Source organism: Vreelandella rituensis, from assembly GCF_003336665.1.
GTDB lineage: Bacteria > Pseudomonadota > Gammaproteobacteria > Pseudomonadales > Halomonadaceae > Vreelandella > Vreelandella rituensis.
In genome coordinates, this window is record NZ_QPIJ01000035.1 from 1 (window position 1) to 49,117 (window position 49,117).

The 49,117-nt window shown below is 56.3% G+C and carries 43 protein-coding genes; 24 read left to right on the forward strand and 19 right to left on the reverse strand.

The window, feature by feature from the left end:
- The coding region (locus DU506_RS21980; protein ID WP_220254396.1) for a hypothetical protein at window positions 1-223 on the forward strand (223 nt) is incomplete at its 5' end.
- Here DU506_RS21980 and DU506_RS13725 read toward each other — a convergent pair.
- Both DU506_RS13725 and msrP read right to left on the reverse strand, forming a co-directional pair.
- Window positions 207-809, reverse strand: coding sequence for a protein-methionine-sulfoxide reductase heme-binding subunit MsrQ (locus DU506_RS13725; protein WP_114487471.1), 603 nt, complete (start codon window positions 807-809; stop codon window positions 207-209). The two genes, DU506_RS21980 and DU506_RS13725, sit on opposite strands and share 17 nt — an antisense overlap.
- A 37-nt stretch (window positions 810-846) precedes the next feature.
- Complete coding sequence (msrP, locus tag DU506_RS13730) at window positions 847-1,815, reverse strand: protein-methionine-sulfoxide reductase catalytic subunit MsrP (protein ID WP_114487472.1); 969 nt, start codon at window positions 1,813-1,815, stop codon at window positions 847-849.
- A 166-nt stretch (window positions 1,816-1,981) separates the two neighbouring features.
- Between msrP and DU506_RS13735 the strand changes: the two genes are divergently transcribed.
- Complete coding sequence (locus DU506_RS13735) at window positions 1,982-2,956, forward strand: cytochrome-c peroxidase (protein ID WP_114487510.1); 975 nt, start codon at window positions 1,982-1,984, stop codon at window positions 2,954-2,956.
- A 72-nt stretch (window positions 2,957-3,028) separates the two neighbouring features.
- Here DU506_RS13735 and DU506_RS13740 read toward each other — a convergent pair whose 3' ends face one another.
- The 4 genes from DU506_RS13740 to DU506_RS13755 form a co-directional block, all read right to left on the reverse strand.
- The gene (locus DU506_RS13740) at window positions 3,029-4,030 is read right to left on the reverse strand and encodes an adenosine deaminase (RefSeq protein WP_114487473.1); all 1,002 of its coding nucleotides are present in this window, start codon (window positions 4,028-4,030) and stop codon (window positions 3,029-3,031) included.
- Between the two features lie 231 nt (window positions 4,031-4,261).
- A complete protein-coding gene (cydB, locus tag DU506_RS13745) occupies window positions 4,262-5,272 on the reverse strand; it encodes a cytochrome d ubiquinol oxidase subunit II (RefSeq protein WP_114487474.1) in 1,011 nt (336 codons plus the stop codon).
- A 3-nt stretch (window positions 5,273-5,275) separates the two neighbouring features.
- The gene (locus tag DU506_RS13750) at window positions 5,276-6,688 is read right to left on the reverse strand and encodes a cytochrome ubiquinol oxidase subunit I (protein WP_114487475.1); all 1,413 of its coding nucleotides are present in this window, start codon (window positions 6,686-6,688) and stop codon (window positions 5,276-5,278) included.
- A 260-nt stretch (window positions 6,689-6,948) separates the two neighbouring features.
- Window positions 6,949-7,926, reverse strand: coding sequence for a calcium/sodium antiporter (locus DU506_RS13755; RefSeq protein ID WP_114487476.1), 978 nt, complete (start codon window positions 7,924-7,926; stop codon window positions 6,949-6,951).
- Between the two features lie 228 nt (window positions 7,927-8,154).
- Here DU506_RS13755 and DU506_RS13760 point away from each other — a divergent pair, with 228 nt between their 5' ends.
- The 8 genes from DU506_RS13760 (at window position 8,155) to DU506_RS13795 (ending at window position 16,395) form a co-directional block, all read left to right on the forward strand.
- Complete coding sequence (locus tag DU506_RS13760; protein ID WP_114487477.1) at window positions 8,155-9,486, forward strand: paraquat-inducible protein A; 1,332 nt, start codon at window positions 8,155-8,157, stop codon at window positions 9,484-9,486.
- The gene (gene pqiB / locus DU506_RS13765) at window positions 9,479-11,152 is read left to right on the forward strand and encodes an intermembrane transport protein PqiB (RefSeq protein WP_114487478.1); all 1,674 of its coding nucleotides are present in this window, start codon (window positions 9,479-9,481) and stop codon (window positions 11,150-11,152) included. Before DU506_RS13760 ends, pqiB begins: the two co-directional genes overlap by 8 nt.
- A gap of 29 nt (window positions 11,153-11,181) precedes the next feature.
- A complete protein-coding gene (locus tag DU506_RS13770; RefSeq protein ID WP_114487479.1) occupies window positions 11,182-11,772 on the forward strand; it encodes a PqiC family protein in 591 nt (196 codons plus the stop codon).
- A 163-nt stretch (window positions 11,773-11,935) separates the two neighbouring features.
- On the forward strand, window positions 11,936-13,207 hold the full coding sequence (locus DU506_RS13775; protein WP_114487480.1) for a DEAD/DEAH box helicase: 1,272 nt from the start codon (window positions 11,936-11,938) through the stop codon (window positions 13,205-13,207).
- Window positions 13,208-13,233: 26 nt separating this feature from the next.
- Entirely contained in the window at window positions 13,234-13,737 is a 504-nt protein-coding gene (locus tag DU506_RS13780) for a hypothetical protein (RefSeq protein ID WP_114487481.1), read from the forward strand.
- 14 nt (window positions 13,738-13,751) lie between these two features.
- Complete coding sequence (locus tag DU506_RS13785) at window positions 13,752-14,954, forward strand: MFS transporter (RefSeq protein WP_235825634.1); 1,203 nt, start codon at window positions 13,752-13,754, stop codon at window positions 14,952-14,954.
- 45 nt (window positions 14,955-14,999) lie between these two features.
- The gene (locus tag DU506_RS13790) at window positions 15,000-16,070 is read left to right on the forward strand and encodes an asparaginase (RefSeq protein WP_114487483.1); all 1,071 of its coding nucleotides are present in this window, start codon (window positions 15,000-15,002) and stop codon (window positions 16,068-16,070) included.
- Window positions 16,071-16,155: 85 nt separating this feature from the next.
- Window positions 16,156-16,395 (forward strand): DUF2789 domain-containing protein, encoded by a 240-nt coding sequence (locus tag DU506_RS13795; RefSeq protein WP_114487484.1) that lies wholly within the window; start codon window positions 16,156-16,158, stop codon window positions 16,393-16,395.
- Between the two features lie 95 nt (window positions 16,396-16,490).
- Here the strand turns inward: DU506_RS13795 and DU506_RS13800 are convergent, their stop codons facing one another.
- Together DU506_RS13800 and trhP are read right to left on the reverse strand one after the other, a co-directional pair.
- On the reverse strand, window positions 16,491-16,910 hold the full coding sequence (locus tag DU506_RS13800; RefSeq protein ID WP_114487485.1) for an SRPBCC family protein: 420 nt from the start codon (window positions 16,908-16,910) through the stop codon (window positions 16,491-16,493).
- Between the two features lie 121 nt (window positions 16,911-17,031).
- Window positions 17,032-18,453, reverse strand: a complete 1,422-nt coding sequence (gene trhP, locus DU506_RS13805) for a prephenate-dependent tRNA uridine(34) hydroxylase TrhP (RefSeq protein ID WP_114487486.1) — start codon at window positions 18,451-18,453, stop codon at window positions 17,032-17,034.
- Between the two features lie 206 nt (window positions 18,454-18,659).
- On the opposite strand from trhP, the gene queC reads away from it, so the two are divergent.
- From queC to DU506_RS13825, 4 genes are read left to right on the forward strand one after another with little or no spacing between them, the layout of a single operon-like run.
- Window positions 18,660-19,367, forward strand: coding sequence for a 7-cyano-7-deazaguanine synthase QueC (gene queC / locus DU506_RS13810; protein ID WP_114487487.1), 708 nt, complete (start codon window positions 18,660-18,662; stop codon window positions 19,365-19,367).
- Window positions 19,367-20,011 carry a 7-carboxy-7-deazaguanine synthase gene (gene queE, locus DU506_RS13815; RefSeq protein ID WP_114487488.1) on the forward strand — a complete coding sequence of 215 codons (645 nt, stop codon included), beginning with the start codon at window positions 19,367-19,369 and terminating at the stop codon, window positions 20,009-20,011. The genes queC and queE overlap by 1 nt, the downstream gene beginning before the upstream one ends.
- Window positions 20,011-20,847 carry a 6-carboxytetrahydropterin synthase gene (locus DU506_RS13820; RefSeq protein ID WP_114487489.1) on the forward strand — a complete coding sequence of 279 codons (837 nt, stop codon included), beginning with the start codon at window positions 20,011-20,013 and terminating at the stop codon, window positions 20,845-20,847. The genes queE and DU506_RS13820 overlap by 1 nt, the downstream gene beginning before the upstream one ends.
- Complete coding sequence (locus tag DU506_RS13825; RefSeq protein WP_114487490.1) at window positions 20,844-21,128, forward strand: YkgJ family cysteine cluster protein; 285 nt, start codon at window positions 20,844-20,846, stop codon at window positions 21,126-21,128. Before DU506_RS13820 ends, DU506_RS13825 begins: the two co-directional genes overlap by 4 nt.
- A 31-nt stretch (window positions 21,129-21,159) precedes the next feature.
- Here the strand turns inward: DU506_RS13825 and DU506_RS13830 are convergent, their stop codons facing one another.
- From DU506_RS13830 to DU506_RS13840, 3 genes are all read right to left on the reverse strand, one after another.
- Window positions 21,160-25,059 carry an ATP-binding protein gene (locus tag DU506_RS13830; protein ID WP_114487491.1) on the reverse strand — a complete coding sequence of 1,300 codons (3,900 nt, stop codon included), beginning with the start codon at window positions 25,057-25,059 and terminating at the stop codon, window positions 21,160-21,162.
- 32 nt (window positions 25,060-25,091) lie between these two features.
- Window positions 25,092-25,811, reverse strand: a complete 720-nt coding sequence (locus tag DU506_RS13835) for a MiaE family protein (protein ID WP_114487492.1) — start codon at window positions 25,809-25,811, stop codon at window positions 25,092-25,094.
- Window positions 25,812-25,912: 101 nt separating this feature from the next.
- Window positions 25,913-26,347, reverse strand: a complete 435-nt coding sequence (locus DU506_RS13840; RefSeq protein ID WP_114487493.1) for a DUF1289 domain-containing protein — start codon at window positions 26,345-26,347, stop codon at window positions 25,913-25,915.
- A gap of 362 nt (window positions 26,348-26,709) precedes the next feature.
- Here DU506_RS13840 and acnB point away from each other — a divergent pair, with 362 nt between their 5' ends.
- From acnB to DU506_RS13855, 3 genes are all read left to right on the forward strand, one after another.
- Window positions 26,710-29,313 (forward strand): bifunctional aconitate hydratase 2/2-methylisocitrate dehydratase, encoded by a 2,604-nt coding sequence (acnB, locus tag DU506_RS13845; protein ID WP_114487511.1) that lies wholly within the window; start codon window positions 26,710-26,712, stop codon window positions 29,311-29,313.
- 111 nt (window positions 29,314-29,424) lie between these two features.
- A complete protein-coding gene (gene rraA / locus DU506_RS13850; RefSeq protein ID WP_114487494.1) occupies window positions 29,425-29,913 on the forward strand; it encodes a ribonuclease E activity regulator RraA in 489 nt (162 codons plus the stop codon).
- Window positions 29,914-30,009: 96 nt separating this feature from the next.
- Window positions 30,010-31,890 carry a glycerophosphodiester phosphodiesterase family protein gene (locus DU506_RS13855; protein WP_114487495.1) on the forward strand — a complete coding sequence of 627 codons (1,881 nt, stop codon included), beginning with the start codon at window positions 30,010-30,012 and terminating at the stop codon, window positions 31,888-31,890.
- A 2-nt stretch (window positions 31,891-31,892) separates the two neighbouring features.
- On the opposite strand, the gene DU506_RS13860 is transcribed toward DU506_RS13855, so the two are convergent.
- A complete protein-coding gene (locus DU506_RS13860; protein WP_114487496.1) occupies window positions 31,893-33,683 on the reverse strand; it encodes a gamma-glutamyltransferase family protein in 1,791 nt (596 codons plus the stop codon).
- Window positions 33,684-33,852: 169 nt separating this feature from the next.
- A complete protein-coding gene (gene ppsA, locus DU506_RS13865; protein WP_114487497.1) occupies window positions 33,853-36,225 on the reverse strand; it encodes a phosphoenolpyruvate synthase in 2,373 nt (790 codons plus the stop codon).
- 233 nt (window positions 36,226-36,458) lie between these two features.
- Between ppsA and ppsR the strand changes: the two genes are divergently transcribed.
- Window positions 36,459-37,292: a posphoenolpyruvate synthetase regulatory kinase/phosphorylase PpsR gene (gene ppsR, locus DU506_RS13870; protein WP_114487512.1), complete on the forward strand. Its 834-nt coding sequence runs from the start codon at window positions 36,459-36,461 to the stop codon at window positions 37,290-37,292.
- Between the two features lie 28 nt (window positions 37,293-37,320).
- On the opposite strand, the gene DU506_RS13875 is transcribed toward ppsR, so the two are convergent.
- From DU506_RS13875 to DU506_RS13890, 4 genes are all read right to left on the reverse strand, one after another.
- Complete coding sequence (locus DU506_RS13875; RefSeq protein WP_114487498.1) at window positions 37,321-37,899, reverse strand: hypoxanthine-guanine phosphoribosyltransferase; 579 nt, start codon at window positions 37,897-37,899, stop codon at window positions 37,321-37,323.
- A 56-nt stretch (window positions 37,900-37,955) separates the two neighbouring features.
- Window positions 37,956-38,984, reverse strand: a complete 1,029-nt coding sequence (nagZ, locus tag DU506_RS13880) for a beta-N-acetylhexosaminidase (protein ID WP_114487499.1) — start codon at window positions 38,982-38,984, stop codon at window positions 37,956-37,958.
- A gap of 109 nt (window positions 38,985-39,093) precedes the next feature.
- Complete coding sequence (locus DU506_RS13885; RefSeq protein WP_114487500.1) at window positions 39,094-39,612, reverse strand: L,D-transpeptidase; 519 nt, start codon at window positions 39,610-39,612, stop codon at window positions 39,094-39,096.
- On the reverse strand, window positions 39,590-40,282 hold the full coding sequence (locus tag DU506_RS13890) for a TetR/AcrR family transcriptional regulator (RefSeq protein WP_114487501.1): 693 nt from the start codon (window positions 40,280-40,282) through the stop codon (window positions 39,590-39,592). The genes DU506_RS13885 and DU506_RS13890 overlap by 23 nt, the downstream gene beginning before the upstream one ends.
- Window positions 40,283-40,479: 197 nt before the next feature.
- Here DU506_RS13890 and lexA point away from each other — a divergent pair, with 197 nt between their 5' ends.
- Window positions 40,480-41,157, forward strand: coding sequence for a transcriptional repressor LexA (gene lexA, locus DU506_RS13895; protein WP_114487502.1), 678 nt, complete (start codon window positions 40,480-40,482; stop codon window positions 41,155-41,157).
- 43 nt (window positions 41,158-41,200) lie between these two features.
- Here the strand turns inward: lexA and DU506_RS13900 are convergent, their stop codons facing one another.
- Window positions 41,201-41,872 carry an energy-coupling factor ABC transporter permease gene (locus DU506_RS13900; RefSeq protein WP_114487503.1) on the reverse strand — a complete coding sequence of 224 codons (672 nt, stop codon included), beginning with the start codon at window positions 41,870-41,872 and terminating at the stop codon, window positions 41,201-41,203.
- 20 nt (window positions 41,873-41,892) lie between these two features.
- Window positions 41,893-42,747 carry a formyltetrahydrofolate deformylase gene (purU, locus tag DU506_RS13905; RefSeq protein WP_114487504.1) on the reverse strand — a complete coding sequence of 285 codons (855 nt, stop codon included), beginning with the start codon at window positions 42,745-42,747 and terminating at the stop codon, window positions 41,893-41,895.
- 303 nt (window positions 42,748-43,050) lie between these two features.
- Between purU and DU506_RS13910 the strand changes: the two genes are divergently transcribed.
- The 5 genes from DU506_RS13910 to iscB all read left to right on the forward strand — a co-directional run.
- Window positions 43,051-44,490: an APC family permease gene (locus DU506_RS13910; RefSeq protein ID WP_114487505.1), complete on the forward strand. Its 1,440-nt coding sequence runs from the start codon at window positions 43,051-43,053 to the stop codon at window positions 44,488-44,490.
- A gap of 209 nt (window positions 44,491-44,699) precedes the next feature.
- Window positions 44,700-45,680, forward strand: a complete 981-nt coding sequence (gene glaH / locus DU506_RS13915) for a glutarate dioxygenase GlaH (RefSeq protein WP_114487506.1) — start codon at window positions 44,700-44,702, stop codon at window positions 45,678-45,680.
- A gap of 99 nt (window positions 45,681-45,779) precedes the next feature.
- A complete protein-coding gene (gene lhgO, locus DU506_RS13920; RefSeq protein ID WP_114487507.1) occupies window positions 45,780-46,976 on the forward strand; it encodes an L-2-hydroxyglutarate oxidase in 1,197 nt (398 codons plus the stop codon).
- A gap of 92 nt (window positions 46,977-47,068) precedes the next feature.
- The gene (locus DU506_RS13925) at window positions 47,069-47,929 is read left to right on the forward strand and encodes a DUF6544 family protein (RefSeq protein WP_114487508.1); all 861 of its coding nucleotides are present in this window, start codon (window positions 47,069-47,071) and stop codon (window positions 47,927-47,929) included.
- A gap of 253 nt (window positions 47,930-48,182) precedes the next feature.
- Window positions 48,183-49,117: RNA-guided endonuclease IscB (gene iscB, locus DU506_RS13930; protein ID WP_114487509.1), on the forward strand; the 935-nt coding region annotated here is incomplete at its 3' end.

Sequence of the window (49,117 nt, forward strand, 5' to 3'; positions counted from 1 at the left end):
GTTCATTCAAAACAGGTTTCGAAAAACCTTATTGCTTGAGTCGCTTGCCTTGATTTTCGGTGACATTGTCACCCTCATCGGCAAGCGCCCACATGAATTACCTGATCAATTGTTAAAGAGCGTCTCGTGCTGCTGCGCCGCAGCTGCTTCGAGGTGTGCGTATAATACTCGATATAAAGCCGAGGTCAACCATTACGCGAGATTTTCTATTGTCGATGCATAAGGGCGTCGATGAGACGGAACAAGACCAATCCACAAAGCGCCGTGGCATATAAGGTAGGCAGCAAGTAATCAGCCCGTGTCAGTATCCAGAAATGCGTAACGCCCAAGGCCGCCGAAACATAGATAAGCCGGTGCAACCAATGCCAGGCCCTCGGCCCCATTCGCTGCTGTACCCGTTTGAAAGACGTCAGAGCTAGCGGCAACAACAAGATCAACGCCGCTAGCCCATAGCGGACATAAGCTAAATCCATCATGTCGCGCATTATCCAAGGCCAATCCCAATACTGATCCAGCCCCATCCACGCGACCATATGCGCAAGCAACCAGAAAAAGGCCCAAAGACCCATTTGTCGGCGCGCTATCATTATGCCCGGCCATTTGGTTAGCCGGAATGCGGGACTGAAGCCAATGGTCACCAATAACAAGGTAAGACCTGTTAAGCCGGTAAAATGAACCACGGCTTCCGGAGGGTTGGCACCTAAGCTACCTTCGAACCACCGCCAAAGAAGCCATATTGCCGGTGCCATGCCTGTGACCAACACAACAAGACGAAATGTAGTGACTGGCCACGTTCTCCTTGAAGCCATTCAGTATCCTCGAAATTATGATTCACCTCACCTCACCTCAGTAGTCGCGCTGCAGGTCCAAGTCCGCATAAAGATGAGCCACTTCTGTAGCGTATCCATTAAACATCAGGGTTTTTCGCCGCCCTGGCTCACCTATGCGTCGCTCACGTGCTTGCGACCAACGAGGATGATCCACTTCCGGGTTTACATTGGCATAAAAACCGTACTCCTCGGGGTTTGTCTCCTGCCAGGAAGTAGTGGGCTTTTCTTCGACCACTTTTATTTTCACGACTGACTTGATGCTCTTGAAGCCATATTTCCATGGCACCACCAGACGGATAGGAGCGCCATTTTGATTTGGCATTGCTTCGCCGTACAGACCCACTGCCATCATGGTTAGAGGATGCATCGCTTCATCGATACGTAGCGCCTCTTGATAAGGCCAGTCGAGAATAGAGCGTCGTTGCCCGCGTAGATTATTAGGATCGCAGATGGCTTCGAATACTACATACTTGGAGCGTGACGTAAGCCCGTGATGTTTCAATAGTTCTGCCAACGGAAACCCGATCCAGGGAATGACCATCGACCAGGCTTCGACACAACGCAAACGGTAGATACGCTCTTCAAGAGGGTAACGCTTGATAACATCTTCCAACGCCACCGTCCCACTCTTCTCCACTTCCCCCTCGATGCTAAGCGCCCAAGGCTCAGTAACAAGCTTATGAGCGTAGATTTCCGGGTCACGTTTACCCGTGCCGAGTTCGTAAAAATTATTGTAGGTAGTAATATCTTCGAAAGAGGTAAGCGATTCTCCCCCTGCCATTCCCTCACTAGGCAAGTCACTGTCAAGACGACGCGACAGAACCTCTGACCAGGCGTGTGCAGTTGGCGAAAACAACATGCCTGGAGCAAAGGCTGCGGCCGCTCCGAGACCGATACCTTGACGCAGGAATTTTCGACGCTGGTCGAAGAGGGCTTTCGGTGTGATTTCAGATTCAGAAATAGCTGGATAGCGGTAGCACGTCATGGAACCCCCAAAGATAACAACACCCTTACCTGAGTATTTTACTGGGTTGAACATAGCTATTAGATACCACTAAGCTTACTTCAGGCTAGATTAGAAAAATAGGATCCGACTAACAGGATCCATGCAAGGGAGAATCACCATGAAAGTACAACCCCGCCCTCTCACCATGCGACTACTGTCAACACTGGCAGTGTCAGCTCTGATGGCTAGCGGTGCTGCTCTCGCTGACGATGGCCTGGAAAATTATCGAGACCGTTTCGAGGCATTGCCTTATCTGCCACCCATCCCGGCAGATAACTCCCTGACAGAGGAAAAAGTCGAGCTCGGCAAGATGATGTTCTTCGAGCCGCGAATATCTTCAAGCGGTGTCATCAGTTGCGCCACTTGCCACAACCCAGCGCTGGGTTGGTCGGATCGCATTCCCCGCGCCACCGGCCATGACGGCCAGGTAGGTGAGCGCAATACCCCCACCGTACTCAATTCGGGCTTCCTTGACGCTCAGTTCTGGGATGGCCGCGAACCTGACCTTGAAGGCCAGGCGCTAGGCCCGATTGAAGCCAGTGTTGAAATGGCCATGGATCTGGACATGGCTCTTGAGCGTTTGACTAGCTTCGACCTTTACCAGCGTAAGTTTGCCGAGGCCTTCCCCGAAGATGAAGAACCTTTGAATGCTGATAATCTGGCGTACTCCCTAGCCTCCTTTCAGCGCACGCTAAATACGCCGAATTCACCTTTTGACCGTTATCTACGTGGCGACATGAACGCCCTTACCCAGCAGGAAAAAAACGGCATGGTCGCTTTTGTGGACAATGGCTGCATTGCCTGCCATCGTGGTCCCGCCCTTACCGACAGTCAGTTTCATGCCATTCAAGTACCCGGTTCCACTGATCTTGGCCGCTATCTAGTCACAGATGAAGAAAGCGATAAATACCGCTTCCGCACTCCGACGCTACGCAATGTGGCGGTTACTTACCCCTACATGAATAACGGTGCAACAGAAACACTGGAAGAAGCCGTCGCTATCATGGGGCAAGAAATGTTGGGCCGTGATTTTGAAGAACAGAGCATTGCTGATATCACTGCCTTCCTGCATACCCTCACCGGTGAAATGCCGCACTTTGAAGTTCCTGCCTTGCCGTAAACATACGTAAGAGCATCTTGCCCGCCATATGATCAAGTGTTTTACCCCCGGAAAAATCCGGGGGTAATTGCTTTAGTACCCAGCAACTTTCTTCAACTGCTTGTATAGCTGCGCTTTGCGCACCTCGCCCATGAAGGCGTTATCAATAGCATTGGCTGCCAGCTTGCAAAACACCGCTTCCTGCCATCCGAACGCCTGATGACAGGCCATAAAGTTTGCCAACATACCTCCGCCGAAATACGCTGGGTCATCCGAGTTGATTGTCACTACAAGCCCAGCGTCTAACAACTGAGGCAGTGGGTGCGCCTGCATACTTTCAACCACTTTCAACCGCACATTGGAAAGTGGGCATACGGTCAGCACTGTGCCCTGGTGACGCAATCGCTCCACCAACGCAGGGTCTTGCAAGCACTGCACGCCATGATCAATGCGACACACGTCGAGCAAATCCAGAGCTTGATAGATATAGTCAACCGGCCCCTCCTCTCCTGCATGGGCTACCCGTGGAATACCGATTTGCTTGGCTCGACCAAATACTTCACTAAATTTTTCTGGAGGGTTGCCTTTTTCAGCACTGTCCAGCCCGACCGCATCCAATATATCCCAATAGGGCTTAGCACTTTCCAGCACCTGCATTGCCTCTGCTGCGGGACGGTCCCGCAAAAAGGCCATGATCAATGCACTGGAAAGCCCAAGCTCACTCTCCGCTTCTTGCCGAGCCAGGCTCAACCCTTCCAGGATAGTGGATAATCCAACGCCTCGGGAAATATGTGCTTGGGGGTCAAAGTGCATCTCGACATGAACCACGCCTTCATCACTGGCCCGGCGAAAATAATCCATAGCCAGCGCATAGAAGTCTTCAGGCTTCTGCAACACACTCATCCCCTGATAATAAATATCCAGAAATGACTGTAAGTCAGAAAAATCATAAGCGGCGTATACGTCTTCTATCGATGCATAAGGAAGCATAACGCCATTACGTTCGGCCAAGGTAAACAGCAACTCGGGTTCTAACGTTCCTTCAATATGTAAATGCAGCTCTACCTTGGGCAAACGCTTGAGAAATTCATGCATGAAATAGGCTCCTTATTTTTCTTGTTTTATTCTGGGATATTCAAGATCGCTTGCATAGTCAGGCATCCCACTTTTAACTCCGAACTCAAGTTCTTCGCTCAGGCACGGTTAGTCGACACCACATCCTGGCTTGGCCGGCGGAAAGTTTCCGGACTCTCTCACCTCAGTCGGTATTCCGCCGTTGCTGAAAAGACACAGGCGCTATCACCACGCCCAGCGACTGAAGTGAGATTAATGGTATCCCTCACCCACTTTCACCTTGCCGCGAAATACCCAATACGACCAGAAGGTATAACCAAGCACGAACGGAAGAACGAACAGTACGCCGACCAACAGGAAAAGCTGAGATTCCGGTGCCGAGGCGGCATCCCATAGGGTGTAATTCGGTGGCACGATCATCGGCCACTTACTCACCACCAGCCCGAGATAAGTAAACAGGAACATCCCCAGGGTCGCCATGAAAGGCATCAACTCACGGCGACGCCGAACCGACCAGTACAGGGCAAACATGCACACTAACGTCAATGCCGGCAATATCCAGATCAAGCGGATATTGCCGAACCAGCGTTCCCAGACGCCGGGGTTCACCATAGGCGTCCAGATACTGATGATCATGAAAATTGCCGATACCGCCAGCAGTAGCGGCAAGGTCAATTTGTAAGCCCACTGCTGAATGTAGCCTTCGGATTTCAGAATCAGCCAGGTACTTCCCAGCAATGCATAGCCAATCATGATGCCGATACCCGTCAATACCGTAAACGGAGTCAGCCAATCGAAAGCGCCCCCGACAAAGACACCCTCTTGCGTCTCGAAGCCCTGTATATAGGTGCCTACCACCGCTCCCTGAGCAAAGGCCGCAATTGCCGACCCCCAGCTGAACGCCCTGTTCCACAGGCGACGATTACGGCGGTTACGACGAGACTTGAAGCGCAGCTCAAAGGCCACACCGCGAAAAACCAACCCCGCCAGCATCAGGAACACACCGATATACAGCGCCGGCAGGAAAACCGAATAGACCAGAGGAAAGGCTCCTAACAGTCCGGCTCCGCCCAATACCAGCCACGTCTCGTTACCATCCCAGATGGGTGCGACTGAATTCATCATCACATCCCGGGCATCCTCATCCGGGGCAAAGGGAAAAAGGATTCCCAAGCCCAGATCAAAACCATCCATGAGTACGTACATGAGGATGCCGAAACCGATGATAAGCGCCCATATCACTGATAGATCGAACATTTCCATGGCTTATCCCTCTCCTTTGGCCGGATTGTCATCGAAAGGTGTGTGGGTCGCTGAAAAAGGCCGCTTGGGCGTTTCAAAATCATCGACAAGCTCGTCCTCACCCTTCGCTTGCATGCCGTACCGGATCACCCGTGTGAGATAATAAGTACCGGCGTAGAAAATAACGCCATAAACCGCTATGTAACCCACCAGGGTAAACAGCGCCATTCCACCGGTCAGCGAAGGCGTCACCCCTTCGGCGTGGGTCATCGTTTCGTAGATCAACCAGGGTGCGCGCCCCGTCTCGGTCACGACCCACCCTGCCAGCACAGCGATGAAGGGTGTGATCGACATGACTCTGAGGGTCTGCAAGAAGCGCCGCGAACGGTATATGTTTCCTCCACGGCGTAGATACAGGCCTGCCAAGGCGACCCCGATCATCACGAAACCGATAGCGACCATGATTCGAAACGCCCAGAATACAATCCATACCGGCGGCTGCTCTTCGGGCGGGGATTCACTGATCCCCGGCACCTCGCCATCCAGCTCATGCGTCAGAATCAGGCTTGCCCCATAGGGAATGCCGATTTCAAAAAGGTTCTCCTGACGATCACGATCCGGCAAGGCAAACAATAGCAGGGGCGCGCCTTGCATCGTCTCCCAGTTACCCTCCATGGCAGCCAGCTTGGTGGGTTGGTACTCGAGTGTATTGAGACCATGAAAGTCACCAATCACGGCCTGAGCCGGCGTCAGCACCAGCAGAAGCCACAGGCACATCGATAAAGCCTTGCAGTTGGCTTTCACATCGCGCTCGATCAAGAGATACCAGGCACTGACCCCCGCTACTACGAAGCCGCCGGTGAGAAACGACGCCATTACCATATGTGTCAGGCGAAAAGGAAAAGAAGGATTGAAAATCGCATCCATCCAGGAGGTAACGTGTACGACGCCATCGATCATCTCGATGCCGGCCGGTGTGTGCATCCAGCTATTGGCCGAGAGTATCCAGAACGTCGAGATGAACGTGCCCAATGCAACCATGAGAGCGGCGAACAGATGGACTCCCTGAGACACCTTGCCACGGCCAAACAATAAAACACCCAGAAAAGCCGCCTCGAGGAAGAAGGCTGTAATTACTTCGTAGCTCAGCAACGGCCCTATGAAATTGGCACTGGACTGGGAAAAATTGCTCCAGTTGGTGCCGAACTGAAAGGACATGACGATACCAGACACCACCCCCATACCGAAGACAACCGCAAAAACCTTGGTCCAGAGGATTGCCAGCCGTTCCCAAGCCGGGTTCTGCGTCTTGTAGAAAAGGGCATGAAGCAAGGCAAGGAAGGAAGCAAGCCCAATGGTGAACACAGGAAAAATGGCGTGAAAGGACACAACAAAAGCGAATTGTATTCGCGATAACAATAGGGGATCGAGCTCCATGACGCTCTCCTAAGTCCTGTGAAGGCAGCTACGACAACACAAGCTTAGATGAGCTAATCCATGTGGCAATTTTATTGTTCTTGAATACAAGTTTACAATCTAAGCTTAGCTGAAAACCTTCGAGTGTAGGCAGAACATACTGCATTTGTAAGGGCCATGTTTGCAAAAATCATGCTTGCAAAAAACCCCATACGGCCGATCCATGGCGGATCGCCGCACTACGGCTTTATTAGCGACAATAGCTTTGGATGAGAGAAATTTCAGGCTAACACCACCAAGCTGATCATATATCCCGTGTAAGCGATAAACATGGCCAACAGTATGCCGCCCTCAACCCGGTTGATACGACGCTCACGCCCACGCCAAGCAAAGGCAAACACTATCATCAATACCGTCATACCGGTCATAACGCTCCAGTCGCGCATCAGCACTTCTCGGCCGGTTTCGATAGGCGCTATTAGTCCAGCAAGACCCACCACTCCCAAGGTATTGAAGAGGTTCGACCCCACCACATTGCCCAATACCAAGTCATGTTCACGGCGACGCAAGGCACTTATCGAAGACGCCAACTCGGGTAATGAGGTACCAACCGCCACGACGGTCAAGCCGATAATCAAATCGCTCACCCCGAAACTCAAGGCAATTTCCACCGCCCCCCACACCAACAGGCGTGAACTGGCAATCAAAAGCACCAGCCCGACCAGCGTCCAAAGCAGGGAAACCTTGAGTGACATCGGCTTGCTATCGAGACTTGTCGCCACCTCCTGCACAAGTGGATCCTCTTCCTGCTGATATTTGGAGCGCACAATACTGTAAGTAATGAAAGCAACCAGTATCACAATCAACAACAGCGCTTCCCAGCGTTCAATTTCACCATCGAGCAGCGTTAACGCAGAAAGCAGAGTCACCACTAACAACAACGGCATTTCCTTACGGATAACGCTTGAATGCACCGCCAATGGTGTGATCAATGCCACGGTTCCCAATACCAAACCGATATTCGCGATATTCGAACCATAAGCATTGCCTAGCGCCAAGCCGGGATTACCTTGAGCGGCAGCCAACACCGAGACCGTCATTTCCGGCGCGGAGGTCCCGAAGCCGATCACTAGCATACCGATCAGCAGGGGAGATAATCCCAGCCAGCGCGACGTCGAGGCAGCACCATCAATGAAGCGCTCCGCACTCCAGATCAGCAGTACCAAACCAACAATCACCGACAACAAAGGGAGCAGCATCGTTTTTCCTCAACAATTTATTCAATCAGGGCACTATTGCGTGAGCATCGTTGTCCATGAGCGCGGTCAGGTCAAGCGATGACGCGGCTAACTATTAAATTGCCGATAGATCGTTTATCGTCACTCACCGTAGAGAGGCGCACCTATGTTTTGCAGAAAGGCACACGTAGTGGAAAGACTCGCAATTTGTTGACACGTCAGCCTAGAAAGCTCAGATCCTTGCCTGCCATGCCGGGTACAACACCACTCGTGGATCGCTCCCCTCCAGAAGCACGCACTCGCCGCCGCCGATTACGTGCCTGCCACGAATGTGATTGGGTTGTGGCGTTACCTGCACTCAAGGGCGGAGAAAAGGCGGAATGCCCACGCTGCGGCCACACACTGGTTCGCCGCCACCATTTTCCTGCTCAACGTAGCATGGCATTATCGATTACCGCCTTGACCGCCCTGATCCTATCCGTAGCGTTTCCATTCGTCAGCTTTAGTGTCGGCGGCATCGGTAACCAGATTGAGCTATCGCAAACCGCTACTACCTTGATCGGCTTTCACCAGCCCATCGTTGCCGTTGTCGTCATCCTCACAATCGTTGTGCTTCCAGCGCTTTATCTGCTGGGAGTGATCTGGCTTCAGTATGGTCTGTTGCGAGAACAGGCACTGCCTGCCAGCAGAGACATCGCCCGCTCACTCTCCCATTTAACCCCCTGGATGATGGCGGATGTATTTATCATTGGCGCCTTGGTGAGCTTGATCAAGGTAGCCGGAATAGCTCAAATCGAATTGGGCATGTCGTTCTGGGCGTTTTGTGCCTTCGCCATTTTTCTATTGTTGACGACTCAGTCATTAGATGCAGACTGGATGTGGTTTTCTCTGAAAGGTGAGCCTTTGGCGCCTGAAGGCACCATTACCGGTGAAACCGCTTTTTTTCAGGGTCTGACCGGTTGCGCAACATGCGGCTTGATCAACCGGCTTTCTTCGCATGAAAAGAGTTATTGTGCTCGCTGTCATGAACGTTTACATGCTCGCCTCCCTCACAGCCTGCAACGTACATGGGCACTGCTCGGCGCTGCTGCGGTGATGTACATTCCAGCGAACCTTTACCCTATCATGACCACCACTAGCCTGGGCGATTCCACCCCTTCCACCATCATCGGCGGCGTGGTCGAATTATTGCAGATGGGTTCTTGGCCGGTAGCGGCGGTCATCTTCATCGCCAGTGTTATTGTGCCTGTAAGCAAATTCGTGGCCTTGGTCTGGTTGTGTCTGGTGGTAAAGCGTAGTGATGAGCTCAATGCAGTGGGGCGCACGCGACTTTATCGCGTTACCGAATTCATCGGCCGCTGGTCCATGGTGGATGTGTTCGTCGTGGCAATATTAGTGGCACTGATTCGCGCCGGCTCGTTGATGTCGATCACGCCAGGGCCGGCTGCGCTGGCATTTGGTGCTGTTGTGGCCCTTACCATGCTCGCCGCCATGTCCTTCGACCCGCGCTTGATCTGGGATTCTCCATTACCGCGCCAAGAACGTCTTTTCTCAGGCTCCAAGGAAAACATTGATGGCTGAAGCCTCTACCTCCGCTACCGATGAAAGCAGCTTGCATCGTGCCAAGCTGTCACCTCAAACGCGCCTGTCACCAATCTGGATCGTACCTCTGGTGGCTCTGCTCATCGGCCTGTGGCTGGTTTATGACAATTATACCAGCCGGGGCACGCTGATTACCTTGACCATGGACAGCGCCGAAGGCATCGAAGCCGGCAGTACCTTGATACGCAGCCGCAATGTGGAGGTAGGACGCGTCCAGGAAGTCAGGTTATCCGATGATCTATCACATGCCGTGATTACCGCCCGTATCAGTCCCTCAGCGGAAGCCATGCTGCGTGAGGATAGCCGTTTCTGGGTCGTCAAACCACGCATCGGCAGAGAAGGAATCAGCGGGTTGGGCACGGTGCTCTCGGGTGCCTATATCCAGCTGGAACCTGGCTCCTCGGAGGAACCTCAACGAGAGTTTGAAGTCAGCGAATCGGCACCTGTCGCACCCGCTGGCGCCAGCGGGATGCGTTTCAACCTCATCAGCCAAGTCGGGAACTCCTTACGCGTAGGCGACCCGGTTTCCTATCAGGGCTTTACGGTAGGGCGTGTCGAAGAAGTCAACTTCAACGCCGGAAGCCGGATGATGAATCATCAGATTTTCATCGAAGAACCCTATACCACTCTGGTCACCGACAGCACCCGTTTCTGGTCGGCAAGCGGTGTGGATATACGCCTGGATGCCGATGGGTTCAGGGTCAATGTAGAATCCCTCGAAGCGTTATTGGGCGGAGGCGTCACCTTTGGTGTTCCGGAAGACTTGCCCATGGGCAAAATGGTCGAGCCCGATACCACCTTCAGCCTTTATGCCGACGAAGACAGTGCCCGCCAAGGGACCTTCAACCGCTACCTGGAATACGTCCTGCTGGTCGACGAGACCGTACGCGGTCTATCTCGTGGGGCGCCGGTGGAATTCCGAGGCGTCAGGGTGGGTACCGTGGCGGCGGTGCCCTGGAAATTTACCGCGCCTCAGCCGGACTCTCGGGCACGCTTCGCGATTCCCGTGCTTATCCGCATAGAGCCACAGCGTCTTGGAATTGAAAACGCCGCCATCGATCTCGACGAATGGGATGCACGCTTCAAGCGCCTGTTCAATCTGGGCTTGCGGGCGTCACTGAAAAGCGGCAATTTACTGACAGGCGCGCTGTTCGTCGACCTGAATTTCCAGCGTGAACTGGCCGACGAATACGTCGAAGAAGAATTTGCCGACCGCTACGTATTCCCCACCGAGGCGGGTGACTTTGCACAAATACAATCGCAGATCACCACCTTGCTGGAAAAGCTCAACGACCTTGAAGTCGAGCCCTTGTTGGCGGGGCTGGATCGTAATCTTCAAGCTTCCGAAACCATGCTCGGCGAAATGCAAAACGTTGCCGGCTCGCTGAACAGCTTGCTCGATAACCCGGAAACCCAAGCGGTCGGCGGCAATCTCAATGCCACCCTGGAGGAATTGCGCAGCACGATGCAGGGCCTCTCACCGACTTCACCGGCCTACCAGGAACTTACCAACGCTATTGGCCGCCTTGACCGGCTGATGCGCGACCTTCAACCCTTGACCCGAACGCTGAATGAGAACCCGCGCGCCCTGCTGTTCGATAACCTGGACACCCAGGACCCCGTGCCGCGAGCACCGCGCCCTTGAATCGAGATACCAGTTACCCGGAGCCAATTATGCGTTATCAATTGATTTACCTGAGTGCCTTGCTTGTCTCGATGCTTGGATTGGCGGCATGCGCTTCCAGCGTTTCCCCGCCTTCACGCTATATGCTACCGGGAGACGATGTTGCCCAACCCAACCAAACGCCGGAATATACGTTGTTGCTTCGTGCCCCGCGCCTGGCTCACTATCTGGATGTCGAGGGTATCGTCATGCAGCTTGACGACATCACGCTGCATGAAGCCCGAGAACATCAATGGGCGGAAAGCCTGGGCCGACAACTCGAACGCGGCATGCGGGCGCGCCTGACTCAACAGCTGCCTTCCACCCAGGTACTCAGGGAAGAAGCTTCCCATTCGCAAGCATTGACACTGCGCCTGGAAGTCGACCGTTTTCAAGGCCGCCACGATGGCTATGCCGTGGTCAGCGGCCAATGGCAGCTGCGTGACCCCCAAGGTCAGCTGCTTCGTCTGGACAGTTTCGACACTCAAACCGAGTTGCAAAGCGATGGTTACCCAGCCCTGGTACGCGCCTTGGCGGTGAGCTGGGACAAGGCTGCCGAGCAGATTGCCCAGACCATCCGTCAGCTACAAAACAAGTCGTGAGCCATCGCCCCAGCAGTGTCGAGAATGCGTTTACCCTCGCGGCGTGCCCGGTTATCTGGCATTATCCCCCACCGCGATGTGGATTCATCTTACTATCGCTCTTTGAACTGAACACCTCTGACCGGTGCGCTATCCGCTGCCGGCAGGTGATTGCGGAGAACGCATGAGCTTTTCTGAACTCGGCCTCCATGCCGATTTGCTGCGTGCCGTAACGGCACAAGGCTATACCACCCCGACCCCGATCCAGCAACAAGCCATTCCGGCCGTGCTTTCAGGTCGTGACCTCCTGGCCACGGCTCAGACCGGCACCGGTAAAACGGCAGGTTTCACCTTGCCCATGCTGCAACGCCTGAGCGAAGGCAAGCGGCCGGGGAAGCGGCAAGTAAGAGCACTGGTCTTGACCCCTACCCGCGAGCTTGCCGCTCAGGTAGGCCAAAGCGTGGCCACTTATGGCCAGCATTTTTCGATGCGCTCTCACGTCATTTTTGGCGGCGTGGGCCAGCAGCCTCAAGTGGATGCTTTGAAACCCGGGCTCGACGTTTTGATCGCCACGCCCGGTCGCCTGCTGGACCTTCTCCAGCAACGCCATGTCGATCTTTCCGCCGTTGAAATTCTGGTGCTCGACGAAGCCGACCGCATGCTCGACATGGGCTTCATCCATGACATCAAGCGACTTCTTCGCGTAATGCCCAAGCAGCGCCAGAACCTGCTTTTTTCCGCTACGTTTTCTACCGAAATCCAAGGACTGGCCACCCAGTTGATGGATAACCCGGCAATCATTGAGGTTGCGCGGCGCAATACTACCGCTGAAACAGTGGAACAAGCGGTTTACCACGTGGACCGTGTCCGCAAGCGTGAACTCCTGGCCCATTTGATTCAGCAATATGGCTGGCATCAAGTGCTGGTATTCACCCGCACCAAGCATGGTGCCAATCGTTTGGCCGAACAGCTTTCAAAGGAATCGATTCCCGCGATGGCTATTCATGGCAATAAGAGCCAAAGCGCCCGAACCCGTGCCCTTACCGCTTTCAAAGGTGGTGAGCTTCAGGTATTGGTGGCAACGGATATAGCTGCACGGGGCCTGGATATCAGCGAACTTCCCCATGTGGTCAACTTCGACCTGCCCAATGTACCCGAGGATTATGTGCATCGTATCGGCCGTACCGGTCGTGCCGGCAGTGAAGGCGAAGCCGTTTCATTGGTGTGTATCGATGAAAAGGATCTCTTGAAAGGCATCGAGCGTTTGATCAAGCGCGATCTGGTAAAACGCGAGGAAGCAGGTTTTGCTCCTGACCCCAGCATCAAGGCCGAGCCGATCGAAAATGGGCGTCAGAATCGTGGCCAAAAGCCCGCGAGACGTGGCACTGACAGCAAACGTTCGGAACGTAGCACCAAACCGGCTCCGCGCTCACGCAGCAGAAGCGCCCGCAGCTAGGCGACACACCCAGCATTGGAGGGTTTATGGCATCATCTCGATTGATGGCTGAATATCAGCAGTGGTTGACGTTTCAGCATCAAGAGCAACTAAGCCGCGAACACCAAGGCATTGCTCAACGCCTGACTGATGCCCGTGCCACAGCCAATCAAGTGGTACAAGCGTATCGCAGCATGGCGGAAAAAGCGGCCACGGAAGGCGCGTGCTATCGCACCCTGTTTCTACGCCAAGGCGAAACCGGCAAAGCACTGCCCTGTGAAGGCTGGTTGTTTGTCAGGCGGGTCCTCAGCGAGGGCAATACCACACGGGTTCGTGCCACCCTGCTGGAAACCTTTACCTTGGAGCAGGGCAACATTGAAGTAGGCACGCAGCCGGCACGTAAAGTGACGCTGGAGATTTTCGACCAAATACAAATCGATAAAGGCATGGCCACGACAGTGCGGGTAGATGAGGTGGGCAGTGCCGGCAATTACCACTTCATTACCTTACTTGATGCGGTACGTGGTGATTTGCGCCGCCACCTCAACTAGTGGTTGCTTGGTCAATGGCGTCTTCTCGGCGTTCGTTCGTCTTTGTCCTGTTGATGGTGGTGGTGGGTCTTAATCTACGCCCGGCACTTTCCTCCATAGCCCCTCTTTTGGCACGCTTGCAGGAAACTGCAGGCTTGTCGGCCTTTGCTGCCGGTGTCCTGACCACCTTACCCGTCTTGTGCCTAGGGCTCGCGGCTCCTTTAGCGCCCTTGCTCGCCCATCGCCTGGGTAGCGAGCGGGCCTTGGCTCTCTCGCTTGCCGCTCTAGCAATCGGGCTTATCGTGCGGGGCCTGCCTTTACCAGGTGTTCTGTTTCTAGGTACTGCTATGGCCGGAGCCGCCATCGGCGTGGGTGGCACACTATTGCCGGCGCTGGTCAAACGCGAGCTTCCCGGCAATGCTGACCTGGTGACCGGCATATACACGATGGCATTGTGTCTGGGCGGCGCCTTGGGAGCTGGGTTAAGTATTCCCTTGGCGGAACTATGGGGTAGCTGGCGATTGGGGCTGATGAGTTGGTCGCTGCTCGCCATTTTTGCGCTGATCCTATGGCTGGGTTACATGCCTGCCCCAGCGGCGACTCCCTTGGCCTCGATACAGCAACACAACCTGCTTCAGCTACTGAAAAAGGCGCTAACCTGGCAGGTCATGCTGTACATGGGGATGCAGTCCTCGATGGCTTACATCGTCTTTGGCTGGCTGCCTACGCTTTTGATCTATCGCGGCTACGCCGAAGCAAATGCCGGTTGGCTCATGTCTATTTCGATCATGTGCCAGGTTTTTTCTGCCTTGGGTGCGCCTTGGCTGGCTCGCCTGGGGCCTGACCAGCGCCCTGCTCTGCTGTTGATGTTGCTGTGCACCGCTGCGGGATTATGGCTGCTACTCATCGGACCCCTGGCTTGGCGCTGGCCGGGAGCCATCCTGCTAGGCCTGGGCCAGGGGGGCAGTTTCAGCCTTGCCTTGACGCTGCTGGTGTTGCGCACGGCCAATTCACGGCTTTCCGGCCAGCTTTCCGGCCTGGTGCAAGGCGGTGGTTATACACTAGCCTCACTGGGTCCCTTGAGTGTAGGTTTACTCTTGCAGGCAGGTGCCGACATTATGCATATTGCCTGGTTACTGATCGGCTTGATCGGGGTATGTTGCGGTTTAGCCATGCTTGCCGGGCGTAATCGTCAGCTGGATAACGAAGACGGGAAGCTTGTCACGCGCAAGCATTGACCTCCCTGCTGATGCCATCATTTGTCGAGGAGGACCCAGACCATCATGAGCCACACCTCAAGCGTTGCCTCTTACGCCCCCCAAGAAGCTCGTGTCCTGGTTATCTACACCGGCGGCACCATAGGTATGCAGATGTCGGAACATGGACTGATGCCCAGCGGCAACTTTGCGCAGCGCCTGGACCATGCCTTGGCACAACTTTCACCTCGTCACCGTCAGCAACTTCCGTCGTTTGATATCTTGAGCGACTTGCCGCTGATCGACTCCAGTGCGGCCAACGCCAGCACCTGGCAACAGTTGGCTAGCGATATCGTGGCGCAACATCAGGCCTATAGCGGTTTTGTCATCTTGCATGGCACCGACACGCTTAGCTGGAGCGCGGCCAGTTTGGCCTATCAGCTTCAGGGGCTGGATCGCCCCGTGATACTCACCGGCGCCATGGAACCGCTCGAAGTGGCCAACGGCGATGCTTTGGAGAATATCCAGGGCGCTCTGCATTTCGCCGCCAACCCAGCCCTTCAGGAAGTGGCTATTTATTTCGCCGGCCAGCTGTTGCGCGGGGTACGAGCCTGCAAACGGCACAGTGAAGCGGCTAATGCCTTTGCCAGCCCCAATTACCCGCTGCTGGGTGAGCGCATAGGCGATGATTTCATCTATTACCCGGGGCGCGGGTTGGCGGCATCTCAGCGTGGTGCCCCGCGCTTCGAGCTGCCCGACTACACTCCGCTGACGCATGGCGCCGTGATACGGGTGGCACTATGGCCGGGCATTACCGCCTGGCAGCTTTCCGCCTGGCTCGATGATAGCCGCGTGAAGGGAGCGTTACTGCAACTCTGGGGGGCCGGCAACTTACCGCCGGAACCTGAACTGCTGAATGTCCTGGCCTCAGCCAGTGGCGAAGGCAAACTGGTGGCGGCGATCAGTCAATGCCCTCAGGGCAGCGTGCATTTGGGAAACTATGCTGCCGGGCACGGGCTCGTCGAGGCTGGCGTTCTATCCGGCGACGGCATGACGCCCGAAGCCGCCTACACCAAGCTGGTTCACCTCCTTGCCCAACCGCTTGCCACCGTTGATCAACGTCACAGGTTTCTAACCCCGCTGGTAGGAGAACGTTAATTTTTCGCCTCGTATTACATGCTAACTAGGTCTATGTTTAAAAGGTATTAATCAACGTTTGAAATAACCTAAAGGAGCGTCATTCATGGAAAAACCCGTTCATCATTTCAGCGAGCTTTTCGAGCAACTGGGACTTGCCTCGGATAGTGCCTCCATTGAACGCTTCATAGAACGAAACTCCCCCCTGCCAGCTAATATGCCCCTCGCCGACGCGCCCTGCTGGAATGAAGGTCAGGCTGAATTTCTGCGTGAAGCCATAGAAGAAGATGCCGACTGGGCAGAAACGGTTGATCACCTTGATGCCTCCATGCGCAAGAAAAGTTAGAGGCTATTGACATTCACATTGGCAGCCAGAGGAAGCCGGTGCTCCCCTTGAGGGGGAGAGCATCCTTGATGATGGTGGAGACTTTTTGCCAACGGTCAGCCTGCATTCAGCCGAATCTCGACACGCTCGAGAATCTGCCGGCTGATCTTACTCACCAACGGCTTGGCGGCTTTGTTGACCGCCTTTTCCATCAGGCGATTGCGTATTTCGTAGGTCAAGGTCAAGGAGACTTCGGTACCTTCGGTAACTGATCGCAACTGATAACGCCCCTGGTTTTTCACCCCGTCGAGCGATTTCCACGCCAGTACCTCAGGTGGTCGTGTTTCGGTGACCTCCACGTCGAATGTCCAATCCATGCCCACTGCCCGTATATGCCAGCGATAGCGTTCTTCTCCCAAGGGTTCGATCGCCTCGACCCAGTCCGAGTACTCCGCGAAATCCTCGACCCGGCGCAACAGGGAAAACACTCGCTCGGGAGACGCCTTGATAATTTCGCTATGTTCAATCGTGGCCATTCGGATCGCCTATCTGATTCCATTGATATGCATCACCCAGCCTCTCGGCTAATGACGTTCATGTCCAACCCAGGCCATGTCCATACCCAGGCATAGCACTACATGACATTAGCTACGAAAATTACAGGTCTCGCATCAACAGCGCAAATTCAATACGTTCAGCGGCAATCGGCTCGCCCGGTACGGGAATGCCTACCACATGGCCGGAACCCGGCGCCGCGCTTACCGATTCACCGCGCTTGTTCTCGATATGCTCGAGAGCAAAGCGGCGATTGCCTCCAGGCAGCATCAGTTCCATGCCATCGCCCACTTCAAAGCGGTTCTTGACATTGATTTCCAGCATCCCCCGGTCAGGATCATAGCTCAACACTTCGCCCACGAACTGCTGATGAACGCCCACGGAATTGCCTTGCTCGTAGTTCTGATATTGGTCATGAACATGGCGGCGATAGAAGCCTTCCGTATAACCTCGGTTGGCCAGGTTATCCAGCTCGTCCATCAGGCGCATATCAAACGGCCGACCGGCTACGGCGTCATCAATGGCTCGGCGATAAACCTGAGCGGTGCGCGCCACATAATAAGCCGACTTGGTGCGCCCTTCGATCTTGAGTGAGGTCACACCCATCTCCGTCAATTGCGGCACATGCTGTACGGCACGCAAATCCTTGGAGTTCATGATGTAAGTGCCGTGCTCATCCTCATGCACCGGCATCAATTCGCCCGGGCGGGTGCGATCCTCGATGAGTGCCGAAAGTTCATCCTGCCCTTCCACACCGCCTGCTGTGGCGGTGCTTTCCGACGTCGGCATTTCCGCACTGCCGCCGCCCGAGGCAATCAGACCGCCTTGTTCCGGCGTCCAGATGCCACTGGCGGCATGCGCCCGAGCAGAATTTGCCGGCACCAGATCACCGGTTTCATCAGTGGCTGCGGCTACAGTGTTGTATTTCCAGCGACACGCATTGGTACAGGTGCCCTGATTGGGATCACGATGATTGAAGTAACCAGAGAGCAGGCAGCGACCCGAATAGGCAATGCAGAGCGCACCGTGGACGAAGGTTTCAATCTCAAGGTCGGGACATTCGGCACGAATCTCGCCAATCTCTTCAAGCGAGAGCTCCCTGGAAAGGATGATTCGGCTGATGCCCTGCTTCTGCCAAAACTTGGCCGCCGCGTAGTTGACCACATTGGATTGCACCGAAAGGTGAATCTCCTGGTCAGGCCAACGCTCGCGAACCATCATGATCAAGCCGGGGTCTGACATGATCAGTGCATCGGGGCCGGCTTCGATCACCGCTTCCATGTCGCGCAGGTAGGTCTTCAACTTGCTATTGTGCGGGGCGATGTTGGATGCCACATAAAACTTCTTGCCCCGCTCATGGGCATAGGCAATGCCCTTGTGCAGGTTGCCGATCTTGAAATCATTGTTGCGTACGCGTAGCGAATAGCGTGGCTGACCGGCATAAACCGCGTCGGCACCATAAGCGAAAGCGTAGCGCATGTTCTTGAAAGTGCCGGCGGGTGACAGCAATTCAGGCGCATTCATCAAGGTTCACCACTAAAGGGAAGCGGCGCGCTCGGCAAAGTAATACCCGAGCCACGCGGTAGGAAATATCAGAGGAGGTGAAGTCTACCAACTGCCACTGATTCTGGCCAGATATCCGCCCATTGCGTACACTAGCCGCCGTTCCGGACCGGACCCCGGATAACCGCTCAGGCGGTGCGAAAAATTCTCCGACATAGAGCCCTGACATGACCCAATCCAATGCGCCTTCCAGCGTCGTGATTTATTCCGGCGGCATGGACTCCTTTACCGTCTTGCACCGCGCTCTTCATGAGAGTCGCCAGGTGCATGCCCTTTCCTTTGATTACGGCCAGCGCCACGCCTGTGAACTTGAAGTCGCCGCCCGAGTTTGCCGTAAACTCAAGGTGCCTCACCAGGTAGTGGATATCCGTGCGATACATGGTTTGATCGACAATTCCGCCTTGACCGATTCAGACCGCAAGCTGCCCACCGGCGACTACCAAGAGGAAAACCTCAGTGCGACGGTGGTGCCCAACCGCAACATGATCTTGCTATCGCTGGCGATTGCCAAGGCAGTGAATATCGGCGCCACCCGCGTCGATTATGGCGCCCATGGCGGCGACCATGTGCTCTATCCGGATTGTCGCCCCGACTTCGTGGAAAAAATGAATGCCGTGGCGGCAATCGCCAATTTCCAGGAAGTGGAAATACATACGCCTTATCTGCATGCGAGCAAAGCCGATATTCTCGCTGACGGCCTGCGCATGGGCCTTGATTATAGCGACACCTGGACGTGCTACCTAGGCGAGCGACTTGCCTGTGGCCATTGCGGCAGCTGCCGTGAGCGGCTAGCTGCCTTTGCCGCCAACGGCGTGACCGACCCCTTGGCATATGCTGACTTACGGCACTCGAGCCTCGCCCCGGGAGGTGCCTGATGTATCACATCAAGGAAGCCTTCTATACCTTACAGGGCGAAGGTGGCCAAGCCGGGCGCGCCAGCGTGTTCTGTCGCTTTAGCGGTTGCAATCTCTGGTCGGGACGCGAACAGGATCGCGCCACGGCGGCCTGCCGCTTTTGTGACACCGACTTTATCGGCACAGATGGTCAGAATGGCGGACGCTTTACCCAGGCAGCAGCACTGGCGGAACATCTGCATGCTTTGTGGCCAAAACAGGATGGCTACGCCATCCCTTATGTGGTCTTCACCGGCGGTGAGCCGCTGCTGCAACTTGACCCTGCCTTGATCAATGCCATGCGGGCGCAAGGGTCCGAGGTGGCCGTGGAAACCAACGGCACTCTGCCCGTGCCAGCGGGCATCGACTGGCTGTGTGTCAGCCCCAAGGGCAACAATGCCTTGACGGTAACCTCTGGCGATGAGCTCAAGCTGGTTTACCCGCAGCCCGACGCCCCACCCGAGCGTTTTGCCGCTTTCAATTTCAGGCATTTCTTTCTTCAGCCGATGGATACCGGCCCGTTGGGCGAGCCCGGCAATTGCATGGCCGACACCGTGGCTTATTGTTTGGCGCACCCCCAGTGGCGGCTTTCGCTGCAGACCCACAAGATTGCGGGAATTGACTGATGACATTATTCGTTAACCGCCTGACCCATATCGATGCTTCCCTATGGTGTCCGCAGCGCGGTCTGACCGGCGTCAGCTGGCAAGTGGATGTCGAACTGGACGGTGACTTGGGCGAAGACGGCATGCTATTCGACTTTGGCGAAGTGAAGCCTTGGCTCAAGCGTTACCTTGATGCAGGCGTCGACCACACGCTACTGGTACCCACCCAAGCATCCGGCGTGACGTTTGAGTCATCCGAACAAGACGTTTATTTGCGCGCCACCGCACCCTACGATTTCGAGATGCGCGCGCCGCCTGAAGCAGTGACCGCTTTTCCTTGGTCGACAATCACTCCAAAACGCCTTGCCGAGCATCTTTCACTAGAACTGATGCGCTCCCCTCCGGCCCGCGTCAACGCTATTCGTCTGGCGTTGCACGAAGAAGTGATAGAGGGGCCGGCCTATGGCTACAGTCATGGGCTCAAGCGCCATGCCGGCAACTGTCAACGCATTGCGCATGGACACCGTTCGCGCCTGCATATCTGGCAGAACGGCGTACGTGCCCCCCTGCTCGAGAGCGAGTGGGCCGCCTGGCTGGCGGATCGTTATCTAGTGGATAGTGCCGATATTATCGATGAAGAAAATCCCGATCAGTTAGCTAGCCGCTACCATGCGCAACAGGGAGAGTTTTTCATTCGCCTTCCCCGTCAACGCAGTGCAGTGCTTGCGGCTCCCACCACCGTAGAGAATATCGCGGCTTGGCTCGCGCGCCTTATTGCCGAACGAACCGGCCAATTAACGCGAGTTCAGGCCTTCGAAGGAATCGACAAGGGGGCCATTGCCGAGGTAAAGCCATGAGCCAAGCTGACGCTGAAAGCCAGCAAGTCTCGACTGGTTGTCGCCCGGGATGCGGCGCCTGCTGCATCGCGCCTTCCATTTCATCGTCTATTCCAGGCATGCCGGAAGGCAAGCCCGCGGGTATGCGTTGCGTACAACTCGATGAGCACAATCTTTGCCGGTTGTTCGGCGACCCACGGCGCCCGGCCGTCTGCGAGCAGTTCAGCTACGACCCTGCGCTGTGCGGCAACCATCGTGAAGAGGCGCTCAGCGCCATCATTGAACTCGAGCAACTCACTTGAGCGAGGGCCGGCCCAACGGCGGCCGGCTTCATCAGGTTTCCAGGCTTTCTTTAGGCGACAAACGCCGATCCAGCAAACTGACCCAGCGCACCAGCACCGGGGCATCGCTATGATTGACCTTGCTTAGCACCTGTCGGAACGTTTCTCTCGCCTGGGCGTCTTCCGGGTCGACGTGAGTCAACCATAGCTCGAGCGCGGCAAGCTCTTGATGACGATTGCCATGCTCTCGAGCCTGGTTCAAGGCCATTTCCACCAACGCCCTTACATCGTGAACAGAGTGTCCCAGCAAGTGCCTGACACGGGCTAGCTGGATGGCCAGCTCTGGCAGGAACAGCGTAGTTCGCTCCTGGGCAATCACCAGACATTGATCCAGATAGTCTTCGGCGGTGGTCAACTCTCCCAACGCAATACAGGCATCGGCATACCACCATACCGGACGCTGGAAGCGATCCCGGCCATTGAGCTCAGCCATTTGGTCCAGGCTCTGCGATACATGCGCAAGCCCGCCGGTATCACCCGACAACGCACGCTGCCAGCCAAGCACACTCTGCGCGGAAATCTGCCATAGCTGTAAATCCGGCGTCCCCGTCATTGCCGCGGCACGTTCAGCTTGGCGTGCGGCCAAATGCACATGGCCTAACTGGCGGTACAGGGAGGCCGCGAACATCAGCGCCATGGCCAAGGTGCCCGGATGACCGATCTTTTCCGCCAGGCGCAGCGCTGAAGCGACATGGCGTTCCGCACGCTGGTAGTCACCGCGCAGGCAAAGCGTCCACCCCTGAAAGCAAGCCGCCGTCACCTGAGGATGATCGGAGAACGGTAGCCACTCGATCATCATGGGCGAGTTAAGCGGGTCGATCTCATCCAGGTGGTCATGGGCCTGCCGCACACTTCCCGCCCAATATTCGCAGTGCGCCCGGGCATAATCCGCCAGGCGCTTGTAGCGGGGGTCTTCCAGGCGAGCGGCAATATCGGCCAGGGTGGACGCCAGGGAAAACGCATCGGCATGGGCATAGCGTTGGCTACGCCCCACCCACAACCCCCACTTGACCAGGAAAATCTGCTCCAGGTCTTCCGACTCTTCCAGCGACTCATTTCTGGATTGATGAAGCAGGTCACGCGCCAAAACGAAACTTTCGTGGGCGGTAGGCGACCCATGACCCTCCAGGGCAAACGCCGCCTGGCCACGCACGGTCAACAAGCTGACCTGACGCTCCGCCTGACCTTCTACATGACGCAGACTGGCCAGGCCGGCGTCGGCCATGCGCAACGCGGTACGATTGGCACTGACCTTGAGCGCTTCACGTGCCGCCAGTTCGAAATATCGCGCGCCCCGGGCGTAATGTCCGCTGCGCCTCAGATGGGTGGCGAAGTCGCCCGGATGACGGCTAATCCACATCGGGAAACGTTCCTCGATGAGGCTTACCACTTGCTGGTGAAGCTTGACGCGCACATCTCGCGGACAGGACAGATAAGCCGCTTCCTGCAGTAGCTGATGGCTGAATTGATATTCATGTTCAGCGCTTTCATTCTCGACCGGTTCGATAATTTCCAGGGTCCGCATATGCTCCAGCGCCCGGTTCAAGCGTGGCATTTCCCAGTTGCTGCATTCTTTCAAAAAATCGAGGCGAAAGCGCTTGCCCAGCACCGCTGCGATATGGGCCACCTCTCGATCGCCGTCGAGCTGGTCGATACGGCTCGCCAGAAGCCCGAGCAACCCTTTGGGTAGCTCATCGAACTTAACGCTACGCCCTTCGCGGCGGTCCATGTCCAAGCGGCGACAGATTTCCTGCATATAAAGCGGTACGCCATCGCAGCGCTCGATGATCTGATTGCGCAAACGCGGGCTGAGATGAATGCTGTAACGTCGCGCCAGCTGGGACAATAACCGCGAAGATTGCAGGGTATCCAGTTTGCCCAAGCAGACTTGCTGGTCCCAGTGCAGCTTGACCGGTAGCGGTTCACGTCCGTGATGGCTCGCCACCAGCATGAAGGCGGTATTGATCGGTAAGCGTGCCTGAAGACCTGCCAGTACCTTGAACGAGGATTCATCCAACCACTGCAGGTCGTCAATCATCAATACCAGGGTATGCATCTCGGCGCGATGCTCGATCAAGCGATGCAACAATGCCACCACCAACTCAACGGCCTCGCCGTTCTGGGCTAACTGGGATACTTCCTGGACTTCACGCACTCCCAAGGCTTCTTCCAGCAACTGCTGGCGAGCCTCATCCAGGTCCGGCATCGCAAGCTGCGTTTGTAATGCCTTTACTTCATCAGTTGCAGGCTTGGCGGACAGATGCCAGCGCAGCAGAGTGCGGGCCACGCCATAAGGCTCGAGCACCGACAGACGAGTGGTCGGCTGCCAGCAAATCGCTGCTTCGCGGCTTATTTCAAGCTGTCGAAACCCCACCATCAGCGCTGACTTTCCCATTCCCGACGCACCGCGTACCAGCACACTCTGGCGCAGGCCGATGCCGGCCCGCGCCAGGGCGTCACGCAAGGTGCGTAAAGCGGTTTCGCGCCCCACCAGGCTGGGTGGCAAGGCGTCTGGGCCGCCTTCATTCTGCCCCAGCACCAGGGCTCGCAGACGGATACGGCCATCGCTTGCCACCAGGCGTGACACCAGGCGCGGCTGTAGATCCAGGGCCGGAGGCATGTGCTGGCTAGCTTCTTGAGAAATGACCAGTTCACTGCCTTCAGCGGCACTCATCAATTCCAGCGTGACTTGGGTCACCTGGCCTAAAGGATCGGCCAACTGCCGCTCCGGCAGATACACGACCCGACCGCTGTGAAGCCCAGCCGCCAGTTCGAAATGCGGTGGCTCGCCACTGCCCGTCCAGTGCCGCTCACATTCGTGGTCAAGGGCCTGGCGACAATGCTCATAAAGCGCTACCAGTTCCGCCAGCTGATGCGCGGGACCGTGGGTTCCGAAACAGGCCAGGCCCAACCCACCGGTGGCTCCCGGCAGCCAGAAACCACCTAGATGATGACATTGCTGCTCCAACCAGCGCAGCAACTCCAGCTGCAGCGCGAGACAACTACGCGTCGCCCCCCGCTCATGCCATTCGCCTTTCAAATGCAGGCGAATGGCCATCACCGATAATTGGCGCAGCTCGATTTCATCTTCACGTAAAGGTTTGCTGTCGGCTGCCAGGGCACGGGAAAAGGCTCCTTGAGGGCTCATGGCGCGGTGGTCGTGATTGCCATCGGACCAATAATTGGCTAACTGCAGAAAACTAGGCTCCGGCTGCTGACCGGAAAGTGCCAATAGCTGAAGGTAACTGTTGTACTGTTCGTGAGCAGCTGCCATCTGACCCTGGTCAGCCAATTGCCGTACCAGACGCTCATGAAATGGGCCGTAGCCTGAAAAACGACTGACCAGCTTTTCCAGCAACTCGCCAGGCACATCGGCATGCGCTTCCAGGACCTGCTCGGCGAAACGAATCACGCGTTGGCGCCATTCATTGCGCATCTGCACCAACCAACGCTGAAACTCAGCACAATTGGTCAACTGCAGCTCTTCGATCAGATCACCTTGATAACAACTGAGCAGGGAATGCAACGTATCGATGTCACGCGGGCCTTCCAATAGCGTTTGCAACTGATGCAAGTCGACATGCCACCCCGAAGGCAGCTGGAAGGCAATTGTCTGACGAGAAACACTCAACACTTGCTCAGCGTTTTCTCCCAACGACTGACGCAGGCAATGCAACGCATGGCGTAAATTGGTACGCCCGGAGGAAAGCCCTTGGTCGGGCCACAAAAGCTCTGCCAGGGCCGCACGATTGACCGGTTGCCGATGCAGCAACAGATAAACCAGCAGTGCCTTGACTTTGTCGTAACTGAAATGCGTCAGCACATCATCGCCCTGGGTCAGCGAAAAATGGCCGAAGAGAATCAGCTGATCAGACTCACTAGCGTCGCGCATGATACATATCCTGCCTGACGTAAGCGGTGGCCTCAGGCGGGCACGCCGCTATGGAAACGAAATGCCGTGTCCGGCGTCGTAATCAGTTCGGCTTCACAATTAACCAGAAATGCGATGCGTTCCTCGATCGGCTCACGGGACTGCTCGCGCGCCAACATTAGATAGTCCTCGAAATGGCGACCTTCCGACTTAACCAGAGTTCGGTAGAATTTGGCAAGCTCCTCGTCAAGATAGGGAATCAGACAGGCGAACCGCTCGCAACTTCGCGCCTCGATCAAGGCACCGATAATCAGAATGTCGACCAAGCGTTCAGGGTCATGAGTACGCACATGCGAGCGTAATTCCCCGGCATAACGTGAAGCTGACAAGTTTCGATAGGTAATCCCTCTGGCACGCATCAATGCCACGACCTGCTCGAAATGCAGCAACTCTTCCCGGGCCAGTTGAGACATCTTGCTCAACAGGAGCGGCTGATCCACGTAACGATAGAGAAGGTTCATGGCCGTCGAAGCCGCCTTTTTCTCACATTGGGCATGGTCGATCAGCAAGATAGCTGGGTTTTCCATGGCCCATTCAAGCCAAGCAGGCGGCGTGGGGCAAGCCAGAAAATCCAGCAGGGTATCCGGTAACAGCTCCTTTGCACTTACGCTGTGCTCAGCCGGCGTCAAAGGGGATGCTTTGCGCTTCAAAGTGCTCGCTTCATCTGTCAAAGGGGCCACTTCGCTTTTCAAGAAAGGGTCTTGTAAGGGCATGAAATCTCATCAAGGCGGTCGATAATATTGTACGATATTTAACTAAAGTTATTCGCAGTAAATAGGCTGGGCTAAGCAAAACCTTGTTCAACAGGGCTATCTCAGCAAGGGCTATCCGAGCGGCGCTCTACCGCCATGAGCAAAGCCTGATTGAGTAAAGCATATAATGCTTTGACGTCCTGGTCAGCCATTGTTGACAGAGACGCCACACCATAGCGGTCAAGTTGCTGGATGCGCCCTCTTCCCACTCTTAACAGTTCAATGGCACGCGACAAAGGTGGCTGTTCCGGCCGGTAGCGGATGCCATGACGAAGCAGCTGTCGCTCCAGAAGCGCCGCGTCGAAAACATGCATGAAACGCTTTGCCACCTGCTCGCGCAACTGATCGACTGACTGCATGCAAGCTTCGCGTTGCGCATCATCCATCGCTGGCCAGAGTGTGATTTCCATATGGCTGCGCTGACAACCACGGCAATACTCATCGCCAAGTGTCGTGGAACACACCCCCACGCAGGGCGAGCGCACCCTTCCCGTCATAAACCTCTTCCCCTGTTCGCTTTCTGCTGACTTCTGGATGCTTCCAGAATTCCCCACATCCACCCAAAGTACAAGGGGGTTAGCCGCTCATCAGCTTAACATTGTCGACAGTTTCCCGTAGAATCGCCGCATCTAGAGACAGGCTGTTGTCAAGCCACTGACGCCAAGTTTGCGCTCGAAAGAGTCATTCAATACCGATGCAGGATGTTTCTCCAGCACTTTTTTAACAACAGTGCTTTGTTAACAACGACTCGTTAATTAACGATGTTACCGACAACGTTTCACATGCCAAGCGCTTCATTTGATTGCAGTGTTCAATGAGTGGCGCCTTGGTCAGCATAACAGATGAGAGGGTTCCTACCGTGCTTGAAGCTTACCGTCAACATGTCGAAGAACGTGCCGCCGAGGGCATCCCCCCCAAGCCTTTGAACGTCGACCAAGCCGCGGCTCTGATTGAACTGCTCAAGGCACCACCGGCCGGTGAAGAAGAATTCATTCTTGATCTACTCACTAACCGCATCCCGCCGGGTGTCGATGAAGCCGCTTATGTAAAGGCCGGTTTCCTCACCGCTATCGCCAAGGGCGAAACCAGCTCTCCGCTGATCGACAAGATTCATGCGGTCAAACTGCTAGGCACCATGCAGGGCGGCTATAACATCGTTTCTCTGGTCGAGCTTTTGGACGATGAAGAACTCGCCAAGGAAGTCGGTGAGCAGCTCAAGCACACATTACTGATGTTCGATGCCTTTCACGATGTGGAAGAGCGTGCCAAGAACGGCAATGCCGTCGCCAAGGACGTCATTCAATCCTGGGCCGATGCCGAATGGTTCCTGTCCAAGCCGGCCCTGGCCGAAAAGATCACCCTGACGGTGTTCAAGGTCCCCGGCGAAACCAATACCGATGACCTCTCCCCCGCGCCGGATGCCTGGTCTCGCCCGGATATGCCGCTGCATGCCAACGCCATGCTCAAGAACGAGCGTGAAGGTATCGAACCGGAAGTGCCCGGCACCACCGGCCCGCTCAAGCAGATCGCCGACGTTAAAGCCAAGGGCTTCCCGGTCGTCTACGTGGGCGATGTGGTCGGCACCGGCTCCTCGCGCAAATCCGCTACCAACTCCGTGCTGTGGTTCTTCGGTGATGATATTCCGAATGTACCCAACAAGCGCGCCGGTGGTTTCTGCTTTGGTGGCAAGATCGCTCCGATCTTCTTCAACACCATGGAAGATTCCGGTGCCCTGCCCATCGAGATGGATGTCGAGAAGATGGCGATGGGAGACGTCATCGACGTCTACCCTTATGAAGGCAAGGTCTGCAAGCACGGCACCGACGAGGTCATCACCACCTTCGAACTCAAGACTCAGCTGATTCTTGATGAAGTGCGCGCCGGCGGCCGCATCCCGCTAATCATCGGTCGCGGCCTGACCGGCAAGGCGCGTGAGTCACTGGGCCTGGCCCCGTCCGACGTCTTCCGTCTGCCCGAACAGCCTCACGATACCGGCAAGGGCTACACCCTGGCCCAGAAGATGGTCGGCAAGGCCTGCGGCATGGAAGGCGTTCGCCCAGGTATGTACTGCGAACCCAAGATGACCACCGTGGGTTCTCAGGACACCACCGGTCCGATGACTCGCGATGAGCTTAAGGATCTGGCGTGCCTGGGCTTCCAGGCCGACCTGGTGATGCAGTCATTCTGTCACACCGCGGCTTACCCCAAGCCGATCGATGTGGACACTCACCACACCCTGCCTGATTTCATCATGAACCGCGGCGGTGTTTCGCTGCGTCCGGGCGACGGCATCATTCACAGCTGGCTCAACCGCATGCTGTTGCCGGATACCGTCGGTACCGGTGGCGATTCACATACTCGCTTCCCGATGGGCATTTCCTTCCCGGCAGGCTCAGGCCTCGTCGCCTTCGCCGCCGCCACCGGCGTCATGCCCCTGGATATGCCGGAATCCGTGCTGGTGCGCTTCAAGGGCGAGCGTCAGCCGGGCGTCACATTGCGCGATCTGGTTCACGCTATTCCACTTTACGGTATCAAGACAGGTCTGCTGACCGTCGCGAAATCCGGCAAGAAAAACGCTTTCTCCGGCCGCGTCCTGGAAATTGAAGGACTCGACGACCTTACCGTCGAACAGGCTTTCGAGCTTTCCGATGCCTCTGCCGAACGCTCCGCCGCGGGTTGTACCATCACCCTCAGTGAAGAAAGCGTTGCCCAGTACCTGAATTCCAACATCACGCTACTCAAGTGGATGATCAGCAACGGATATGGCGACGAGCGCACTATCAGCCGTCGCATCGAAGCCATGGAAGCCTGGTTGGCCGACCCGAGCCTGATGCGCGCAGATAAAGATGCCGACTATGCCGAAGTCATCGAAATCGACCTGAGCGAAATCAAGGAACCGATTCTGTGCGCGCCGAACGACCCGGACGATGCCCGTCTGCTGTCTGAAGTTGCCGGCGAGAAGATCGATGAAGTCTTCATTGGCTCGTGCATGACCAACATCGGCCACTTCCGTGCCGCAGGTAAGTTGCTCGAGAAGCAGCCGGCCGGCAGCCTGAAGACCCGTCTGTGGCTGGCACCGCCCACCAAGATGGACCAGCATCAGCTGACCGAAGAAGGCTACTACGGCATCTACGGCCGTGCCGGAGCGCGTATGGAAATGCCGGGCTGCTCGCTGTGCATGGGTAACCAGGCACGGGTTGCCGCGAAGTCCACGGTGGTTTCCACTTCCACACGTAACTTCCCCAACCGCCTGGGCGACGGCGCCAACGTCTATCTGGCATCAGCCGAACTGGCCGCCGTCGCAGCCGTGGAAGGTCGCTTGCCCAGCGTTGAAGAATATCAGCGCTACATGGGTGAATTCGACGCCATGGCCGGCGAAATCTATCGCTACATGAACTTCCACGAAATCGAGGAGTACCAGAAAATTGCCTCGAACGTGATTCCGGTCACTCAAGAAGCCTGATTCTAGCGTTCTTCCGAGTCGATGACTGAACGCCCCACCCTGCCTATTTGACAGGGTGGGGCGTTTTTTTTAGCGTTTGTACACACCCTACTACCTTTCCTGGAGATTCCCATGGCCCCGATCGTCACCCCGGATATTTGCGACGCCCACCCGGACGTGGTGGTACTCGATCCTATCTTCGTCAACTACGGTGGGATAGATGCCTTTGCCGGCCCGATTCGCACCATCAAATGCTTCGAAGACAATTCACTGGTCAAACAAGCTCTTGCCGAAACCGGTGCTGGCGCCGTACTGGTAGTGGATGCCGGCGGCTCGCATCGCTGCGCCATGCTCGGTGACATGATAGCCAAACAGGCAGTGGAAAATGGCTGGGCGGGTGTGATCATGTACGGCTGCGTAAGAGACGTGGACATACTCGCCGAACTCGAGCTTGGCGTTCAGGCGCTAGGCAATCATCCGCGCAAGAGTGAAAAGCGCAACGAAGGTCAGCGTGATATTCCCGTGACATTCGCCGGTGCCACCCTTACCCCGGGCCAATGGATTTATGCCGACAACAACGGCATTGTGCTCGCGCAGCACGAGCTCACGCTTTCCACCTGACTTGGCTCTTGCCACCTGACTAGATACGGTTTGTCGGGGAAGCATGACAATGCCACCCTGGCAGATTACTTTTCTTCAAAATGGCCACAAGCATCCATGCAGCCGCTTTCACGTCTCGGTTTTGACCTTTTGCGTACCTTTCGCGATCACCTGCGCCCGCTGATCGCTTATCACCTTTTCTTCACGCTGCTTTCAACCGCCCTGCTGCTGCCAGCGGTGGCCTGGTCGGTACGCTTCGTGCTGGCCCAGTTCAACCGTACCGTGATCACCCTGGATGAACTGATATTGCTGTTGTTCAGCCCTGCGGGGGTGCTCGTCGTATTGGTGGCGCTGGGCCTTTCATTTACGGTGCTTTACCTTCAACAGGCAGGCATGATCCAGGTTGCGGCAAGGCCTCGGGACAATCACTTTCGGCTGGCGTTCGAGGCACTCTGGCTGAGCCTGCGACGGCTACCGGCACTGGCAGGGCTGGTGGTGATGCAGGTTGGTTCGCATCTTCTACTGGCGGTACCCTTCTTGCTGGGCATTGCCTGGCTTTACGGCGTCTGGCTCGGCGACCTGGAGCCCTATTACGTTCAGCGCATTCGCCCGGCCGCGTTATGGTATTTCCTGGCGACGGCATTGCCCCTAGCCAGCCTTTGGGTGTGGCTGGCGTGCTGGCTGTACCTGCGCTGGATTCTGGCCTTGCCCCTGGTCACCCTGGAAAATCTCTCACCGCAAGCCGCGCTCAAGCGAAGTGTGTGGTTGACACGTGGCTGGCAGCGCTCAATCGGCGTAGCGGTGTTCGGCGTCCTGGCCCTGGTGATACTCCTTCCCTTGCTGACGACGCTGCTGTTCGACCACTTTTTCACACCCCTGTTATGGCTGCTTCCCGAGCGCAACGCAGTGTTGATTCCCGCCATGCTGGTTTACCTGACCGGCTATCTGCTTATCACCCTGGCAATCACCTTCATCGGCATTGCCGCCAACGCCCTGCTCTCGGCCAGCCTTTATTTGCAGCTGGCTCACCAAAAAGCTCGCCCCACCCCACCACCGGCCGATGCACATCCCGGCCGCTTGGCCTGGTTGGTAGAACTTGGTGTATTGCTATTTGCCGTATCCCAAGCCTGGTGGATCATCAATAGTTTCGACATTCACGATGAGGTAACCAATATCGCTCATCGTGGCAGCTCCATGGTCGCACCGGAAAACACTCTTGCCGCCGTGGAACAGGCCATCGAGGATAATGCCACCCATGTGGAAATTGATGTGCGCCTGACCGCCGACAACGAAGTGGTGCTCTATCACGATCGCAGCCTGCAACGTCTTGTCGGCGACCCGCGCAACCTAGGCGATCTCAGCCTGGAACAACTGAACATTTTCGACATGGGCAGCTGGTTCGGGGATGCTTTCGTCGGTGAACGGATTGCTACCCTCAGCGAGACGCTTGCCACAGTTCGCGGCAGAAGCGCTCTGATGATCGACATGAAGGCCGAGCCGGGAAATGAAATAGCCTTGTTGGAGGCTGTGATCGAAACGCTGCACGGCGAGGCGGCCATTCGCCTGGCCTGCCATACGCAAGCCCCACCCATGACGCGCAGACGCTGCGGCAACCCCGATGTTATCGAGGAAAATCGTCTTGCCGTGATGTCACCCTGGCTAGTTGAGGAAATCAAGCGCCGCGAGCCCGAACTACGCGTGACGCTACTGGCACAGCTAATCTTGCTTGGCACGCTGGATCGTAGTCAGTTCGACGCCTTGGGACTGCGCCATAACCGTATCACCGAGACCGAAATCAAGCTGGCCACTCAGTACGGTTATGAAATACACGCCTGGACGGTCAATGATTCCGCGCGCATGTCACAGCTGATTGATTTAGGCGTAGATGCCATTATCACCGATTACCCGACTCGCTTGGCTGATCTGATAGCCGAACGCCGTGAGCTGAGCGACGGCGAGCTGTTACTGGTAAAGCTGCGCAATTGGCTGCGCCACTGAGTTCATTCACCCATTACCACGCCTTCGCGGCGCGGGTCGGCGCCTCCGAACAGCTTACCTTCCGGCTGGCGAACAATGACTTGCAAGCCGCTGGTCAATTCGCGTTCGCTGACCTCATGGCCGCGCTCGCTGAGCGAAATCCGGGTGGTTTCAGGGAACCGGCCTTCCTCCAGATAAACAGGGCCACCCAGCGTAATCGCATGCGGTAGGTCAAGCGCTTGCTGAGCATTCATGCCCCAATCGCGCAAGGCAATCAAGGTGCGCGCAGTGTAATGAATAATCGCCGCGCCACCGGGAGAACCCAGGCTGGCCACCAGTTCGCCCCCATCACGCTCGAACACCAACGTCGGGCTCATGCTCGAGCGCGGTCGCTTACCCGGTTCGACACGGTTAGCCACCGGCAGACCATCGACTTCCGGGGTAAACGAAAAATCCGTCAGCTCGTTATTGAGCAAATAGCCCCCAGGCAAGCCGGTGCCGCCATCGGCAAGTATCCGCGAACCGAAGGCCTGTTCGATCGTCGTGGTCATGGCCACGGCCCGCCCCTCGGCATCGATGATACTGATATGGCTGGTACCGTATTCCGGCTGTTGCGGCTGGGAGGCCCAGGTCATGGTCACTTCTCCAGGCCTACCCGGCTCGGCATCGCTGCCCATGGTCTGGCGCTCGATCAGATCCGCTCGCAAGGCCAGATAATCCGGGTGCAGCATTAGCGCCCAGTCTTCGCCAGGGGCACTCACATAGGCTGGATCGGCGATATAACGTCCACGATCAGCAAATGCCAAGCGCGAGGCTTCCAGAAACTGATGCAACCAGCCCTCGCTGGGGGCCCCGGCTTCCAGAGGAGCCTCGACGAGCGGCAGATGATCCAGCATACCGAGAATCTGCATGATGGTCAGATGCCCGGAAGACGGCGGTGGAAACCCGCATACCTCCCATTGCTGCCATGCGGTGCAGAGCGGCTCGCGCACCCTGGCGGCATAATTCTCCAGATCCTCCAGGGTCATGGCACCCGGGCGACTTGGATGCGACTGGACGCGCGCCACCAGATCCTCGGCGATGCTCCCCTGGTGCAGGGCATCACTGCCTTTCTCGGCGATCGCCTCCAATATTTCCGCCAGGGCGGGATTGCGCAGCGTTTCACCCACCTCCAATGCCTCGCCTTCTTCGGTGTAATAAAACTGCCCCGCCAAGGAGTCTTCGCGCAAGTAATCATCGTTGGCCAGACTGGTATGTAATCGCGGGCTTACCACAAACCCTTGTTTTGCCAGCGTAATGGCCGGTGTGAACAATGCTTCCCAGGCTAACTCGCCATGTTCGGCATGCGCGATTTCCAGCATCCTGAGTGTTCCCGGCACGCCTACCGAGAGGCCGCTGGCCACGGCTTCCATGAATTCCAGGGGTTCGCCATCTTCCAGAAAAAGCGTTTCGTCCACGGCGTCGGGAGCGGTTTCACGCCCATCGTAAGCCTTCACCTCGTCACCATCGTAGTGCATCAGAAAAGCACCCCCCCCGATACCACTGGACTGCGGCTCGACCAGCATGAGTACCATTTGCACGGCAATGGCGGCGTCCACTGCGCTTCCACCCGCCTTTATCACTTGATAGCCCGCATCGGTAGCCAAGGGATTCGCCGCGGCCACGGCGAAGTTCTCCATTTCCCAGCCGGGCTTTTCCGTGTATCCGGAATCGACTTCCGGGCTAATCGAAGGCGTGGAATAAGTGAAGCCCAAGGCGGTCACTGGAATGATCAGCGACAAGGAAACCGCCACGGAGGATAGGCGCAGTGTCATGGTCAGGCTCCTGGTTGATTGAATGGATAGATGGATGAATGGAAAGATGAATAACGGCTTCAATGCAGCATAGTCAATTTTTTGGGTGTCTCGGCAACCCCAACGAAAAGCCCGACGAAAACGTCGGGCCTTGAGCGAAAGCTTCAACTGAAACGTTTCAACTGAACTGTCAGTCGATGGTTTCACCCGCCAGCATGAACCAGGTTTCGAGTACTGCATCCGGGTTGAGGGAGACCGAATCGATACCCTGCTCCATCAACCATTTGGCAAGATCCGGATGATCCGAAGGCCCCTGACCGCAGATACCTACGTACTTGCCCTGCGCCTTGCACGCTTGAATCGCCATCGCCAACAGTTTCTTGACGGCAGGATTACGTTCATCGAACAGATGCGCCACGATGCCTGAATCTCGATCCAGCCCCAAGGTGAGCTGCGTCAGGTCGTTGGAACCGATGGAGAAGCCGTCGAAATATTCGAGAAACTCATCCGCCAGCAACGCATTGGCGGGCAATTCGCACATCATGATGACTTTGAGTCCGTTCTCGCCGCGGGTAAGGCCATTGACTGCCAGCAGTTCCACCACTTCCCGGGCTTCATCAGTGGTGCGCACGAAGGGCACCATGATCTCGATGTTATCCAGGCCCATCTCTTCACGCACGCGCTTGAGCGCACGACATTCCAGCTCAAAACACGGCCGGAAGGCATCGGAGATGTAGCGCGAGGCGCCACGGAAACCCAGCATGGGGTTTTCTTCACCGGGTTCGTAGAGTTTACCGCCGATCAGGTTTTCGTATTCATTGGACTTGAAGTCGGATAGGCGCACGATCACCCGCTGAGGATGGAAGGCCGCCGCCAGGGTGGAAATGCCTTCGACCAGTTTATCCACGTAAAAACTGACCGGGTCGGCATAACCTGCGGTACGCATATCGATCACCTGCTGCAAATCGGCAGGCAAGGTGTCGTACTCGAGCAGCGCCTTGGGATGAACGCCGATCATGCGGTTGATGATGAATTCCAGCCGCGCCAGGCCGACCCCGGCATGCGGCAAACCGGCAAACCCGAAGGCACGGTCCGGGTTGCCCACGTTCATCATGATCTTGAAAGGAATTTCCGGCATGGCGTTGACACTGGAAACCTTGCAATCGAAGTCGAGCAGCCCTTCATAGACATGACCGGTATCGCCTTCGGCGCAGGATACCGTGACATCCCGACCATCGCTCAGCAGTGCAGTGGCATCGCCGCAGCCGACCACGGCGGGAATGCCCAGTTCACGTGCGATAATCGCTGCGTGGCAGGTACGTCCACCCCGGTTGGTGACAATCGCCGAGGCGCGTTTCATGATCGGCTCCCAGTCGGGGTCGGTCATGTCGGTAACCAGCACATCACCCGGCAGGATCTTATCCATATCATCCGGGGAAAGCACCACCTTGACCGCACCACTGCCAATACGCTGGCCAATGGCGCGTCCGGTCACCAGGGTTCTGCCCTTCTCTTTCAGATGGAAGCGCTCCAGCTTGCCGCCTTCCTGTTGCGACACCACGGTCTCCGGGCGGGCCTGAACGATATAAAGTTCGCCATCGTCACCGTCCAGCGCCCACTCGATATCCATCGGGCGTTGGTAATGCTGTTCGATGGTCACCGCCTGGCGTGAAAGCGCCATGACTTGTTCGTCATTGAGGCAGAACCGGCCACGATCCGCCAAGGGAACATCCACCGTGGCTACCGACTTGCCGGCACTGGCGTCGTCGGTGTAGATCATCTTGATCAGCTTGGAGCCCAGATTGCGGCGCAATACCGCTGGGCGACCGGCGGCGAGCGTGGGTTTGTGAACATAGAATTCATCGGGATTTACCGCGCCCTGAACCACGGTTTCACCCAAGCCCCAGGAGGCGGTGACGAATACCGCGTCCCGGTAGCCGGATTCAGTGTCCAACGTGAACATCACCCCACTGGCACCGGTTTCCGAGCGCACCATCTTTTGCACACCGGCGGACAGCGCGACATTTTCATGGGCGTAGCCACGGTGCACACGGTAGGAAATCGCCCGGTCATTGAACAAGGAGGCAAAGACTTCGTGGACGGCACGCTTGATGTTGTCGAAGCCTTCGATGTTGAGGAAGGTTTCCTGCTGACCGGCAAAGGAGGCATCAGGCAAATCTTCCGCCGTGGCGGAACTACGCACGGCAACCTTTAGATTGGGGTGCTGCGTCTGAAGCTTCCCATAGGCATCGCGCAAGGCGGCTTCGAATGTCGGGGGCAGAGGTGTGTCGATCACCCATTGGCGAATCTCGGCACCCACTTTCGCCAGCGCCTTGACATCATCCACGTCCAGGCGTGACAAAGCGGCGTTGATACGCTCATTCAAGCCTTCGTGGGAGAGAAACTCGCGGTAGGCATGAGCGGTGGTGGCAAAGCCACCTGGCACCGTGACACCGACTTCCGACAGGTTCGAGATCATTTCGCCGAGAGAGGCGTTTTTCCCACCCACGCGTTCGACATCCGTCATACCTAATTGATCGAACCACAGAATGTACTCTTCCACGCAACCCCCTTGCATAATGACACCGGTAAGCCCAGATGGGCCGCCAAAAATGGAGATTGCTACCCTATCACCGCGAGCAGATATTCGCCATTGGTCTAACATCGAAGTAGATGGAGGTTTTTTACAACAAGCGGGGGTTTGTGAATGATTGTGTAGTCATAATGATACGAAGGATTGTGTCGACCGCCAAGCGGGCCGACAATAAGCCTTCATTTTTCAAACGGTCCGGCGAGATGACACGTACTGCTTTTTTTATTTCCGATGGCACCGGGATCACTGCGGAAAGCCTGGGGCGCAGCTTATTGGCGCAATTTGAAAACGTCGAGATTCGCATGCTGACCAAGCCGTATATCGACGATCTGGAAAAGGCTCAGGCATTGGTGGAAATCATCGATGCTGCCGCCGTTCGCGATGGCGAGCGCCCGATCATTATCGACACTATCGTCGATCAGCGTATACGCGACGTGATCCGAAAAGCGTCCGGCTTCAAGGTGGACATCTTCTCGACGTTTCTGAAACCGCTGGAGCAGGAACTCGACACCCACTCCTCGTATAGCGTGGGCCGCACCCATTCTATCGGAAGCGATGATGTTTACATGGACCGAATTCATTCGGTGCACTTCGCTCTGGACAACGATGATGGCGCTCGCACGCATCAATATGCAGAAGCGGATATCATTCTGGTCGGGGTATCGCGTTGCGGCAAGACCCCCACGTCGCTTTACCTGGCGCTGCAGTTCGGTATTCGAGCGGCCAATTATCCTTTGACGGAGGACGATCAGGACGAAGACGGCTTTTTGAAGATGCCCAAAGCCCTGGCGCCGTACCGGAGTAAATTATTCGGCTTGACCATCGACGCTCGACGACTTGCCGCCATTCGCCATGAGCGCCGCCCCAACAGTCGTTACAGCTCCATGGATCAATGCCTGCAAGAGGTCGAGCAGGCGGAGTCGCTGTATCGCAGCATGCATATTCCCTACCTTGATACGACACGCTCTTCCGTCGAGGAAATTTCTACCCGCATGATCGCGGAAACCGGATTGAAGCGGCGTTTTTCACCTCACTGACAGATTTCTTTCATTGGGAAGAGAGCGTTTACAGCCCTTCCGGAGCAAAGATACCCGGTGCATTGCGCCAGTAGCCCTTGTAATCCATGCCAAAACCAAAAACATAACGGTCGACCACTTCAAGGCCGCAGTAGTCGGCCTTGAGTCCAGGCACAGCCTTGCGGTCGTGCTGCTTGTCGACCAGCACCGCCGTGGTGATGCTGGCCGCTTGCGCCTCCTTGCAGTACGCCAGAATAGCCGCCAGGGTGGCCCCTTCATCCAGAATGTCGTCGACGATCACGACGTGCCGCCCGGCCATGGGGATTTCCGGCGATACCCGCCAGAACAACTCACCGCCACGTAACTCGTTGCGATAACGCGTGGCATGCAGATAATCGACTTCCAACGGAAAGCCCAGACGGGTCAACAAGTGCCCGGTCGTGATCAGGCCACCGTTCATCACGCAATAAAAGACCGGCAGCTTATCGCCCAGATCCCGCGTAATGGCTTCCGCCATGCGATCCAGGGCGAGTTCGACCTCGTCCTGGGAAATCAGACAATCCGCGTTATTCATTATTTCGCGCATGCTCGCCAGAGACTCACCCGCCTCCATACCCAGCTTTACCATTTACCGCACTCCAAGTCGTAATTGCATTAATCGTATCTGCGTTAATCGTATCTGCGTCAAAGGGGGTTATTCGCTTGCGCGGCCATGGCTTCCAGGCGTGCATGAGTGCGCCGCCAGCGGGTCAATGCCTCCAGGGCGTCGAGATCCGGGCGCGCCCGGCCATAAAGCAACTTGCCTGCACGCTTGGCCCGTCGCCCCTGGCAGGCTTGCAATACCTCAAGGGCTGCTTGCCGGTCGTTGCATACCAACAGCATGTCGCAACCTGCCTCGAGTGCGGCATGGGCGCGCTGAGCCGGTGAGCCGGCCTGCTGTGCGCCTTGCATGCTCAAGTCATCGGAAAAGATGCACCCCTTGAAGCCCAGCGATTCACGCAGCATGCCCAACCAACTGGGAGAAAACCCCGCGGGGCGTGGATCAAAAGCCGGGTATATCACATGGGCCGGCATGATGCCGTTCAGCACCCCCGCCAAGCGTGTGAAGGGAATCAGATCCTGCTGTTTGAGAGTTTCCAGCGGACGCTCATCCACCGGCAACGCAATGTGTGAATCCGCCGCCACACCCCCATGGCCGGGAAAATGCTTGCCCACCGCCGCCATGCCGGCTTCATGCAAGCCGTGAACAAAGGCGTAACCCAGTGCCGCGACCTGTTCCGGATCAGCACCGAAACTGCGATCACCAATCACGCTGGAAATACCGATATCCACGTCCAGCACAGGGGCAAAACTGATATCCAGGCCACAGGCCGCCATTTCCATACCCAGCAACCAGCCGGCATCTTTCACCAGCGCGAGGGTGGCCTCCGGTGCCTGGCTATATTCCCGGCTCAACACACCCATGGCCGGCAAACGCGTTACGCCTTCCTTGATACGTTGCACGCGGCCACCCTCTTGATCCACGGCCAGCAGCAACTCCGGGCGTATCCTGCGGATTTCCGCGCACAACGCCTGTACCTGACGCGCACTTTCAGTATTACGCCCAAACAAGATGACGCCGCCGACAGCCTCATGTGTCAACAGATCACGTTCGTCAGCCGTCAGATGGAGCCCTTCAAGATCCAGCATCACTGGACCGGGGAGTCGTGTCATGGCAAACCTCCTGCGCAAGGGGCGCTGATTCTAGACCACTATTAGCCGTTGGCGCGACCCCATGCACTTCCTCGACAAGCTCATCATCGCTTTTTCAAAGACAGCGGCGCTATTCATGCAGCCAGACGGGGGTTCCAGGCGGAGCTTTTTCGATCATCAACACAAGATCGGCATTGCGCATGCGAATACAGCCATGTGAGCGTGCCACTCCCATGGGTTGGTCGGGGGGCGTGCCATGTAGATAAATATAGCGCCGTTGAGAATCCACGCACTCGCCGCGATTGAAGCCCGTTTCCAACCCGCATAACCATAAGATGCGCGTCAAGATCCAGTCACGGGACGGATGCGCTTTCGCCAAGCTATCGCTATAGACTTCCCCGGTGAAACGCCTGCCCCGAAACACACCGTCGAGAGGGGCGCCCCGGCCGATGGCCGCACGAATATAATGCCAGCCCAGCGGGGTTCGCCCACTACCTTCCTGCTGCCCTGTTCCTGCCTGGGCCGTTGACACTTCGCAGCTATGCGCCACCTGCTCTCCCTGCCACAGCGACAAGCACTGGCGGCTTACATCAATCTCTATCCAGGCGCCATTTACCGGGGGCAGCTCACTGAGTCTCGGAGTGCGCATGAAAGTCCTTGTGCAAACCCTCGTTTTGCATTTGATCGGGAAGAGGAGCATTCATCGCCGCCACCACGACCGGCCGTAAGCGACGCACCAGATCCTTCACGCTAACCTGCTCATGGTAATCCTGCTCGGCAATGTCACGTAACGCCTCGAGCCCCGACAGCGTGAAAATCACGGTTCCCAGCATGAAGTGCAAGCGCCAGAAACGCTCGGCATCAGGCAATTCCGGTGTCGCCTGGCGCACAAGCTCGGTAAAGCGGGTAAAGACGTCACCGTAGTCTCGCTGTATATAGCGTCGTAAATGGCCTTGCGCCTGGCTATAGGCCAGTCCCAGCAACCGCATGAACACTTGAAGGCTGTTGCGTTCGGCAGGTACCGCAAGCACCGTCGCCGCCATGGTTTCCAAAAGCTCGTCGAGTGGAATGACCTTACCGGCGTGATGCGCTTCAAGCTCATCCAGAGCGGTATGAAACCGCTGAGTAAAAGGATCCAGGTAACGCGCAAAAACTGCCTGAATCAGGGCTTTCTTGGAGCCGAAGTGATAGTTGACCGCCGCCAGGTTGACCTTTGCCTTGCTGGTGATGGTACGCAGCGATGTTTCAGCAAAGCCACGCTCGGCAAACAATACTTCCGCTGTATCCAGAATGCGCGTAACAGTATCAGACTGGGCCATACGGCGTTCTCCGGAAAACGTATGTTTAAAACAAAGTTAAATATTACGTCATAGACCTGGTGGGCTCAACGCTTGAATGCTGGCTGGCAGCCCAAGCGAGCCTGTCATATACTGGATGAAGCAACATGCTGTATACTTAACCACTTATATACTTCACCTCTATCAGCCATGACTTTTGACGATTTCTGGAGCTTGCCATGTCCCGCCCTTTAACGGCTCGCCAGCAACATGTCTACGACTTCATCGTAAAGACCATGAATGAGCTGGGCTACCCGCCGACCCGGGCGGAAATCGCCAAAGCGCTTGGCTTTCGCTCGCCCAATGCCTCCGAAGAACACTTGCGCGCCCTTGAGCGCAAGGGAGCTATCCGTATTATCCGTAATACCTCCCGCGGCATTCGCCTACCCGCTCAGGAACCCCTGGAAAATGTCGATTCGCTGTCTTGCGAACCGGCTCTCCCCGAACCCACCGCCTTCCAGGGGTTGCCGGTAATCGGGGAAGTCGCTGCCGGCAACCCGATTCTGGCCACCGAGCACATCGACCGTTACTGCCCCCTGCCAGCGGAATACTTCACACCCAAGGCGGACTACCTGCTTCGCGTTCGCGGGCTTTCAATGAAGGATGTGGGTATCCTGGAAGGCGATCTTCTGGCGGTACACCGCACCGAACGTGTGCGTAATGGTCAGATCGTCGTTGCAAGGCTGGAAGAGGAAGTGACGGTGAAGCGCTTTCACCGCCAAGGCCACCAAGTGACATTGAGCGCTGAAAATTCTGATTTTTCGCCTATCGCCATCGACTTGCGCCATCAGGCCCTCGAAATCGAGGGTGTGGGCGTCGGGGTCATTCGGGGCGGCAACGGACAAGCGCTGGGTTAACCAGTCGGCATTATTCGTGCCTATCTATATTATTCGCCCCTATCTATTTAGTATCTATATAGCGGTGGCCATTCAAGGTGGCCACCCACCCCGGATGATAGACCAGCAGAATGCTCATCAGCATGCCGGTGATAAATGCTTCCGATGGCATGAGTAAAGGCAGGAATCGAGCGTATTCCTGAGCCAGATACACGGCCTCTCGATCGACACCCCCCAGCAAGACCAACCCCACCGCCGCAAAGCCTCCCGCCAAGGTAGCCAATGCCGAGCCGAAAAAGCCGCAGATAAAAAGAAACACCATCAGATTATCAGGCAAACGACGGTCCACGAGTCGCCATACCAGCACGATCACCAGCGCTGGAACGATACCTGTGACCAGGATATTGACCCCTAGCAGCGACCACTCATTGCGCCCTACCAGTACCATGGCAACATTGACCAATGTGTTGCTCAGCAGTGCCAAGGGCACCTTGAATACCAAGGTCATCAGGGCAGTGAAAGTAAGATGCAGTACCAACCAGTCCACCGCCTGGGCACGCAGCTGCCACATCAATAAAATCGCCACCGTTGCCGCAAGCCAGCGATGCTGCAATGCCGTGTCAGCCAGTAGAGCTCGCCAAGGGCGCTGCCACAGTGCCAGCCCTAGTGTCACTGCTGAGCCCAGGGCACATAGCAGCACTACCCAAAAATCCAGTACGGCTTCGGAAAACGACATGGTGATTACTTCCGTCAGGTTCAGCTGAACACGACTGTCTTGTTGCCGTGAATCAGCACACGATCTTCCAAGTGCCAACGCAACCCACGAGCCAGCACGGCTTTTTCCACATCGCGTCCAAAGCGCACCAGGTCGGTCGGGGTATGGCAGTGACTCACCCGATGGATGTCTTGCTCGATGATCGGGCCTGCGTCCAGTTCCTGGGTAACATAATGGCAAGTGGCGCCGATCAGCTTCACTCCGCGCTCAAACGCCTGATGATACGGTTTGGCTCCGGCAAACGAGGGCAGGAAACTGTGATGAATATTGATCACTTTCCCCGCATAGTGCTCGCAAAGAGCAGGCGGTAGGATCTGCATATAGCGCGCCAGTACGACACAATCGGCACGCAGGGTTTCGATTGTGTCTTGCACGGTGGCGAATGCTGCTTGTTTATCAGCGGGATCCACAGGTACATGATAATAGGGAATGCCATACCATTGGGTCAGTGAACGCAAATTTTCGTGATTGGAAATCACCGCAACGATGTCACAGGGCAGCTCTTGCGCTTGCCAGCGGTAAAGCAGGTCTACCAGACAATGCGATTCCCGCGACACCATCAGCACCACTCGCGCGCGCCTGGCCGTATCGGTCAAGGCCCATTGCATATCGAATTCACGGGCAACCGGCTCGAATGCCGTTCGTAGTGCTTCAGCGGTCATCCCCACCGAATCCGCCAGGATTTCGTAACGCATGAAAAAGCGCCCGGTTTCCAGATCCGAATGCTGACTCGCTTCGGTAATCGACCCTCCCTGCTGGGCAATGAAGCCGGAAACACGCGCCACGATACCCACCTGATCCGGGCAGGACACTACCAGACGATAAGAGTGCGACATTAACCAATCATTCCCTTAATAGAGACGAGAAAAGTGCCTGGCGGGCGAGCCGACCGTTCGCCTGCACCAGGCCCAAACAGGCGTTAGTGTACCCAAATGCCCTCGTGCTGTGCGAGCTCAACCTGGAAAACGGCCTCAGCCATTCACTGGGTTCAAACAGCTTGTGAAATGACCATGCGACCAAAGAAACATTGTCGCTCTGCCAACCGCTGCTTGTTTTAGTGTGACTATTTGGATGTTTTGTCGATACTTTAAAAAAAAGTAATAATTTTTAACAAATACCTCAACCACGAGGAACGACACATGAGCAACGACTCATCCAAAGAGACACAGCTAACACGAGTACTGGCACGTAAAGATGTGCTGGCCCTGGCCTTTGGCGCCATGATCGGCTGGGGCTGGATCGTATTGACCGGTAGCTGGATCCAATCCGCCGGTAGCCTCGGCGCGATTAGCGCTTTCCTGTTAGGTGGCGTGGTCATCGTACTGGTGGGGTTGACCTATGCTGAATTAGCCTCGGCCATGCCCCAGGTCGGGGGTGAGCATGTTTATAGCTATCGCGCCTTAGGGCATTTCGCCTCCTTCCTGTGTACTTGGGCAATTGTGCTTGGTTACATCAGTGTGGTGGCCTTCGAAGCCGTGGCATTACCCACTGTAGTGGAGCACTTATTTCCCAATTACGCCGTCGGTCAGCTGTGGACCATTGCCGGCTGGGACGTCAAAGCCACCTGGGTTGCTGTTGGGGTCGGCGGCTCCGTCGCGATGATGTGGATCAATTATCTTGGGGTACGCACCGCCGCTTTGGTGCAAAAGGTAGTGACCTTATTGATCCTGGCAGTAGGCATCATGTTCATCACCGGCGCCTTGTTTCAGGGCAGCACGACGACCATGGATCCCCTGTTCCAAGTCGAAGAAGGCATTATCGGCGGTCTCATGACGGTGATCATCATGGTGCCCTTCATGTTCGTCGGTTTTGACGTGATTCCCCAGGCAGCGGAAGAAATCAACCTCCCGTTCAAGGAAATCGGCCGGGTATTGATGATTTCAGTGATCCTGGCAGTCTTCTGGTATTCCTTCATCATTCTGGGCACGTCGTTGATGCTCGAACCCGACGCTTTGGCCGCTAGCTCACTGGCGGTACCCGATGCCATGCAGGCAGTGTTCAAAGCCCCCTGGGCAGGCAACCTGATGATCATGGCGGGCATCGCCGGGATCATCACCAGCTGGAACGCTTTCTATATCGGCGGTTCACGCGCTATTTATGCGCTGGCCCACTCGGGCATGTTGCCAGCCTTTTTCGGCAAGTTGCATCCCAAGCACCGTACGCCCACCAATGCGATCCTGGTGATGGGGGTAATCTCGAGCCTCGCACCCTTGTTGGGTCGTCCAGCGCTGGTCTGGTTGGTCGTCGCCGGCGGCTTGGGCATCGTTATCGCCTATCTGTTCGTATCCTTGTCCTTCGTGGTATTGCGTTACCGTGAACCAGACATGGAACGGCCTTTCCGTGTCCGTCACGGAAAGACAGTAGGAGCTCTGTCGGTCGTCCTATCCCTGGCATTGATTGGCATGTACCTGCCCGGCAGCCCTTCAGCCCTCTCTACTATCGAATGGTTGATGTTCGCCGGCTGGATGTTGCTGGGTCTGGCGCTCTATGGCTGGTCACGGATGCGCTATGGCATCGAATTCAGCGACAGAATGATGAACCGTGAACTGGCCAGCGCCGACCCCTACCCTGGGCGCTGATACCTGACCCACTGCAAGTCTTCCTACAAGTTTGAAACACGACGGCCCCGCTATTGGCGGGGTCGCTGTATTTCAGGCCACCTTCGAGCACCCATTATTTAATCCACAATATATAAAAATATTGATCTTTTTTTAAAATGTAGATATTTTTAAAAGGAGCTTCACCGCACCAGAAAGTATCTGATATCACGGTTCAAGGAGACCCTCACATGTTCGACCTGACTCAGTTACCCGATACCGCCATGCCCCTGCCCGACGATATCAGCGGTTTCACCTTGGCTGCGTCGCCACAATCTTCTCGCCTGTTACAAATGACGTTCCCTCGCGAGATAGTGGATGCTTATCTAGAGGCCGTGCGTGAATGGCCCGTACAGGCTTTGGAATACAAATCGATGCTGCGTTTTCGCGCAGCCAAGTTTCTCGATGAGCTCTGCGACAACACCCTGCAGCCGATATTGGTCAATGCGATGGTCGACCGCGCTACCGGAGGGTTTCAGGTTACTCCAGAGGGGCTGGACAAGCCTGAACAGGCCGATGATATGGTCAAGTTCGCTACCGCCGTGGCTCACTTGATGGGGCGTTCGAACTATGACGCCATGAGTGGTCAGTACTATGCGCGCTTCGTCGTCAAGAACGTTGACGACTCGGATAGCTATCTAAAGCAGCCGCACCGCGTCATGGAACTTCACAACGATGGAACCTTCGTCGAACAGGACACCGATTATGTCCTCATGCTGAAAATTGACGAACAGAACATGGCGGGCGGAAACTCGCTGTTGCTGCACCTGGACGATTGGGAAGATCTCGAGCGCTTCCACTCACATCCCATGGCTCATCGGGAAATGCGCTGGACGGCACCGCCGAGCAAGAACGTGGCTCGCGACATTTTTCATCCGGTGTTCGATGTGGACACTGATGGCCGCCCGCTCATGGCGTATATCGACCAGTTCGTGCAGCCAAAGAATTTCGAGGAAGGCAATTGGTTGACCGACCTCTCCGAGTCGCTGGAGAACAGTCCGGCGATCATTTCGCTGCCCAACCCGGTGGGCAGCTTCCTGTTGATCAACAACCATTTCTGGCTGCACGGACGAGACTGCTTCACAGCCCATCCGGACCTGCGTCGCGAATTAATGCGCCAGCGTGGCTACTTCACTCATGCCAAGACGCTGCGCAACCCGCGTCAAGTATGATGTCGTCAACGCATTCCGCCACATAGAATGAATACGATATGCCATGTTTTCCCCACGCATGGCATATCCTCATCCCACGGATAAAGCATAAGGAATGGCATGTACGATTTTATTATTGTGGGTGGCGGCATTCTGGGCATGTCCACCGCCATGCAACTCAAACAGGCCTATCCAGATAGACGCATGTTGGTCGTGGAGAAGGAACAAGGCCCCGCTCAGCACCAGACCGGCCACAATAGTGGCGTCATCCATGCAGGCGTCTATTACACACCGGGCAGCTTGAAGGCACGCTTTTGCCTGGCCGGTAACCAGGCGACCCGGCAGTTTTGCGACACCCATGGGATTGCCTACGATATTTGCGGGAAACTGCTGGTGGCCACCGATGAGGTGGAAATGCAGCGCATGGAGGCATTGTGGGAACGCACAGCGGCCAATGGCCTGGAGCGCGAATGGCTGAATGCCGATGCCCTGCGTGAACGCGAGCCCAACATTACCGGCATCGGCGGAATCCTTGTACCCTCCAGCGGTATCGTCAATTACGCCGAGGTGACGCGTGCCATGGCCGCCGAGTTCAAGCGAATGGGCGGTGAAATTCACTACGGACAGGACGTTACAGCACTTGAAGAGCGCCGCCTGGAAGTCGTTGTCACCACGTCCCAAGATACCTTCCCCTGCCGCTACCTTGTTTCCTGTTCGGGCCTGATGGCTGACCGGGTGATTCGAATGCTCGGCCAGGACCCCGGCTTCACCATCTGTCCGTTCCGGGGCGAATACTACCTGCTGCCTGAACAGCACAATCAAATCGTCAATCACCTGATCTATCCAATTCCAGACCCCTCCATGCCCTTTCTGGGGGTTCATCTCACCCGCATGATAGATGGCACCGTGACGGTAGGTCCCAATGCGGTACTCGCAATGAAGCGCGAAGGCTATCGTAAACGGGATATCTCGTTGACAGACATGGCCCAGATGCTTACCAACCCCGGCATCCTCAAGGTACTGGGCAAGAACTTGCGCCCGGGGTTTGCCGAGATGAAAAACTCCCTGTTCAAAAAGGGCTATCTCGAACAGGTACGCAAGTACTGCCCGAGCCTGACCTTGAATGACCTGCAACCCTACCCCGCCGGGGTTCGCGCCCAAGCCGTATCTCGTGATGGCAAGCTGGTAGACGACTTTCTGTTCGTCAATACGCCTCGCACCGTCAACGTGGGTAATGCGCCATCGCCTGCAGCAACCTCGGCAATTCCGATCGGCGCGCATATCGTGGAAAAGGTAAAGAGCCAGGTCGAAAGCTGACAGGCCTGGAAACCAGGATTTATTCGAGCTTGAGGATTTGTTGGCGTCGGTCTCATTTGGAAAAACCGTAACTCTGACCAAGTGCATAAATCATGTGGATGACTTTTCTGTTCGTATTGCTTCTTCTAGCGGGATTGGCACTCTCTATCAGGCGGCAGCTGGATCATCGGGCTGACCGCAAGGCCATGAATGCGCTTGTGTCCGGACAACCGATGCAGCCCGAGCCCTTCACGCCTGAGATGCTTGCTGATTTGCCGGAGCCTGCGCGACGTTATTTTCTGTTCACGATCGAGCCAGGTACGCTGCTCTACACAGTGGCCAACATTACCATGACGGGATGTTTTGGCATGGGCACCAAGGTTAAGCCTGATTACCTGGATTTCACGGCGACCCAAACCCTGGCTATGCCGCCTGGGTTTGTCTGGAAGATGCGTGCGCGGCGCGGCTTGCTGAGGCTGTCCGGGTCCGATAGTGAGCGATGGACGCGGTTCTGGTTGATGGGACTGCTGCCGGTCGGCCGTCTGGGAGGGGACTCGGATCATAGCCTTTCGGCGTTTGGCCGCTATGTCGCCGAAGCGATGTTCTGGACACCTGCCGCAGTATTGCCCGGCCCCAATATTGTCTGGGAGGGCCTAGATGACGACTGTGCCCGGCTCACCGTTCTGTATCGAGGTCTCTCACAGTCGGTGGACTTGACGGTGGCGCCGGATGGTCAGCCTACGCAGGTTCGGTTTGAACGCTGGAGTAATGCTAATCCTGAAAAGGAGTATCGGTTACAGCCATTCGGCGGTTATCTCTCCAGATTTCGGTTGTTTGGCGGGTTTTGCTTGCCCACGCATGTGGAAGCGGGCAATCACTTTGGCACCGATCAATATTTTCCATTTTTTGTGGCGGATGTGGTGGCCGTAGAGTTTCCCCGTCAACTACCTCGCCCTAAAGGACGAGGCTTGTGAAAGCAAGCCCGGTTGACCAGGGAAAGCGGTAGCCAACCCGCTACGTTTGCAATAGGTCGTCAAGACCCACCGCCGAATGCTTCGCTCAGTTCGGCGCTCTAGAAGATCAGGATCATGCTGGCGAAAGGTAAAGCGCCGAAGGGTCTGGTCGCTACCGCAAGGTAGGAGCCGGTTGCAGACATTCCCGAGGGGAGACAGGTTGGAAGACCTGCGTCACCAGGCCCGTAAGGGTTCTATTTAAGAAGGAGATCGCATGGCGGTGTTCGTATTGGGAAAGAACAAGCAGCCGTTGATGCCGTGTAGCGAAAAACGCGCACGGCTATTGCTGGAGCGTGGTCGGGCGGTGGTAGTGAACCTTACCCCTTTTGTGATCCGCCTGCGTGATCGGTGCCTGAGTGACTGCGCCTTGCAGCCAACCCTGCTGGCTGCCGATCCGGGCAGCAAGGAAACCGGCCTGGCGCTGATGCGTCTGGAAGAAAACGCGACGGACGAGCACGCCCCGGCAACCCGCCATGTGCTTTGCCTGTTTCAGTTGGTGCATCGGGGCTTCCAGATTCGCCAAGCCTTGGAGCAACGTGCCGGTTTTCGGCGTCGGCGTCGCAGCAAGAACCTGCGCTATCGGCAACCACGTTTCGACAACCGCACCAAGCCCAAGGGCTGGCTGGCCCCCAGCTTGCAGCATCGTGTCGATACAACCATGGCTTGGGTGGACAAGCTGTGCCGTTGGGCACCCGTGACTCACCTGAGCATGGAGCTGGTGCGTTTCGATCTGCAGAAGATGGAAAACCCCGAGATTTCCGGCACCGAGTACCAGCAAGGCACCCTCCTGGGCTATGAGGTGCGCGAATACCTCCTGGAAAAATGGGGCCGGGAATGCGCCTACTGCGGCACCGGTGATACACCTCTGGAAATCGAGCATGTGGTAGCGAAATCTCGGGACGGCTCTAGCCGGGTGAGCAACCTGACCGTCGCCTGCCACGACTGCAATATCGCTAAGGATAATCAGTCGCTTGCCGACTTCTTTGCCACCGACAAGGGGTTGAAGCGCCGCCTGAAAGCCAATGGCCTGTCGGCGGAAGTCCGCCTTGAGCGCGTCCAGCGCCAGCTCAAATTACCGCTGCGGGATGCCGCTGCCGTCAACGCCACCCGCTGGGCGTTGTATGGTTCCCTGAAAACCACCGGCCTGCC

What these genes read in the sequence shown, in the direction of transcription:
- DU506_RS13840 (WP_114487493.1), bottom strand. Translation starts at nt 26,347, where the DNA reads ATGACGGGAAGGGTGCGCTCGCCCTGCGTGGGGGTGTGTTCCACGACA.
- nagZ (WP_114487499.1), bottom strand. Translation starts at nt 38,984, where the DNA reads ATGACACGACTCCCCGGTCCAGTGATGCTGGATCTTGAAGGGCTCCAT.
- DU506_RS13875 (WP_114487498.1), bottom strand. Translation starts at nt 37,899, where the DNA reads ATGGTAAAGCTGGGTATGGAGGCGGGTGAGTCTCTGGCGAGCATGCGC.
- glaH (WP_114487506.1), top strand. Translation starts at nt 44,700, where the DNA reads ATGTTCGACCTGACTCAGTTACCCGATACCGCCATGCCCCTGCCCGAC.
- DU506_RS13735 (WP_114487510.1), top strand. Translation starts at nt 1,982, where the DNA reads ATGCGACTACTGTCAACACTGGCAGTGTCAGCTCTGATGGCTAGCGGT.
- DU506_RS13725 (WP_114487471.1), bottom strand. Translation starts at nt 809, where the DNA reads ATGGCTTCAAGGAGAACGTGGCCAGTCACTACATTTCGTCTTGTTGTG.
- DU506_RS13835 (WP_114487492.1), bottom strand. Translation starts at nt 25,811, where the DNA reads ATGCCCTTACAAGACCCTTTCTTGAAAAGCGAAGTGGCCCCTTTGACA.
- DU506_RS13885 (WP_114487500.1), bottom strand. Translation starts at nt 39,612, where the DNA reads ATGCGCACTCCGAGACTCAGTGAGCTGCCCCCGGTAAATGGCGCCTGG.
- lhgO (WP_114487507.1), top strand. Translation starts at nt 45,780, where the DNA reads ATGTACGATTTTATTATTGTGGGTGGCGGCATTCTGGGCATGTCCACC.
- DU506_RS13780 (WP_114487481.1), top strand. Translation starts at nt 13,234, where the DNA reads ATGGCATCATCTCGATTGATGGCTGAATATCAGCAGTGGTTGACGTTT.
- queC (WP_114487487.1), top strand. Translation starts at nt 18,660, where the DNA reads ATGACCCAATCCAATGCGCCTTCCAGCGTCGTGATTTATTCCGGCGGC.
- DU506_RS13785 (WP_235825634.1), top strand. Translation starts at nt 13,752, where the DNA reads ATGGCGTCTTCTCGGCGTTCGTTCGTCTTTGTCCTGTTGATGGTGGTG.
- DU506_RS13855 (WP_114487495.1), top strand. Translation starts at nt 30,010, where the DNA reads ATGCAGCCGCTTTCACGTCTCGGTTTTGACCTTTTGCGTACCTTTCGC.
- DU506_RS13800 (WP_114487485.1), bottom strand. Translation starts at nt 16,910, where the DNA reads ATGGCCACGATTGAACATAGCGAAATTATCAAGGCGTCTCCCGAGCGA.
- DU506_RS13740 (WP_114487473.1), bottom strand. Translation starts at nt 4,030, where the DNA reads ATGCATGAATTTCTCAAGCGTTTGCCCAAGGTAGAGCTGCATTTACAT.
- ppsR (WP_114487512.1), top strand. Translation starts at nt 36,459, where the DNA reads ATGACACGTACTGCTTTTTTTATTTCCGATGGCACCGGGATCACTGCG.
- DU506_RS13825 (WP_114487490.1), top strand. Translation starts at nt 20,844, where the DNA reads ATGAGCCAAGCTGACGCTGAAAGCCAGCAAGTCTCGACTGGTTGTCGC.
- DU506_RS13755 (WP_114487476.1), bottom strand. Translation starts at nt 7,926, where the DNA reads ATGCTGCTCCCTTTGTTGTCGGTGATTGTTGGTTTGGTACTGCTGATC.
- DU506_RS13750 (WP_114487475.1), bottom strand. Translation starts at nt 6,688, where the DNA reads ATGGAGCTCGATCCCCTATTGTTATCGCGAATACAATTCGCTTTTGTT.
- DU506_RS13830 (WP_114487491.1), bottom strand. Translation starts at nt 25,059, where the DNA reads ATGCGCGACGCTAGTGAGTCTGATCAGCTGATTCTCTTCGGCCATTTT.
- trhP (WP_114487486.1), bottom strand. Translation starts at nt 18,453, where the DNA reads ATGAATGCGCCTGAATTGCTGTCACCCGCCGGCACTTTCAAGAACATG.
- rraA (WP_114487494.1), top strand. Translation starts at nt 29,425, where the DNA reads ATGGCCCCGATCGTCACCCCGGATATTTGCGACGCCCACCCGGACGTG.
- pqiB (WP_114487478.1), top strand. Translation starts at nt 9,479, where the DNA reads ATGGCTGAAGCCTCTACCTCCGCTACCGATGAAAGCAGCTTGCATCGT.
- DU506_RS13790 (WP_114487483.1), top strand. Translation starts at nt 15,000, where the DNA reads ATGAGCCACACCTCAAGCGTTGCCTCTTACGCCCCCCAAGAAGCTCGT.
- DU506_RS13775 (WP_114487480.1), top strand. Translation starts at nt 11,936, where the DNA reads ATGAGCTTTTCTGAACTCGGCCTCCATGCCGATTTGCTGCGTGCCGTA.
- DU506_RS13760 (WP_114487477.1), top strand. Translation starts at nt 8,155, where the DNA reads ATGCCGGGTACAACACCACTCGTGGATCGCTCCCCTCCAGAAGCACGC.
- lexA (WP_114487502.1), top strand. Translation starts at nt 40,480, where the DNA reads ATGTCCCGCCCTTTAACGGCTCGCCAGCAACATGTCTACGACTTCATC.
- DU506_RS13910 (WP_114487505.1), top strand. Translation starts at nt 43,051, where the DNA reads ATGAGCAACGACTCATCCAAAGAGACACAGCTAACACGAGTACTGGCA.
- cydB (WP_114487474.1), bottom strand. Translation starts at nt 5,272, where the DNA reads ATGGAAATGTTCGATCTATCAGTGATATGGGCGCTTATCATCGGTTTC.
- msrP (WP_114487472.1), bottom strand. Translation starts at nt 1,815, where the DNA reads ATGACGTGCTACCGCTATCCAGCTATTTCTGAATCTGAAATCACACCG.
- DU506_RS13860 (WP_114487496.1), bottom strand. Translation starts at nt 33,683, where the DNA reads ATGACACTGCGCCTATCCTCCGTGGCGGTTTCCTTGTCGCTGATCATT.
- DU506_RS13925 (WP_114487508.1), top strand. Translation starts at nt 47,069, where the DNA reads ATGTGGATGACTTTTCTGTTCGTATTGCTTCTTCTAGCGGGATTGGCA.
- DU506_RS13900 (WP_114487503.1), bottom strand. Translation starts at nt 41,872, where the DNA reads ATGTCGTTTTCCGAAGCCGTACTGGATTTTTGGGTAGTGCTGCTATGT.
- purU (WP_114487504.1), bottom strand. Translation starts at nt 42,747, where the DNA reads ATGTCGCACTCTTATCGTCTGGTAGTGTCCTGCCCGGATCAGGTGGGT.
- DU506_RS13770 (WP_114487479.1), top strand. Translation starts at nt 11,182, where the DNA reads ATGCGTTATCAATTGATTTACCTGAGTGCCTTGCTTGTCTCGATGCTT.
- queE (WP_114487488.1), top strand. Translation starts at nt 19,367, where the DNA reads ATGTATCACATCAAGGAAGCCTTCTATACCTTACAGGGCGAAGGTGGC.
- DU506_RS13890 (WP_114487501.1), bottom strand. Translation starts at nt 40,282, where the DNA reads ATGGCCCAGTCTGATACTGTTACGCGCATTCTGGATACAGCGGAAGTA.
- DU506_RS13795 (WP_114487484.1), top strand. Translation starts at nt 16,156, where the DNA reads ATGGAAAAACCCGTTCATCATTTCAGCGAGCTTTTCGAGCAACTGGGA.
- DU506_RS13820 (WP_114487489.1), top strand. Translation starts at nt 20,011, where the DNA reads ATGACATTATTCGTTAACCGCCTGACCCATATCGATGCTTCCCTATGG.